Origin of the sequence: Microbispora sp. H10949 (assembly GCF_014161435.1) — a bacterium.
Lineage (GTDB): Bacteria > Actinomycetota > Actinomycetes > Streptosporangiales > Streptosporangiaceae > Microbispora > Microbispora triticiradicis.
The window spans coordinates 1-57,671 of record NZ_JABBWZ010000003.1 but is presented as its reverse complement, the minus strand read 5'-3'; the positions used below and the strand labels follow the sequence as shown (position 1 = coordinate 57,671).

The window sequence follows — 57,671 nt, the reverse complement described above, 5'->3', positions numbered from 1 at the left end:
GCAGCCGGTGATGTGCTCGATCTCGTGGGACCGGTGCCTGCGCAGCCCGGCCGAGCCGTCCCGGTCGACGGCGAACTGCACCCGGGTGCGCCAGCCGAGGCCGTCCGGCGCCCCCGGCACCTCCTCGACCACGACCTTGTGGTCCAGCCCGGCCAGGCGCCGCAACTGCTCGGCGACGACGTCGGCCTTGAGCCGGCGCTGCGCCTCCAGTGACGCGTGCTGCCAGTCGCACCCGCCGCACCGGCCGGGGCCGGCGAACGGGCAGGGCGGCGTCACCCGGTCCGGTGAGGCCTCCAGGATCTCGACCGCGTCGGCCCGCAGGAACCGGGTGGTCTCCTCGGTGACCTCGGCCACGACCCGCTCGCCCGGCAGCGCGTGCCGGACGAACACGACCCGGCCCTCGTGCCTGGCCACGCACCAGCCGCCGTTGGCGACGGCGCCCACGGTCAGTTCGAGCCGCGCGGGGTGCGTCTCTCCGGACTCCTGCGGTGCCGTGCTGCCGTTCCCGTTCATCCGGCCGGCCCCTTTCGTATCGGTCATGCCCCGACCTGCGCGTCCTTCGACGGCTGCTGGTAGGAACGGCGTGATGCGCCGGGCGCGGACGGCTCCCTGCGTCGCTTGAGCCGGTCGGAGGAGGCGAGCTGCCACGGCACGCTCGTCACCATCACGCCGGGCTTGAACAGCAGGCGGCCCTTGAGCCGCAGCGCGCTCTGGTTGTGCAGCAGGTGCTCCCACCAGCGGCCGACCACGTACTCCGGGATGTAGACGGTCACGACGTCGCGCGGCGACCTCCGGCGCAGCGACTTGACGTACTCCAGCACCGGGCCGGTGATCTCGCGGTACGGCGAGTCGAGGATCTTCAGCGGCACCCCGATGCCGCGCCGCTCCCACTCGTCCTTGAGCTTGCTCACCTCGCCGGCGTCCACGCTGACGGTCACGGCCTCGATGCTCGACGGGCGGGTCGCCCTGGCGTACGCGAGGGCCCGGAGCGTGGGCTTGTGGATCTTGGAGACGAGGACGACCGCGTGGTTGCGGGCGGGCAGCATCGACTCGTCGACCTCGGTCTCCTCCGGCGCGGCGAGCTCCGCGGCGACCCGGTCGTAGTGCCGCCTGATGCCCTTCATCATGAGGAAGAGCAGCGGCATCGCGAGACAGACGATGTACGCGCCGTGGGTGAACTTCGTCGCCAGCACGACGACGAGCACCAGCCCGGTCATGACCGCGCCGAAGCCGTTGATCACCCGGGCGCGCATCATGCGGAAGCGGGCCTTCGCGTCACTCTCGGTCCTCAGGTGCCGGGTCCAGTGCCGGACCATCCCGATCTGGCTGAGGGTGAACGAGACGAACACGCCGACGATGTAGAGGTTGAGCAGCTTGCTGACGTCCGCGTCGAACGCCCAGATGAGCAGGCAGGCCCCGGCCGCGAGGATGACGATGCCGTTGCTGAACGCCAGGCGGTCGCCGCGGGTGTGGAGCTGCCGCGGCAGGTAGCGGTCCTGGGCGAGGATCGACCCCAGCACGGGGAAGCCGTTGAACGCGGTGTTGGCCGCCAGGAACAGGATCAGCGCGGTCACCGCGGCGATGACGACGAACAGGGCCGAGCCGTCGCCGAAGACGGCCGAGGCGACCTGCGCGATGATCGGCTGCTGGTAGTAGCCGGGCCCCGCCGGGTGCCCGTCGATGATGAGGTCCCTGGCCACGGTGGCCGGGTCGGTCACCTTCACCCCGGACTCCAGGCCGAGGAAGATGATCCCGCCGAACATCGTGACCGCGATGAGGCCCATCATGAGCAGCGTCGTCGCGGCGTTCCTGCTCTTGGGCTTGCGGAAGGCCGGGACGCCGTTGCTGATCGCCTCGACGCCGGTCAGCGCGGCGCAGCCGGAGGAGAAGGCGCGCAGCACCAGGAACGCCAGCGCGAACCCGGCGAGGTCCGTCTGCTCGGCGAGGAGCCGGTAGCCCGCCGTCGGGGCCCGCAGCTCGTCACCGAGCAGGAACACGCGGAACAGGCCCCACAGGATCATGCCGATGACGGCGGCCATGAAGGCGTAGGTGGGCACGGCGAACGCGACACCCGACTCCCGGATGCCGCGCAGGTTCATGATCGTCAGGAGCACGACGATGGCTATCGCCACCAGTGGGCGGTGCTCGGCGACGAACGGGATCGTCGCGCCCACGTAGTCGGCGCCGTTGGCGACCGACACCGCCACGGTCAGCACGTAGTCGACGAGCAGGGCGCTCGCCACGGTCAGCCCGGCGGTGGGCCCCAGGTTCGTCGTGGCCACCTCGTAGTCGCCGCCGCCGCTGGGGTAGGCGTGCACGTTCTGCCGGTAGGACGCGACCACGACGAGCATGACGAGGACGACCGCCGCCGCGACCCACGGGCTGATGGCGTAGAGACTGACCCCGGCGAGCGACAGGATGACCAGGATCTCCTGCGGCGCGTACGCGACCGAGGACAGCGCGTCACTCGCGAAGACCGGCAGCGCCACACGCTTGGGCAGCAGCTGGTGGTGGAGCTGGGTGCTGCGCAGGGCACGCCCCACGAGGAGCCGCTTGACAAGATCTGGCACCTTGGACACGTCTGTTGAGCCTAGTCCCCCCGCGCCATGCCCGGGTCATGCGGTGTACGGCATGGGCGACATACTGTCTCCAATAGGAGTCCGCCACACACCCACGGCGGGGGAGCATGCATATCGTGATCATGGGATGCGGGCGGGTCGGTTCGACCCTGGCCCACATCCTGGAGGACAACGGCCACTCGGTCGCGGTCATCGACCGCGACCCGCAGGCCTTCCGGCGGCTGCGGGCCGGGTTCCGGGGCCGCAGGGTCACCGGCATCGGCTTCGACCGCGACGTCCTCGAGGAGGCGGGCATCGCCTCGGCCGCCGCCTTCGTCGCCGTGAGCAGCGGCGACAACTCCAACATCATCTCCGCGCGGGTCGCCCGCGAGATGTTCGGCGTGGACAACGTGGTCGCCCGCATCTACGACCCCCGCCGGGCCGAGGTCTACCAGCGGCTCGGCATCCCCACCGTCGCCACGGTCCGCTGGACCGCCGACCAGATCCTGCGCCGGGTGCTGCCCGAGGGTGCCGAGCCCCTGTGGCGCGACCCGACGGGTACGGTCGTCCTCGCCGAGGTGGCCTTCCACCAGGGCTGGATCGGCACCCGGGCCAGGGCGATCGAGGACGCCACCGGCGCGCGGGTGGCCTTCGTCAACCGGATGGGCGAGGCGCTCGTGCCCAGGGACGCGACCGTGGTCCAGGAAGGGGACATCCTCCACCTGGTCGCCGCCGAGAACGACATGGACCGGGTCAACAAGGCGCTGTCCGCCCCGCCGTCCGACGAGGAGCACTGATGCGCGTCACCATCGCCGGCGCCGGAGCCGTCGGCCGCTCCATCGCGGTCGAGCTTCTGGAGAACGGCCACGAGGTCCTGCTCATCGACATCGACCCCCGCGCCATCAAGATCGACAGCGTGCCGCGGGCCGAGTGGCTGCTGGCCGACGCCTGCGAGATCTCCTCGCTGGACGAGGCCGGGCTGAACGGCTGCCAGGTGGTCATCGCCGCCTCCGGCGACGACAAGGTGAACCTCGTGGTCTCGCTGCTCGCCAAGACCGAGTACGGCGTGCCCCGGGTGGTCGCCCGCGTCAACCACCCGAAGAACGAGTGGCTGTTCAACGAGTCGTGGGGCGTGGACGTCGCCGTCTCCACCCCGCGTCTGCTGTCGGCCCTGGTCGAGGAGGCGGTCAGCGTCGGCGACCTGGTGCGCCTGATGACCTTCCGGCAGGGCCAGGCCAACCTGGTGGAGCTCACCCTCGCCGAGGACGCCCCGGTGGTGGGCCAGCGGACCGGCTCGGTTCCCTGGCCGGTGGACTCCGCCCTGGTCGCGATCCTGCGGGAGGGCCGGGTGCTGGTCCCCTCGGCCGACGACCCGCTGGAGGCGGGCGACGAGCTGCTGTTCGTCGCCAGCCAGGAGGTCGAGCAGGAGCTCACCGAACTGCTGTCGGCCCACGACCGCTCCTGAGCCGTACGCCGGCCGCGCCGCCCGCGGCGGGCATCGCCCCGGGCGGCCGGTCCGCCGGGAGGGTCAGACGGAGGGCTGGGCGGGCGGCTCGATCGGCGTACGGCCCCGGGCGAGCACCCACACCATCGCCGCCAGCCCGGCCACCTGGAGCGGCCAGCCCAGAACGATCTTGCTGACGCCGAGCGCGGTCACGTGGTCGGCCAGGTAGAGCGGCAGCTGCACCACCACCCGCAGCAGGCAGGGCAGCATGAGCAGCCACGTCAGCCGGGCGCACAGCCGGACCAGGGCCGGCTCGTTGTGCCAGGCCGTCGGGTCGCCGGTCACCGAGCCGATCAGGAAGCCCACGATCGGCCAGCGGACCACGATCGACAGCAGCATGCCGGCCGCGTAGGCCCCGTTGTAGAGGATCCCGGGCAGGAAGACGTCCTTGGCGTCGCCGGTGCGGGCGGCGAAGAACGCGCCGATCCCGATGCCCACCAGGCTGTTGAGCACGAACTGCGGTGTGGTCCGCTGCGCGATCCGCACCACCAGGAGCGCCACCGCCGAGGCGATGCCGACGATCAGGGAGGTCTTGAGGTCCTGGGTGGCCATCCACGTGCCGGTGAAGGCGATCGTGGGCACCGCCGCCTCGACGATCCCCCGCTTGCCGCCCAGCGCCTTGCTCATCTGGGCACGAACGGCCGCCTCAACGGTGGCGTGCGCGGCGGGGGCCGTCATGTCCGCTGTGCTCATACGGTCTCCTGAGAGATCAAGGGCCACCAGCCGGGCGCAGCTCGTAGCGGGGGTTGAACATGACCTTCCGGCCGTCCTGGACGCTGATCAGTCCTTCGGCCCGGACCACCCGGCCGGGCTCGATCCCGGCGATCTTCCGGCGGCCGAGCCAGACGAGGTCGATCACGTCCGATCCGTCGTACAGCTCGGCCTCCAGGGCGGGCGCGCCGCCGCGCGGGCGCAGGGTCACGGTGCGCAGCGTGCCCGCCACGCACGACCGCTGGCGCTCGCCGCACCTGGCGATGGGCGTGGCCCCCTCCTGCTCCAGGTCCTCCTGGAGCTCGGCGGCCTCCAGCTCGGCCTGGCTGGTGGTCAGCCGCCGCAGGAGACCCCGCAGTCCGCCCCGTCTGGCAGGCTCCGGCGTGTCCATCGGTCGCTCACCCGGCTTCCTCGCTCGCTGTCCCCACGGGGGGACCCATCGTCTGGCTCCACCCCGGGTGTCGTTCCCGGGCCATGCCTCCCCGCAGCATACGTGAGAACGCCAGCCGGTCAGAAGGACGGCATGGGCAGGGCTTGCCCCCGATTCGTCAACGGCCCGCGGGCGCGGTCCCGGCGTGCCGGACCGCCCGGCCCGGCGGCGACGTCCCGGCGGGCCGGGCGCCGCCGTTCAGCGGATCTCGCTGATCTCCGGGCCGCGCTCGAACGGCCGCAGTTCATCCCGGTGGGGGGCCTGCTCGTCGGCGGGCTGCCGGTCCACCGGAAGACGCAGCGGGATCACCTCTCTGGGCGGCATCGGCTCGTCGCCGCGGACCACCACGATGCCGCGGACCACGTCCTCCAGGACGTCGCCGGCCTCCCCGCCGGACGCCGCCGGGCCGCTGATGACGGCCTGCAGGAACCAACGGGGGCCGTCCACGCCGAGGAAACGCACCGGCTGCGGCTCCGTCTGGCCCTGCGCGGGAGCCCGGCCCACGAGCTCGGGGCCGAAGGGGCCGTCCCGCTCCTCCAGGGCCCCGCCCGCGGCGGTCACGTCCCTGACGGCGTCGGCCCGCATCTCGTCCCAGATGCCGTTCCGCTTGGGCGCGGCGACCGCCTGCACCTGCAGCAGGCTCTCCCCCAGCAGGACGATCACCCCGGTGATCTGGTCGCCGTCCACCCTGAGCTGGATCTCGAACCGGGGGTCGACGGGCAGGCGCAGGCCTCCCAGGTCGACCCGTTCGGCCTCCGGATAGTCGTCCGCCGCGTCCCAGGGGCCCGCCGCCCGCGCCGTGGCGGGGCCGTCCTCCCGCACGACGGCCGGTGCGGTCTCCTCCTCCGCGCGTCGCCGGCGTCGAAACACTTCGCTCACTCTCCTCGTGTCCTGCGTGTGCCGGGCATGTGCGTGCCCGGAGCTGTCAGCTCCCCGTCGAGCCGAACCCGTTCGTGCCCCGTACGGAGCCGGGCAACCGGTCCACCTCGTAGAACGCCGCACGCTCCACCCGCTGGACGACGAGCTGGGCGATCCGATCGCCCCGCCGGAACCGTACGGCGTCCTTGGCGTCGGTGTTGATCATCGTGACCTTGATCTCGCCCCGGTAGCCGGCGTCGACCGTGCCGGGCGCGTTCACCAGCGTCACGCCGTGCCGGGCGGCGAGGCCCGAACGCGGATGCACGAAGGCCGCGTAGCCGTCCGGCAGCGCGATCGCGACGCCGGTCCGCACGACGGCCCGCTCGCCGGGCAGCAACTCGACGTCCTCCGCCGCGTACAGGTCGGCCCCGGCGTCGCCGGGGTGCGCGTACGCGGGGAGCGGCAGGCCCGGGTCGAGCCGGTGGATCAGGATCTCGACGCTCATGCGGCGGCCTCGGCTCCCCGGGAGGGGACGGTGCCGCGTCCCGGGACGGCGCCTCCCGGACCCGGGTCCGCCGGAGCCGGCGATGTGGCGTTCGGCACAGGGCTGCTCATGAGGCAAGACCCTACCCGTTGCGCTGGGGCGACACCGCCTCTCCCGCGCCGGAGGACGGGGGCGCCGTCCCCGAGGGCCGGTCCGCCTCCCCCTCCCCGCCCCGCGCGGCCGCGGAACCGGCTGTGAGCTCGGCCACGGGTCCGGCGTGGCCGGGCTCCGGCGCGGGCGCGGCGGGGCCCGGAGGGCCGTCCGGGGGGCCCGCGTCTCCCCCGTTCTCCGATGACTCGATGGCGCGCCGTTCCGAGCGCAGTTCCGGCAGCGCACGGTAGATGACCGCCGTCAGCGGCACGGCCACGGCCGCCCCGGCGATGCCGCCGAGCACACCGCCGACGGCCAGGACGAGGATGATCGCCAGCGGGTGGAAGGCCAGCGCGCGGCCGACGATCAGCGGCTGGAGCACGTGGTTCTCCAGCTGCTGCTCGACCACGAGGATGCCGACGAACACCAGGGCGTAGACCCACCCCTGTGAGCCGAACGTCACGAGCGTCGCGATCGCGCCCGCGAAGAGGATGCCGACGATCGGGATGAAGCTCGCGAAGAAGATGAGCACGGCGAGCGGGGCCCAGAGCGGCACCCGCATCCCGGCGAGCACGATGCCGATCACGATGCCGTGGATGGCCGCGACGGCGACCGTGCCGTGCACGTAGTGGGAGATCGTCACCCAGGCGGCCCGGCCGGCCCGGTCGACCCGGGGCGCGGCCTGGCCGAAGCCGCGCAGGAACCAGGCCCAGATGCGGTCGCCATCCTTAAGCAGGAAGAACGTCACGAAGAGCAGCAGGACGATCGAGGCGAGGACCTCGACGAACGCGGTGGCGCCGGTCAGCAGGGTGCTGGTGATCTGGCTGCGCTGCTCGTTGACCTGCCGGCTCAGCTGGTCGACGATGTCGGCGATCTGGGCCTCCTTCAGGTGAAGGGGGCCGTGCAGCAGCCAGTTCTGCAGGTTGCGCGCGGTGAGCTGGATCTGCGCGACCAGCCGGGGGAACTCCTCGTTCGCCCGGGTGCCGATGAGGATGCCGATGCCCACGATCACGGCGAGGCCGAGAAGCATCGTGATCCACGTCGCGTAGATCGGCCGCAGCCCGGCCTCCCGCAGCCGCCTGGTGAGCGGGTACAGCAGCGCCGCGAGCAGCAGCGCGACGGCCACCGGCAGGACCACGAAGCTGATCCTGCCGATGATCATCGCCAGCACGTAGACCGCCGCGCCCACCAGCAGCAGCCGCCAGCTCCACGCCGCCAGCGTGGCGAGTGTCGGCGGCACCCCCTCGGGGGATCGCCTCTTAGACGGGATCACGGCTCCAGCCTGGCATGCCCGGAGGTGCGGCGCGCAGTCGTTTTACCTTCCGTCTGCCGGCGGCGCGTCAGGCGGCCAGCTCCGCCACGGCGTCGAGGGGTCCGTCGCCGGGCTCCAGGACGAACTCCTCGACGTTGCCCGCCGCGCACAGGTCGTCCTGGGCGAGCCTGACGAGGTCGGCCTGGTCCCCCGACACGGTCAGCCGGGACACCTCGGCCCGCATGGACCGCCGGGCCTCCGACTTGGCCCGCCGCACCCGGCGCAGCACCTCGGCCACCGCGTCCAGCACCGCGGGGTCGCCGCGCTCCGCCTCGGGCAGGTCCCGCGGCGACGGCCAGGCGGCGCGGTGCACCGACCCCTCCCGCCACCACGACCAGACCTCCTCGGTCACGAACGGCAGGAACGGCGCGAACAGCCGCAGCAGCACGCCGAGCGCCGCGCGCAGGGCGGCGACCGCCGACGCGTCCCCGGCGTACGCGCGGGCCTTGACCAGCTCCACGTAGTCGTCGCAGAACGACCAGAAGAACCGCTCGGTCCGCTCCAGCGCCCGCGTGTAGTCGTACGCCTCGAACGCCTCGGTGGCCTCGTCGACGACCGTCCGCAGCGCGGCCAGCATGGACAGGTCGACCGGCTCGACCACCTCCCCGCCGCCCTCGGACCGGAAGCCCAGCACGAACTTCGACGCGTTCAGGATCTTGATCGCCAGCCGCCGGCCGATCTTGATCTGGCCCGTGTCGAAGGCGGTGTCGGTGCCGGGCCGGCCGCTCGCCGCCCAGTAGCGGACCGCGTCGGAGCCGTGCTCCTCCAGCAGGCCCATGGGCGTGACCACGTTGCCCTTGGACTTCGACATCTTCTTGCGGTCGGGGTCGAGGATCCACCCGGAGATCGCGGCGTGCCGCCAGGGCAGCCCGCCGTGCTCCAGGTGCGACCGCACGACCGTCGAGAACAGCCAGGTACGGATGATCTCGTGGGCCTGGGGCCGCAGGTCCATCGGGAACACACGGCGGAACAGGTCGTCGTCGCGCTCCCACCCGGCGGCGATCTGCGGGGTCAGCGAGGAGGTCGCCCACGTGTCCATGACGTCGGGGTCGCCGGCGAAGCCGAGCGGCTTGCCGCGCTGGTCCTCGCTGTAGCCGGGCGGCACGTCGCTGGAGGGGTCGACGGGCAGCGCCCGCTCCGGCGGGGTGATCGGGGCCTCGTAGACGGGCTCGCCCTCGGCGTCGAGGGGATACCAGACCGGGATCGGCACGCCGAAGAACCGCTGGCGCGAGATCAGCCAGTCGCCGGCCAGGCCCTCCACCCAGTTGTCGTACCTGACCCGCATGTGCGGCGGGTGCCACTCCAGTTCCCCGCCCCGGTCGAGCAGCGCGCGGCGCAGGGCGAGGTCCCTGCCGCCGTTGCGGATGTACCACTGCCGGGTGGTCACGATCTCCAGCGGGCGGTCGCCCTTCTCGTAGAACTTCACCGGCCGCTGGATCTTGCGCGGCTCGCCGTCCAGGTGGCCGGACTCGCGCAGCATCTCCACGATGCGCTCGCGCGCGCTGTGCACGGTCTTGCCGGCCAGCTCGGCGTACGGCCCGGCGGGTACGCCGTGCGGCGGCTCGGGGAGCAGGCGGCCGTCCCAGCCGATCACGGGCCGGGTCGGCAGGTCGAGCTCGCGCCACCAGGTCACGTCGGTCACGTCGCCGAAGGTGCAGATCATCGCGATGCCCGAGCCCTTGTCCGGCTCGGCCAGGTGGTGGGCCACGACCGGCACCTCGACCCCGAAGACCGGGGTGCGCACGGTGGTGCCGAAGAGCGGCCGGTAGCGCTCGTCGTCGGGGTGGGCGACCAGGGCCACGCAGGCCGGGATCAGCTCGGGCCGGGTCGTCTCGATCCACACGCGCTCGCCGAACCCCTGCTCACGCTGCGCGGGCGACAGGTCGAAGCCGATGCGGTGGAAGGCGCCCGGCCACTCCCGGTCCTCCAGCTCGGCCTGGGCCACGGCGGTGCGGAACGTCACGTCCCACAGGGTGGGCGCCTCGGCGACGTACGCCTCGCCCCGGGCGAGGTTGCGCAGGAACGCCCGCTGCGAGGCGGCCCGGGCGCCGGCGTCGATGGTCGCGTAGGTCAGCGACCAGTCCACCGACAGGCCGAGGCGGCGCCACAGCTCCTCGAACGCCTTCTCGTCCTCGGCGGTCAGCCGCTCGCACAGCTCGATGAAGTTGCGGCGCGAGATCGGCGCCTGCCGCTTGGCGTCCGGCTTCTCCGGCGGCGTGAAGTCCGGGTCGTACGGCACGGAGGGGTCGCAGCGGACGCCGAAGTGGTTCTGCACCCGGCGCTCGGTGGGCAGGCCGTTGTCGTCCCACCCCATCGGGTAGAAGACCTCGCGTCCCCGCATCCGCTGGTAACGGGCGATCGTGTCCGTGTGCGTGTAGGAGAACACGTGCCCCACGTGGAGGGATCCGGACACGGTCGGCGGCGGGGTGTCGATGGAGTAGATCTCGTCCCTGCCGCGGGACCGGTCGAACCTGTAGGTCCCGTCGGCCTCCCAGCGGGCTACCCATACCGCCTCCAGGCCGTCGAGAGCAGGTTTCTCGGGCATGGTTGCGGGGAGTCGCTGTTCGGTCATGCCACCACATGGTATGGCGTGGCGCGCCTCCCCGAGGGGAGACACTAAGGTCGTTATGGAGGAGGAATCATGGCGGACACGGCTCGGGCGGCCAAGCGAGAACTCGGCCTGTCGGAAAAGCCCGACATGCAGTGGCGGATCATCGGCGGAGTGCTGGGCCTCGCGGTGGGCTTCGCCTCCCGCAAGGTGCTGGCGTACGCCTGGGAGAAGGCGACCGGCAAGGAGCCCCCGGCGAGCGCCGACTCCCCGGACATCGGCCTCGGCGAGGCGATCGCCTACGCCGTCGTGATGGGGCTCGGCATCGAGGTCACCCGGATCGTGGCGACCCGGGCGGCGGCCAGGAAGTGGCGCTCCTGGAAGGACGCCGCCCGCGACCTCACTCCGTAGGCGCGGGCGCCGGCTCCCCGGACTCCAGGGCCGTGAGGAAGTCGCTGGCCCACCTGTCCACGTTGTGCGAGGCGACCCTGCGCCGCAACGACCGCATCCGGCGGGCGAGCTCGTGCGGGGTCGCCCGCATCGCGGCCAGCATCGCCCGCTTCATGCCCGCGATGTCGTACGGGTTGACCATGTAGGCCTGGCGCATCTCGTCGGCCGCCCCGGCGAACTCGCTCAGCACCAGCGCGCCGCGCAGGTCGTGGCGGCAGGCGACGTACTCCTTGGCGACGAGGTTCATGCCGTCGCGCAGCGGCGTGACGACCATGACGTCGGCCGCGCAGTACAGGGCGGCCAGCTCCTCCTTGTTGTACGACTGGTGCAGGTAGGAGATCGGGTGACGGCCGAGCATGCCGTGCTCGCCGTTGATGCGGCCCACCCGCAGCTCGATGTCGTTGCGCAGCCGGATGTACTCGGCGACCCGCTCCCGGGTCGGCGTCGCCACCTGGACGAACACCGCCTCGCCCGGCTTGACCGAGCCGTCGTCGAGCAGCTCGCCGAACGCCTTGAGCCGCTGGCCGATGCCCTTGGTGTAGTCGAGCCGGTCGACGCCGAGCAGCATGTGCTCGGGGTCGCCCAGCTCGGCCCGGATCTCCCTGGCCCGCTGCTGGACGCGCGGCTCGCGGACGAGCTGGTCCAGCTCGCCGAAGTCGACCGAGATCGGGAACGACTCGGCGCGCACCGTCCGGTCCTCGAGCTGGATCTCGTTGCGCAGGTACTGCACGCCGAGCAGGCGGCGGCACAGGCGCAGGAAGTTGGCGGCGCCGCCCGGCCGCTGGAAGCCGACCAGGTCGGCCCCGAGCAGGCCCTCCAGGATCTCGTTGCGCCAGGGAAGCTGGTAGAACAGCTCGCCCGGCGGGAACGGGATGTGCAGGAAGAACCCGATCTTCAGGTCGGGCCGCAGCTTGCGCAGCATGGCCGGCACGAGCTGGAGCTGGTAGTCCTGCACCCATACGACCGCGCCGGGGGCGGCGGCCTCGGCGGCGGCCCGGGCGAACCGGTCGTTGACCGCCTTGTAGGCGTCCCAGAGCACCCGGGAGTAGATCGGGGTGGCGACCACGTCGTGGTACAGCGGCCACAGGGTGGCGTTGGAGAACCCCTCGTAGTACAGCTCGACCTCGAGCTGGGACAGCGGAACGGGGATCAGGTGCATGCCGTCGTGGTCGAACGGCTTGAGCTCCTCTCCCGCCGCGCCGGTCCAGCCGAGCCAGGCGCCGTCACGGCGCTGCATGACGGGCGCGATGGCGGTCACCAGCCCTCCGGGGCTGCGACGCCACTCGTTCTCACCCACGCGGTCCACCGGCAGCCGGTTCGCGACGATCAGAAATGAGCTGGTGCCATCACGCATGAACCCCTCCAGGGTCGCCTGTGACCACCATACGGAAAGCCACCAGGCGACCCCATACCCGTAATGACGTGCACAATTCACAGCTGAAACTGTGAGAATGATCTCACGCAGCTCACGGGGGTCCGCCAAGTGGTTTAGACCAATCGGTGACACTTCTCTACCCGGAACATCGGGACGGCCGGAGAGTGCCGATTGGGATGGTCACCTGGACCGGCCGCCGTCACCGAGGGGTGCCGGACGGCGGGGAGACGGTGGAGGGGACGGCGGAAGGAGCGCGGGCGGGGGAACGGGGGTCAGCCCGGCGGGAGGGCGTGCCCGCGGAGCAGGTCCGCGCGAACGGCGGCGGCGAGCTTCTTGGTGGCGGCCCGGTTGAGGGCGGCGCCGGCGACCGCCCCGGTGAGGAAGGGGCCGAGGGTGGTGAGATGCCGGCCGAGTGTGCGCATCAGCCGGTTGCGCAGCGCGGTTTTCGCGGCGGTGCCGAGCGCGATCGTGGCCGAACCGGGGGCGAGGGGATTGACACCCCGCTGTTTCGACCAGGCGAGCGCGTACGCGGCCGCCCTCTGGGTGCCGTTGCCGGGCACCTGCACGCCGTACACCTCGTGGAGTTCGGCGAGAAGCTTCACCTCGATGGCCGCCACGACGAGCGTCTCGGCGACGATCTGGGCGGGCGCGGACAGCAGCAGGGGCGGGGCGGCGAACTCGGCGGCGGCGAGCGCTCCGCCGACCGCGCCGACCGCCGTGGTCGCCTTGGCGGCGGTGCGGACGAGGTCGTCGGCGAGCTGATCGCCGGTGAGCCCGTAGTGGTGCTCCCGCAGCGTCGCCAGGTCCCTGATCGGTAACCGCGGGGCGATGTTCATGAAGACGTCGGCCAGCCATCGGCCCCGGCCGGTCCCGCGCTCGCGCGCCTTTCCTGCGGACTTCGCCAGGGCCTTGCTGAGGCGGCCGAGCAGCCGTCGCCGCTCGGCCCCGTCCGTCTCCTCAGGGGCCACGAGTTTGCCGACCAGGTCGGCCACCTCGTCGTTCGATCGATCCGCGTCTGAAGTCACGGACCCTCCTCAGGGTCTCCTAGGCGGCACACTCGCGGCAGACCTGCTGGCCGTTCTTCTCCGAGGCCAGCTGGCTGCGGTGGTGCACCAGGAAGCACCGCGAGCAGGTGAATTCGTCGGCCTGCCGAGGAATCACCCGAAGCGAGAGCTCCTCGTTCGACAGGTCCGCCCCCGGCAGCTCCAGCGACTCGGCCAGATCGGTCTCGTCGATGTCGATGCTGCCCGACGACTTGTCGCTCCGGCGCGCCTGTAGTTCCTGAAGGCTGTCCTCGCTGAGGTCGTCGTCGGTCTTACGCGGGCTGTCGTAGTCGGTAGCCATCTGCTACTCCATCCCCCTCATCTATCTGCCTGCGCTCATGTCGCGCGTCTTAACGCTCGGGAGGCCGGTGTTGTGCCCGCGGGGGCCGGGAAATCGTGCAATCGGTACCCGCTTGAACGAACACTGAACCTCCCGACACGGGTGGCGTGCACCGCCGGGGACTGCGGTTAGCCAAATATGGCGAAAACCACAGTATCGGCGGTATCCCCACCGTGTTCGACGGCACATCCAACCACATGTACGGCGCGCACGCTCCATCAGCGCGCCGACTGCGGCATCCCCGGAGAAACCCCGTTTCCGGAGAGTCGCACCGTCACCACGAGCCCGCCCCCGTCGCGGGGAACGGCGACGACCGTTCCGCCGTGCGCCCGGACGATCGCGCGCACGATGGACAGGCCGAGACCCGCGCCTTTGGCGGATTGGACCCGGTCGGCATTCAGCCGCCGGAACGGCTCGAACAGGCTCTCCACCTCGTACGCGGGAACGTGCGGTCCCGTGTTCGCGACCTGAACAACCGCACCCCCGTCCACCATTCCCGTACGGACCCATACTTTTCCGTTGGGACCAAGATTGTGCTTGATGCCGTTCTCGACGAGGTTCGAGAGGCAGCGTTCGACGAGAACCGGATCACCCGTCGTGGCGGCGGGATGAAGGTCGTGTTCGACCGTGACCCCTTCCTCCTCGGCGAAGGCGGCCAGTTGCTCCACCGCCGTCCGCGCCACCTCCTGCACGTCCACGGGCTTGCGCACCGACAGCTCCCGCTCGCTGCGGGCGAGCAGCAGCAGGCCCTCGATGAGCCGCTCGTTGCGGGCGGTGGTGCCGAGGAGCGTGCGCCCGAGCACCTTGAGGTCGTCCGACGCCTCGGGGTCGGACAGGGCCACCTCCAGCACGGTGCGGTTGATCGCCAGCGGCGTGCGCAGCTCGTGCGAGGCGTTGTCCACGAACCTCCGCTGGGCGTCGAAGGCGGTGTTGAGCCGGGTGAGCATGGCGTCGAACGTGTCGGCCAGCTCCTTCAGCTCGTCGTCGGGGCCCTGGAGGTCGATGCGCTCGTGGGCGAGGGAGGTCTCCGACAGCTTCCGCGCGGTGACCGTCATCTTCTTGATCGGCCGCAGCGCCCGGTCGGCCACGACGTATCCGAGGATCAGGGCGAAGATGCCCACGCCCAGCAGCGCCAGCAGCGACCGCTGCAGCAGCTCGCTCCGCGCCGCCGCGGTGGCCTCCGCCTGCAGGTTGGCGTAGTTGTTGTTGAACTCGTCGATCACCTCCTGCGGCACGCTCGGCGGCAGCAGGATCTTCGGCACGCTCTGCCACCCGACGTTGATCGCATGCCCGACCAGCACGTACATGACCATCACCAGCAGCGCGCCGGCGACGAAGACCAGCGCGGCGTACGTGAGGGTCAGCCGCCAGCGGATGCTGACGCGGTTCTGCAGCGACCGCATCTCGTCGAGGATGTTGGCCCGCTGGACCGGGTGGGCGACCAGGGGCGGCGGGCCGTCCCAGGCGGGCGGCCCGCTGGGCGGCGGCGGAACCTGGCTGCGGTAGGGACCGGTGCCCATAGGGTCCGACATCCGGCCGGGCGTCACAGCCGGTAGCCGACGCCCGGCACCGTCTCGATGACCGGCGGGTCGCCCAGCTTCTTGCGCAGGGTCATCATCGTCACCCTGACCACGTTGGTGAACGGGTCGATGTTCTCGTCCCACGCCTTGTCGAGCAGGTCCTCCTGGCTGACGACCGCGCCCTCGGCGCGCATCAGCTCCTCCAGCACCGCGAACTCCTTCTTGGTGAGATGGATCTCCGCGCCGTCCCTGGCCACCTGGCGCTTGCCGGGGTCGAGCCGGATGCCGGCCCGCTCCAGCACGGGCGGCAGCGCCGGCGCGGACCGGCGGCCGAGCGCGCGCACCCGGGCCACGAGCTCCATGAAGACGAACGGCTTGGCCAGGTAGTCGTCGGCGCCGAGCTCCAGCCCCTCCACCTTGGCGTCCACATCGCCCGCGGCGGTGAGCATGATGATCCGCGAGGCGGACCGCTCCGCGACCAGGCGACGGGCCACCTCGTCACCGTGGACCTTCGGCAGGTCGCGGTCGAGCACGATCACGTCGTAGTCGATGTATCCCGTCTTCTCCAGGGCGGCGGCGCCGTCGTAGGCGACGTCCACGGCCATCGCCTCCCGGCGGAGGCCGGTGGCGATCGCGTCCGCGAGCACCCTCTCGTCCTCCACCACTAGCACGCGCATCAAGGTCCTCCTCGCTGGTACGGACGCCTCATTGTGGCCATGACCGGCGTAAGCCGCCGGTAAGCGGCCCCGGCACTCTACGTGACGTAGAGCACAGAAATTCACAGGTTTGCGCTCGGCCCCGTTATGGGTATGGCCCCGGGCACCCTCCATTGTCGTGTGCCGGGGTAGGCGCGTCTCTCCTGAGCGGATTCCGCGCCGGCGTCCCCGCGACACGTTCGCCCCCTGAGAAAGAAGGTGAGATGGGCGAGTTCACGACCACGATCGAATCCAGGCTCGACCAGGCCTACAAGGGTCTTGAAGAGGCCACGACGAGCGGGGACGACTTCCTCGCCGACACCCTCACCGCCGAGATCGAGGACCTGCACCGCCTCGCGGAGGATCACGGCGTCTCCATCAACCGCTGACCGCGCCATCACCTGACGAAGGGGCCCGCCGTACGGCGGGCCCCTTCGACTGTGCCGGGCCGTGTGGAACGGCGTGGTGGTCAGTCCCGTTCGGGATCGAGGGGGACGAGCAGGTCGTGCAGCTCCTCGAAGAGCCCGGGCGCGGCGCACAGCACCATGTCGGGGCTCACCTTCCTGCCGTTCAGGCCGCCGAGCCGCGCCCCCGCCTCGGCGGCGACGAGACCGGCCGCGGCGTGGTCCCAGTAGTTGGCGCCGCGCTCGTAGTAGGCGTCCACCCGCCCCGCGGCAACGGAGCAGAGGTCGATCGCGCAGGAGCCGCCCCGCCGGATGTCCCTGACCCTCGGCACCACCTGCGCGACCACCTCGGCCTGCACGCGCCTGCGGGCGGCGCCGTAGCCGAAGCCGGTCGCGACGAGCGCCCGGTCGAGCGGGACGCCGGTGTTGCAGCGCAGCCGCTCGCCCCGCAGCCACGCGCCGCCGCCCCGGCGGGCGGTGAACAGCTCACCGCGCGGGACGTTGTTGACCGCGCCCGCGACGATCTCGCCGTCCACCTCGACGCCGATGCTGACCGCCCAGTCGGGCACGCCGTACAGGAAGTTGACCGTGCCGTCGATGGGGTCGACGACCCAGCGGACCACGCCCTCGCCGGGGGTGTCGCCGCCCTCCTCGCCGAGGATCGCGTCACGCGGCCGGGCCTCGGCGATGCGGGCGCGGATCAGTTCCTCCGCGGCCCGGTCCAGCGCGGTGACGACGTCGGTGGGGCTTGACTTGGTGGCGAGCACCTCGGGCCGCGCGGGCCGCTTGGCGAGCAGCATCTGGCCGGCCTCCTCCGCTATGCGGGCCGCCAGCTCCAGCAGCTCCTCCTCCCGAACGCGGTCGTCCCGCCGCTCCCGCTCGTCCATGCCGGTGTGCCCCCTCCTGAGTTCGTGATCGTGGCCGCCCGCCGGAACGGAACGGCCACGGATAACTCCCACATCCTTCCAAACCAGGATCGGGAGCTCTCGGACGGTCACCGCAGGGAGGCCGGGCGGCGCCACTCCTCCCCGAGCACGTGCTGACCCAGGAAGGCCAGGACGGTCTCGTACCACGCGATCGCGTTGCCGGGCTTGAGCACCCAGTGGTTCTCGTCGGGGAAGTAGAGGAACTTCGCCTCGACCCCCGACCGCTGGAGGTCCCACCACAGCCGCAGACCCTCGCCGATCGGCACGCGGTAGTCCTTGTCGCCGTGGATGACCAGCATCGGCGTCCTGATCTCGCCGAGCCACCGATGGGGCGACAGCCTCTCGTAGCTGGCCGAGCCGGGCGCGCCGAACTCGCGCTGCCAGTAGTCCGCGCCGTCCGTGGTGCCCGCGAACTGCTCCAGGTTCCACAGGGAGGCGTGCGTCACGATGGCCCGGAAGCGGTCGGTGTGCCCGGCGACCCAGTTGGCCATGTAGCCGCCGAACGACCCGCCCATCGCCGCCGTCCGCTGCTCGTCGATCTCCGGCCGTTTCAGGCACTCGTCCGTGATCGCCATCAGGTCGGCGTGGGTGACCGGGCCCCAGTCGCCCCAGCCCCGGTCGATCATGCCCTGGCCGTACCCGGTGGACAGGCAGGGGTCGGGCAGCAGCACGGCGTATCCGTGCCTGGCCATGAGCCAGGGGTTCCAGCGCCAGCTCCAGTCGTTCCAGCTCCCGAGCGGCCCGCCGTGGATCCACAGCAGGAACGGCGCGGGGTCCTCGGCGGTCGCCTCCGCGGGGACGACCAGCCAGCCCCGGATCTCGGTGCCGTCGTCGGCCGTGGCGGTGACCTCGGTCAGGGTGCCCGGCAGGTCGAGCGCCGGAACGGGCGAGGGCAGCGCGGTCACGGTGCCGTCCGGGTCGATCCGCACCGGCACGGGCGGCGAGTCGACCGCGCCGCGCAGGGCGTAGACCTCGCCGCCGGGGGCCGGGCACAACTCGGCGTACGCGCCGTCGTCCAAGGTCAGCCGGGTCGTCGCCGAGGCGGCAGGCCCGTCCAGGGAGACGCGGAAGACCGGCCGGCGGCCCCGGTCGTCGGCGGCGACGAACAGCTCCGCCGACGAGGGCGCCCACGCGACCGACGCGGGGAAGATCTCCTCGGCGACGGCCCGCCCCTCGCCGGTGGCCAGGTCGATCACCCACAGGTCGACCGTGGCCGAGACCTGCTCGGTGGCGTGCCGCTCCCGGCTGCAGGCGACGTGCCGCCCGTCGGGCGACACCACGACCGGCCCGCCGAAGTCGTGGCCCGGCGAGGTCGCGAGCGTCCGCCGGGACCCGTCCGCGAGGTCGATCGCGACCAGGTCGGTGCGCCCCGCCCCGTTCGGCAGGAACTCCCGCCACGCGGTGATCACGGCCGAGCCGTCGGGAGTGACCGCGAAGGAGGCGTCGCGCAGCGCGCCGCCCGGCTCGGGGGTCAGGTCCCGGACGTCCTCCAGGCCGTCCCGGGCGGCGCGGCCCGCGAAGAGCCGGGGCTGCGCCGGGCCGAGGTCGTGGTCCCAGAAGCGGATCGGGTAGCCCTCGTGCAGGATCGCGCTGACGCCGTCGTCCTCGCGGCCCTTGCGGCGCTCCTCCTCGGTCGCGGCGTCGCCGGGCAGCACCTCGGAGGCGTAGACCACCACGTCACCGGCCGCCCGGACCGCGCCGATCCCACCGGGGCGGGTGGCCAGCCGTACGGGCTCGCCCCGCTCCGGCAGCAGCCACAGCGCGGGCGTGTCGCCGCCCGGCTCCTTGACCGTCTCGTCGGGCCGCCGGGAGACGAACAGCAGGCCTCCGTCCAGCGGGCTTCCGCCGGGGGCGAACTCCGCGCCCGCCTCCCCCTTCGCCGACCGCGTCAGCCGGTGCGGCTCACCCTCGGGGGTGAGAGGGATCTCCCACAGCGCCGTTCCGTACGACCTGCCGTCGGGGTTGAGGGACTGGACCACGGAAACGAGCCGGGTTCCGTCGGGTGACAGCCGCAGCGACGCCACGCGCGGCAGGGCCATGTACTCGCGGATGTCGGGAAATTGGGTCACCGCTCGAACCTACTCGCCCGGGCCGACCGTCTCGACCCCCCACTAGTGTTGTCGTTCATGGGGAGCACCACGGGGTACGACGCCCTGCTCGTCGTCTCGTTCGGGGGGCCGGAAGGTCCCGAGGACGTCATGCCGTTCCTGGAGAACGTCGTACGCGGCCGGGGCGTGCCGCGTGAGCGGCTGCTGGAGGTCGAGGCGCACTACCAGCGGTTCGGCGGGGTCAGCCCGATCAACCGGCAGTGCCGCGAGCTGATCGACGCGCTGGACGTGGACCTCCCGGTCTACTGGGGCAACCGCAACTGGCATCCGTTCCTGGAGGACACGGTCCGGCGGATGAAGGAGGACGGCGTCCGCCGGGCGGCGGCCTTCGTCACCGCGGCCTACCGCTCCTATTCGAGCTGCCGGCAGTACCTCGACGACATCGCCCGCGCCCGCGCCGCCGTGCCGGGGGCCCCCGAGATCGTCAAGCTGCGCCACTACTACGACCACCCCGGGTTCGTGGCCGCGATGGCCGACCACACCCGCGAGGCGCTCGCCGCGCTCCCCGAGGACGTGCGGACCGGCGCCCGGCTCGTCTTCACCGCGCACAGCATCCCCGTCTCCATGGCGCGCACCGCCGGCCCGTCCGGCGGCGCGTACGAGGCCGAGCTGCGCGAGACCGCGCGGCTGGTGGTCGAGCAGGTGGACGCGGGACGGCCGTGGGACCTGGTGTGGCAGAGCCGCAGCGGCCCGCCGCAGGTCCCGTGGCTGGAGCCGGACGTCTGCGACCACCTGGAGGCGCTGCACGCCGAGGGCGTGCCGGCCGTGGTGCTGGTGCCGATCGGGTTCGTGTCCGACCACATGGAGGTCGTCTACGACCTCGACACGGAGGCCGCCGCCCTGGCCGGAAAGCTCGGCCTGCCGCTCACCAGGGCCGCGACCGCGGGCACCCACCCGCGGTTCGTGTCGATGGTGGCCGAGCTGCTCGCCGAACCCGCGCCCGCGCCGTGCCCGGGCACCTGCTGCCCGGCCCCCGCCCGCCGGCCCTCCTAGTGTCCTGAGTCAGGAGGCGTACGAGCGGGCGTAGGCGTCCGCGAGCGACAGCACCTTGTTCACGTAGTCCCAGGAGTGGTTGTAGAACCACACGGACTTCCTGAGCTTCTCGCCGCCCGCGCCCGCCCCGTTGGCGCACAGGTACTTGGCGGCCGACGGCACCGCGTCGTAGGGGCTCCAGATGTCCGCCTCGCCGTCGCCGTCGCCGTCCACGCCGTACGACTTCCAGGTGGCGGGCATGAACTGCATCGGCCCGAGCGCCCCGGCGGACGACGGGCCGTTGTTGCGGCCGTGGCTGCTCTCCACCTGGCCGATCGCGGCGAGGACGGTCCAGGAGAGGCCGGGGCAGACGGTCGCCGAGCGCTGGTAGAGGTCGAGGTAGCTCTCCGGCCGCCCCACCAGGGCCTGGCCCTGCGGCGTGGCGGCCTTCGGCCGCTCGCTCTCCGGGCCGATCCGCACGACCTGCGCGCCCTTGCCGAGCAGGCGGGCGACCGAATCCCGGTCCACCTTGCCGGGATCGCCGTGCACGAGCACCACGACCCCGGCGGGGAAGCCGAGACGCCGTCCCACCTCCTGGCTGACCAGCCCGTCGATGTCGGGCAGCCCGAGCGAGGCCGAGGCGGCGACCCGCAGCCGGGGGCCGCCGTCGATCTGGTAGTCGACGCCCAGCCGCACGCCGAGCCGCTTGATCGTCCCGCTGTCGGCGACCAACTCGCCCCGGGCGAGCCCGCTCCACACCTCCGGGTGCTCGGCCACCCGCTTGGGCGTCCACGAGCGGAACTGCGCCGGGTCGACCGCGAGCAGCCGCAGGGCCGTACCGGAGACGTGCACGGCGCCGCCGTCGGTGACCGCCACCTTCTGCACGTGCGGCAACTTGGCGATCTTGCGTAGCGTCCGCGCCGGAACCGTGGCCGGGGAGATCGCCAGGAGCTGCGGCGGCGTGACCTGCACGCCCGGCCCGCCCGCGACGGGCGCGCTCGACGGCAGCGTGCGGTCGGGCACGAGGGCGGCCGTGGTGGCCCGCGCGGCCGGGCGCGCCTTGTCCGGGCGCGGCCGGTCACCGGCCACGTCGCCGGCAGCGAGCGCGCCGGAATCGGGCCAGGTCACGAGGGCGGCGACACCCATGGCGAGCACACTGACGATCACGACCGCGAGCCCGGTGACGATGGGACGGATGCGCCCGGTAGCGTAGGAAGAGCGGGAACGCACAGTCAGACCCCGCACCTCCGGCGACGGAAAATCACTTGCCCCATGATAGGCGGGCAGGCGATGGTCGAAACCGGAAATAAATGACGTCCGCGTGCCTCAGGAGTTCTCACCGGAACTTTCCGCAGGCCGCCGCCGCTGTCCGAACGGCCGGCCCGGACGCACACGCACCATCGTGCCGAAGGGGAAACACCAATGGTCGGGCCGTATCGAGGGCTGTTCGGCACGCCCGGAGTCAAGGGCTTCGTTCTCGCGGGGTTCGTGGGGCGGGCGCCCATGTCGATGCTCGGCATCGGGGTCATCCTGCTCGTCAACGCCGTCACCGGCTCGTACGCGACGGCCGGGGCGGTCGCGGCGACCGTCTCGGTGGCCTTCGCCGTCGCCGCGCCCCTGTCGGGGCGGCTCGTGGACCGCTTCGGCCAGTCGCGGGTGCTCGTCCCGTTCATCCTCCTGCACGCCGCCTCGATCACCGCGCTGATGCTGTGCGCGCACGCCCGGACCCCCCAGTGGGCCCTGTACGCGGCGGGCGTGGCGTCCGGCGCCACCGGACTGTCGCTGGGCTCGATGGTGCGGGCGCGCTGGTCGCACGTGCTCGACGACCCCTCCCGGCTGCACACGGCGTTCTCGTTCGAGTCGGTGGCCGACGAGCTGATCTTCGTCGGCGGCCCGGCGTTCGTCACCGCGCTGACGACGGGCGTCAACGCCTACGCCGGGCTCATCGCCACGATCGTCCTGGCCGTGTCGGGCACCCTGGTCTTCGCCTGCCTGCGCGGCACCGAGCCCCCGGTCGTACGGCACCAGAGGTCGGGCGGGTCGCCGATCGCGATCCCGGGGGTGGCGCTGCTGTCGGCCGTCTTCCTCGCCATGGGCGCGGTGTTCGGCTCGATCGACATCATCACGGTCGCCTTCGCCGACGAGCACGGCAACAAGGCGGCGGCCGGGCTGCTGCTCGCCTCGATCGCGGCCGGCAGCATGATCTCCGGGCTGTGGTTCGGGTCCCGGAACTGGAAGATCAGCCTGCGCAGCCGGTTCGTGCGAGGGTTGTCGCTGTTCGCGGCCGGGTTCACCCCGGTGCTGCTGATGGACGACATCCGCGCGATGGCCCTGGCGCTCTTCCTCGCCGGGCTGTCGATCTCCCCCACGCTGATCACCGGGTTCTCGCTCGTCGAGCGGATGGTCCCGGCCGGGCAGCTCACCGAGGGCATGGCGTGGATCTCCACGTCCATCGGCCTCGGGGTGGCCGTCGGCGCGTGGGCGGGCGGGCGGCTCACCGACGCCTACGGCGCGTCCAACGCGTACGGCTTCTCCTACGCGTGCGCACTGCTCGCGGTCGCGGTGGGTCTCGGCGGGTCGGCGCTGGCCCGCGTGCGGCAGCGGGCCGGCTGACGCTCCGCCGTCCGGGCTGTAGGCAGCGGGGGCGTTCATGAGTAGTGTTCGCGTTCACTGCCGGGCACTGGAGCACAAGAGCATGGACGCCTTCGTCAACTGGGCGCGCAACCAGTCGGTCACGCCCGCCGAGACGCGCACCCCCGCCTCGGCCGCCGAGGTCGCGGACGCCGTACGGGACGCCGCGAGAACGGGCCGCCGGGTCCGCATGACCGGCACCGGGCACTCGTTCACCGGGGTGGCGCTGACCGACGGCGTCCTGCTGCGGCCGCACGCCCTGACCGGGGTGCTCGACGCGGGCGACGGCTGGGTGAAGGTGGCCGCGGGCACGCCGCTCCATGCGCTGAACGAGGAACTCCACCGGCGGGGGCTCGCGCTCGCCAACATGGGCGACATCACCGCGCAGACCGCCGCCGGGGCGATCCAGACCGGAACCCACGGCTCCGGCAGGCACACGGGAGGGCTCGCCGACCAGGTCGCCGAACTGGAGATGGTGCTCGCCGACGGCTCGGTCGCGACCGTGCGGGAGGGCGACCTGTTCGACGCGGCCCGGGTGGGGCTGGGCGCGCTCGGCATCCTCACCGCCGTCACGTTCCGGGTCGAGCCCGCGTTCCTGCTGCGCGCCAGACGGGAACCGATGGCGTTCGGCCGGATCCTCGACGGGCTCGACGACCTGACCGGGGCCGACGACCACCTCGACTTCTTCTGGCTGCCCCACACCGACACCTGCCTGGTCAAGCGCAACAACCGCGACGCCGGCCCGGCCCGGCCGCCCACGGCGTTCAAGAGGTGGCTCGACGAGGTCTTCCTGGAGAACACGGCGTTCGGCGCGGCCTGCGCCCTCGGCGCCCGCCTCCCCCGGGCAGTGCCCGCGATCAACCGGGCGTCCGCCCGGCTGCTGGGGGCGTCGGAGCACGTGGACGCCTCCCACCGCGTCTTCACCTCCGTCCGCGAGGTCCGCTTCCTGGAGACGGAGTACGCGATCCCGCGCCGCCACCTCGCCCGCGCCCTGCGGGAGGTCCGCGACCTGCTGGACCGGTCGGGCCGGCCGGTCACCTTCCCGGTGGAGGTCAGGGTCACGCCGCCCTCGGACGCCTGGCTGTCCACCGCGTACGGCCGGGACTCGGCGTACATCGCCTGCCACGTCTACCGGGGCGCGCCCGACCCGGAGTACTTCGCAGGCGTCGAGGAGATCATGACCCGGCTGGAGGGCCGGCCCCACTGGGGCAAGCTGCACACCCGCGACGCGGACTACCTGCGCGGCGTCTATCCCAGGTTCGACGACTTCGTGGCGCTGCGGCGGGAGATGGACCCTGACGGGCTGTTCGCCAACGATTACCTCGACCGGGTCCTCGGCGCGTCGCGGGATGGCTGACCCCATCGCCGCGTAAAGTCCCTCTCCACGGTCCGGCGTCTTCCGCGTGTCGCGTTGCCCAAGCCTCCCCCGGGGCAGGCACATTGCGGAGCACGGGCAGACCGGAGCCCGGCGCGCCACTCGAACCGAGGGAGCAACGCAGTAATGAGACCCTCCCGCAGGTCCGGCCGCACGGCGTACGGCACGTGCGCCGTCGCCAGGCCGTACGGACGGGCCGTGGGCGCGCGCCATCCGAGACACGACCCGCACTCTCGCGTTCCGGGTGCCGCCTTTCCTCTGGTCGATCATGACCGACGGGTTGCGGCGAAGTGAACGTCAAAAATGTGACCGGGGTCACAACACCTGCCTCGCCTCCTGGCGAGGCGATGTTCGGACATGCCGGGTACGGTGCTGGAAGGCAACCGGTTCACGCGAGAGACTCAAGGGTCCGGGGGAAGACAGAGCACGACGACGAAGGGACTCGCATGCAGGAGCTCCGTCTCGTCGCGGTGAGTGAAGACGGAACGTACCTCGTCCTGGCGACGGCCGGGCGGGGCACGCGCTTCACGCTGCCCGTCGACGACCGGCTCCGTGCTGCGGTTCGCGGCAACTTCTCCCGTCTCGGCCAGTACGAGATCGAAGTGGAGAGCCCGTTGCGTCCCAAGGAGATCCAGGCGCGCATCCGTGCCGGCGAGACGGCGGAGGAGATCGCGGCCACCGCCGGGATCCCGGTGGAACGAGTCCGCTGGTTCGAAGGGCCCGTTCTCCAGGAGCGCGAGTACATGGCCCAGCAGGCCCAGCGCGTCCCGGTCCGGATGCCCGGCGAGACCACCCCCGGGCCGACGCTCGGCGAGCTGGTGGCCGAGCGGCTCACCCGGCGCGGCGTGCCCGCAGACGAGATCGACTGGGACTCGGCCAAGCGCGACGACAACCTCTGGCGGGTGCGGCTCGGCTTCGTCTGGAACGGCCACACCCGGCACGCCGAGTGGCTCTTCGACCCCCGCCGCCGCCACATCACGCCCAACGACGACGAGGCCATGCGCCTGTCTGCCGCCGAGTACGTCGAGCCGGACCAGGCGGACGACGCCACCGTGCGGCCGTTCGTGCCCCGGCTCGCCAGCAAGCTCGCGCCCGTGCCGCCGCTGCCCAACGAGGTCCGCAGCCGCGACGAGTCCGCGTTCCGTCCCGAGCCGGTGCGCTATGAGCCGTCGCGTCCCGAGCCCGCGCGTGCCGAGCCGGTGCGTCCCGAGCCCATGCGCGCCGCCGAGCCGGTGAGATATGAGCCGCCGCGGGCCGAGCCCGCGGCCTTCGTCGAGCCCGCCGCTTTCGTCGAGCCGCTGCCGCGGCTGGGCGCTCCGCTGCGCCCGGAGCCCGGGCGGCAGCAGGACCCCGCCGCGCGGCGCGGCGACGGACGGACGGATCCGTCCGAGGAGGAGCTGGCCGCCTACCGGCCGGAGCTCACCCCGGTGCCCTTCCGGCTGCCGCAGTCGCTGATCTCCGCGCCCGAACCGGTCGCCCCGCCCGCCCTTCCCCCGGCCCGCGACCCCTACGACGCCGCCCCGCCCGCGCCCCCCGTGAGCCGGGACGCACATGACGCGGCCCCGCCCGCTGTCCCGGACGCCGCGGCGTACGCGCTTCCCCCTGCCCGAACCGAACCAGACCCGGACTCCATCGCGGACGCCGTACCGACGGCACGGACCGAACCCGAGCCTTCGGCCGCTCCTGCCACCTCCGCTCCGTCTGCGGCACAGAGCGCCGTGGCGGACACTGCGCCGCCCGCCACGCCTGCGCAGGCCGCAACGCCCGCCCTGCCTCCGGCCGAAGCCGCATCACCCGCTTCGGTGCCGGACGCCGCCGCGAGCGCCGTGCCTCCCACACAGACCGAACCCGCAGCGCATCCCACGCCTGCCGCCTCCGCGCCCCCTGCGGCACAGAGCGCCGCCGCGGCGGGCACTGCGCCGCCCCCCACGCCCGCGACCTCGGTCGCGGAGGCGGAGCGTGGCGCGGACGCGCCCGTGCCGCCGCGGCTTACGGCCGCCGAGGATGGCGCTGCCGGCGACCGGACGGACTCGGGTGCGGACGTGTCGCCTGCCGTGCAGGCCGTCACGCCCTCCCCGGTGCCGGACGCTCACGTCAGCGCCGCAACCGGCTCCCGGACTGCCGCCGACGACGCCCCGGCTGCCGCTACGACACCCGCCCCGAAGGCGGATGCCGATGCTCGCGAATCGGACGCCGGTGTCCGGCCGGTGGGAGAAGCCGCGACACGCGACGTCGAAGCACCCGCCCCTTCGCCTGTCAGCGTGCCGTCTGCCGACGCTTCAGCAGCAGCCGCCCCGGCGACCACCGCGAGCGCGGACAGCGACGCTCCGTCCGTCCAGGACCCTGTCACCGATGCGTCGCAACAGGCGGAGACCGTTGCGAAGGCGACCGAGGCGCCGAGCACCGCTACTGACACAGCCACGGACGCCACGACCACAGCCATCGAGAGCGCGGACGCGGCCGATGGCAGCACTCCCAGCGCGCCGGGTGGCACAGCACCCGAAGCATCGGCTGAGGACACGACCTCCGGCGGCCCGGGGAGCACCGACGCGGCGAACGCCGGCGTATCGGACACCGACACCGCCATGGCCGGCGGGACGGCGCACACCGACGACAGCGCCTCTGCCACGGCGGAGAGACCGGTGGTGGCCGACACCGCGACTGCCGAAGTCGCAACGTCGGCCACGGAGACAAACACCGCGGCAAGCGCTCCGGCGGACGCCGGGACGGAAGCCGCGGCCGACAGCGCGGCGGACACCGCCGTTCCGCCTGCCGTAGCTGCTGCAGCGGAGCCTGCCGCGGATGACACGGTCCAGGAGACGCGGCCCGCCGTGCCCGCGCCTGCGCCGCCTGCTGAGGCGGCCACCCCGGCCCCTCAGCCGCGCCCACGGCAAGCGGGAGACCGTGCGAGAGACGAGGCCAAGGGCGGCACGAAGGAAGGGCTGAAGGACAGCCCGAAGGACACCGCCAAGGAGGGTCCGAAGGAGTCGAAGCCGGAGACTCCCGCCCCTCCGGTGCCGAAGCCCGCTCCCCCGCGTCCACGCAAGTCGCGCGGCCGGCGGGCGTCCGTACCGACCTGGGACGAGATTATGTTTGGTGCCCGCAAGCAGGACTGACAAGCGCGACAGCGCTCTGCCGACTGCTACGCGCTCATCGCGCCATGTTCAAGGAGATGATCTTGGTTGTGCAGCGAACCTCCCGGTGTTTCTGCACAACCGGAGGTTGGCTGCAAAAAGCCTCTTCTGTCGTGTCATCTTGCGTACGCCCACCTGCGGCTTTACGGTGGGGTCCTCATCGCCCCTACGAGGGGTCGCAACCGGACCGGGACAACTGGGTGCGGGTGGGAAAGGTCGTGTCCTCATCGCCCCTACGAGGGGTCGCAACTTTGCCGTTAGGCTTGCGTCAACGTGTAGGCGTTGAGGTCCTCATCGCCCCTACGAGGGGTCGCATCTTTTCCCCGACTGTGAACTTGACGTTGTCACCGGGTCCTCATCGCCCCTACGAGGGGTCGCAACTCCTTGATCTCGACCAGGTCCATCCTGATCTCCTTTGTCCTCATCGCCCCTACGAGGGGTCGCAACGCGTGGAGCGGGGCGGCGCTGCCGCCTCCCGGCACCTGTCCTCATCGCCCCTACGAGGGGTCGCAACCCGAGCAGTTCGGCGCGTTCGCCTCTGTCGCGCGGTCCTCATCGCCCCTACGAGGGGTCGCAACCCGACTTTGGCGGGTGCGGCGATGCGGACGTCGTGGTCCTCATCGCCCCTACGAGGGGTCGCAACTTGGCCTCGTCTGCCTGCGCGTTACGGCGCGGGTCCAGTCCTCATCGCCCCTACGATGGGTCGCAACTCAGGTAGGGCGTTGGCAGTGGCGCGGATGCGGCGTCCTCATCGCCCCTACGAGGGGTCGTAGACGCAGCTCAGGCACCAGGGCCAATGAGAACGGGTGGCCCAAGTCGGCGGCGGTGACCTGGGCCAGGACTTCCGGGAGGAGGTGCTACTGGACGGTCTTGGCCTCGAACCGCTTGGCGGTCCAGTCGAGACCGGCCTGGCAGACCTGCTTGACCCAGCCGCGTACGAGCGTCTCCGCCTCGTCGGATCCGACGCCGAACTGCGTTGCCGTCCAGGCGACCAGTTCGCTGTCCGGCTTGGAGGCGGCGGCGCAGATGCGGGCCAGCAGCAGGCGCACTGTACGGTCGCCCTCGGTGAGGATGACGGAAAGGGCCTTCCGCGCCATCGTCTCCTCCTCGGCGCGGATGACGAGGTCCTCGGGGCTCGACTCGGGAACGGTCTGCCACGGCAGGGGCTGGTCGTCGTGGAGATAGAGAGCCACGTTGGCCATGAAGAAATCGCGCCGCAGCGACCGCAGCAGGTCGAGTTCCTTTCTCAGCAGGCGCCGTGCGGTAGCCAGATCCAGGCCGAGCCGGTCGAGCATCGCAGCGGGAATGGCGTGCGGATCCTGGTGCCCGTTGCGGAGCCGTACGACCGCGTCGACGAGCAAATCGAACGCGGCGGAGTCCGCTCGGAGGGGCGCCGCCCACTTGGCCTGCTTCAAGTCGCGTTCCGGCCGGGCCGAGGCGCCCCGGGCGACCGCGTCCTCGCGTCGCACCTGCGCCTCCAGGTTCAGGAGCCGATAGTGAACGAGCTGGGCGCGGGCGGCGCGCACCCCGGTCGGCTCCCCCGCCGTCGGCCGGCGGCACAGAAGACGGGCCAGCCGGTCGACATCTTCCGCAGCGGCCGTCGGCGACGTCACCCATTCGACGATCGTCAACATCTCGCGCAGCGGCTCGCCCGCACGAGTTCGGCGGACCTTGCCCTGCAACACCTCGCGTAGGTCCTCGAATCCGGCGATTTTCTGGTCGCCCATCGTCTGTTCGCATTCGTCGCACCAGCGGTCCACGTCCACGCCGCTACAGGGGCGGCCATGGTGCCGGGCTCTGATCAACGGTCCGCGTGCGGCGTCGCGGAGCGCAGGCCAGACGAGTGAGTGGTAGGCGTGAAAGGCGTCGGCCTCAGACAAGGACGCGATGGCACCGAGCTTCATAGGAAATGCCCCTCCGAGGCATGACAAGAGAACACGCCGGAAAAGGCGGTCTCGTGACGGGTGGCCTCGAAATCGAGGCCCTCAGAGGGAGCGACATGATGCGCTCGAAGCTCGCGGGCGTCTGCCGTTGAACGGAATCAGGCTGCCAACCTGGAGTGCGTCCGTCAAGCGGTTTCGCGAGATATCCCTTCAAGCAGAGCAATGACCTTCTTGTGGAATTCGAGCAATGTTCTGTCGCCATCGGCAGGGCTGTTCAGTTCCCCGACGGCCCGGCGGAGCAGCGCTCGCACCTCGCCAGGTCTCCGGCGACGCTCTCGCTTCTGCCGATCCAGGCCGTGCCCGTGTACGCCCTGGTTCGCGAGCTTGCCGAGGTCGTTCAATGCTGAGGACGCAGTCCGCATCGACTGCCACAGCCTCCACGGGAACAGCGCTGGACGTAGCGCCTCCACGGCGAGGTAGGCCGTCGGCAGCGACCTGCGGGGGTTGTCAGCGACCTCGGCGATCAGCGTCAGCCGTCTCCGAGCGACGGCCAGTCGCTCGTGCAGCGTCCACATGTCCGGTGCAGGACCGAACACGAGATTCTCCAATTCGGCGAGAGCCGGGTCGACGCCTCGAAGGACGTCCGATCCGCGCCTGACCAGTCGGCGTGCCGTGCGCAGGTCGAGCCGTTCGACCGCGCTCACGGCGAGACGGGCGAGCACCCGGTCGGCGCCCAGGCGGCCGAGAATGCGCTGACCTGGGCGGACTTCGACTCCGGGACCGCCGTGTGCCCCGGCGACCGGTAAGCGGGCCAACTCCGTGACCCACAACGGGCACGCAGCCGTCATGGACCATTCCACCGCCGCCGCGATCATGCCGTAATTCGTCATCGGCGGCCCGGGGTTGAGCGCGAGAACGACCTCGTCTACGTCACGCAGGCTTTCCGAGCCCGTCAGGCCGGTCGGCTTCGCCTCGGACGCCAGCGCGGCGACGACGGTCTCCCGCACATATTCCAGCCCTCCTGTGACCCCCTCGATGACCCGCACATCGGCGTCCGCCGCGATGTCCGCGGCCGCGCGAGCGAGCCGGTGCGCCCGCGCAAGGCTTTCGGGGCTGGCCAGCAGCCGCAGCCGCACTACGCCCCTGCGCAGCAGGCGCTCCTGCCGTCGCCGCAACTCGGCGAGAACGGCGTGCAGCGCCTGCAGATCCTCCAGGTCCCTGCCCTCACGATCGAGCCCCACAGCCAGCAGCCCCAGAACGTCTCCGCTGCCCAGCACCGGCCAGCAGAGACCGCCTGTGGCCTCGACCAGGCTCCGCCCCTGGTCTCCACGCTCCCACTCGTCGGCCGCGGCGATCAGGGTGGGCGGCAGCGGCCCTGGTTCGAGCCGCTCCGGCTTCAGGTGGGCCTGGTGGGTCGAGGCCAGCGCGTAGAGCTCGATGAGCTCCGCGTCCCTGAGCATGGCCGCGCAGGCGCTTCCGGTCTCCGCCCTCAGGTCACGGGCGACCGTTCGAAGCCGACCGGCCAGTCCTCCCTCTCCGTCGGCCCTGCTCCCGAGCGCCTCTATCAGCGCCGCGAGGCGATCCCGCGCAGGGGCGTTCAGGTCTTTCTCCCGCTTGTACAGGTTCCTCAAGTGACCGGCGAACCAGGCGCGGAGCAACCCGTAGTCAGCCGCCTCGCCACGGCCGAGCCGCTCGAACAGCGCTGCCTGTGCCGTCGGCCATGTCTCCGCGAACTTGTCGAGCCGTCCCCTGCTGACACCCGGAACCGGTGTGGGGCGCTCCCGGAGAGCGTCCGCGTAGCCGGTGTCGCCGGCCTGCCGTGCCGCGAGCAGCCTCCAGAGTGGCCGATCTCCTGGAGTCAGGTCCGCGAGCGCGTCCCAGAAGCGGTAACGGACCAGCCATGACACCAGATGGCGGTCCGGTTCCTCCGGGCGCTCCAGCGCGTACGGCTCACCCGGAGCGTCGACATGAACGATGTGGGCCGGCCGACGGGCCACCAAGGCACCGCAGAGGGCACCGGCGCTCAGCGCGAAGGCCCCGGAACCGCACGTGATCAGGATCTCGGCTGTCTCGCGTCCCGCGAGCCACGAAGCCACAGCCCGCGAGGTCTCAGCGAGTCCGGGAGCCTCCACCCGTACGACCGCCACAGTGTCGGCGGCAAGGCGTCTGCCGCAGAGACCGGCCTCGGAGACGAGTCGTGCCCGCATCTCGTCGGCGTGGTCGGCAAGCGTCTCGCCGTGCGATCCGACGGGAGTCGTGGTGCCGAGCAGTACGACTCCGGCGAGATGGATGTCGGCCGCGGCGAAACCGTCGAACAGCTTGCGCAGCGGACGGCGCTGCTTGCCGACGGACTCCGGGTCACCCTCCAGGTCGGGGATCACCTGGTCGAGACGTGGCGCACCCGGCCGGCCCAGGTCGCCCCCGCCCACCGCGTGGACGAGCAGCACACCGTCGGTCGCTTTCACGTGCGAGCCTCCCAGGCATTCAAGAAGGAAAGTCCCGCCGACGGTATCCCTTCGCTCTGACAAAATTCGCCGACGAAGCAACCGTTCGCCTCATTATGCGGTCACACCGCCCGGGCCGCTGATGTGAGCGTCAGGAACTTACCTTTTACCGGATTTTCCGGGTTTTGATCCGTCTGCCTCCTTTACGCGATAAACAGTGAGAGGCGTTCCAGTGGTCGGGGACGGGAGAGAACGTCCGCGACCGGAGGCGATCTTCTTTCCGTCCAGACGTTCGTTCTCGGTGAACCATTCGTAGTTCTGCCCACGGGGATCCGGGGGTGCGGGGATCTCGCGAGGGAGCCACTGCGGCCGGATCCTGGGGTAGTGCACCGGCAAGCCGGGGTTCCCGCGCATCACGGCCATCAGGGCATTCCTGATCGACGTCATCTGGGGGAGGCCATCGGTCAGACGCTCGAAGGCGGCTTTCGCCCGGGCAAGAGCGGTCATCGGATCGCCCTCCGGGAGGACCGCGGACAGGGACCGGTAGAAGGCGGCGTACTGCTTCCCGGTGTGCAGGGCCGTCGCCTCGGCGTCGATATCGAGCCGGACGCTGCCGAAGCCGAGTGGACGGCCGAAGCCCAGCCGGTGAAAGTGCCCCGGAGGCAGGGTGAGCAGCCAGACGAGTGCCCCGAGCTCGACCTCATCAAGATCGCGGACGTCGATGGTGAACCGGAAGACTGTCCTCGGCCGTACCCAGCCCTTAATCGACCGATTCTGGCCGTCGCGCTGCTCCTTGCCGTGTTTCGTGCGGTATTCCTTCTCGCCGGGAGCCTCGGAGCCCGTGTCATCTGCGGGCTCCCAGGGCCGCCGGTATTCGCGGTAGCGGCCGAGCACGCGGACCTGTGCGGGGTCTCGCTTGCGCTGCCCCTCGCTCCAGTGCGTGGTGCGGTCGAGCCCGGCGTGGTGCCAGTAGGCCTTCCGGCCACGCAGCCCCCGCCCGGGCCGGTAGAGGTCCTCCTTGGCGATTCCGTCCGGTACGGGACGCTCGGGCCGATCGGCGGACTCGGCGACGTAGAACCGCCCCTGCTGTGGCTTCGGGCTGCTCAGGATCGATAGCGGCATCCCGTCGCCGTCGAACCGCTCCACCGCCTCGGCCGCGTCCTGCTCGCGCACCACCGGCCCGATGCGCAGCCGCCCCCGGTACGCCGATCGCCTCACGCCGCGCCCCTCAGGAGCCACCCACCCGAAGACCCGGTCCGCCGGCGAGAGCCGGTCGTAGCAGGGGGCCGGGTGCAGCGACTCGGGCAGCAACTCCGCCGGGGCGGCGGCATAGAGATCGCGCGGCACCAGGACCGGATAGAGCCGCTCGACGCGCCCACTGCTGTCCAGATGCGCGTAGCAGACCGTCTTCGGCTTCAGCGTCAGCCAATCCTTGTCATAAATGTGCGGGCTCCAGGCGAGCTGGCCGGGTCCGTCGCCGATCCGTTCCCAAGGTTCCACGCGTCTGCCGTCGGGCCCTCGCCGGCCGAACAAATCTTTGTGCGCTTCCTGGTAGCTGCAGATGAGACGGTTCCAGTCCTCGGCCAGTTCACTCCACTCACGGGCCAGAGGCAGCGGCCGACGCTTCTCGCCGGGTTCGAGCGGCTCCAGGTAGAAGAGCCGCTCGTGGGTCTTGCGCTCGATGGTGGAACCCGTGACGTAGGCGATGCCCTGCACCAACCGTTGGCCAGGACGTAGGTCAGCCGCCACCCCCGGGCGGAGAACCCGCACCACTTTGGTGCGGTTCTTTCCGCCTGCGATGACGGCCGTCACCTTCTCCAGGTGCCTGGGCGGGTCCTTGAGAATGGCCTGTCCGTCCTTGTCGTACATCTCCATGGCCGCGATCTCGAACTTGCCGATGACGCCCTCGGCCACGACGGATACGGGCACCATCTTCAGGGCGTAGCCGGCGTCGCGGCGGAAGGCGAGCGGGGTCGTGTGGTCGCCGAAAACGCCGAACCGGGAGTTCGTGATGGTCTCGTACGCGGCCCGGAGCATTCCTTTGACCGAGGTCGCGGGCAGGTGCGGGCGGCCGTCGCGGAGCAGCACCGGATACACACGGTGGTCCTGTGCGCCCTCGGACGGCGGCCGGGACCGCGAGGTCGCGAGGAGTAGCAGCGGCGTCTCGACCGTCAGCCGGACGCCGATGCACCCGGTCCAGCACTCCTCCCGCAGTCGCTCACGCGACGGCGGCGGGCCGTCGGCGAGCCCTTCGGGCAGACCGTCGCGGTCGTACGACGGGACGAAGGTGTAGGGGTTCAGGAACTCGTCGGCCATCAGGCGGCACCTTCCACTTCTCGCTCTGACGCCTGGTAGGGCTCGAAGCCGAGCAGGCGTTCCTCGGCCACGTAGGCGTTGCCGTGCTCCGGATCGACGGCGACGTACTCGCGGGCCGCCAGCCGTACGCGCCCATGCCGGACGGCGGTGAGCGCGGGCACGTCGCGGACGCCGACGCGGGCCGAGGAGAGAGTGGCCCAACCGTCCGCGGCGTCCTGTACCGCGCCCCAGACGAGGTAGCGAGCCTCGATCGTCCTCACTGCGGGCAGCGGGTCGAGCCTGTCACCGAAGGAGCCCGGCAGCAGCTCCTCGTCCTCCGCGAGCACCACCGCGGACGCCGACGCCGACTCCATCCAGCGCAGCTCGACATCCGGGGCGAAGACACGCGCCTCGTAGACCGCCGCCAGGTCCGCTGGTCCATCGCGCGTGACGCAGGTGTGCCCGACGACACGGGCCACCTGGTACGCGGACGGGCTGGTCAGCAGGGCACATGCGCCGTCGAGGCCGGTCGCCTCCAGCGCCTCGGCCAATGTGACCCCGAACGCGGTGACAGCGTGCAGAGCGACGGCACCGGGAGTGCCGTAACCGGCTGTGGGATCTTTCGTCATCACACCTCCTGTTCCAGGTAGTCCGTCCACGCCCGGCCGATCTCGCTGGCCGCGGAGCCGCCCAGCACGTCGTCGAGCGAGGCCTGTTCGGGCCATCGGCCGCCGGTCAGGGCGACCTCGGTGACCTCGATGTCCCCGAAGCCCCGGTTGACCAGCGCGCCGAGCGGGATGCGCCCGGCGGCGAGATCGCGCAGCGTCAGGAGCAGCAGAGCGAGGGCGGGGTCTCGGTCGTCGCCGAGCCGGGTGAGATCGACGGTGAGCCGGATCGGCCCCCACTCGACGGCGTGTGGTTCCAGCACGCCGAACAGACGTCCGTCGGCGGCGCCACCTGTCCACCTGTCGAGAGCGACATGGTCGGCCTTGGCGATGCCGTGATCTTCCAGTCGGTCCAGCACCGCCTCCGGCAGCGAAGCCCTCTCCTCCCCGTCATCGGCGGAATCCCCGCGCGGAGGCTCGTCGCCCCCGGTGACCGTCCGCCACAGGGACTCGGGGATGGTGACCTCGGCGGTGCACTCCTCCGCCCGCAGCGCCCCCATCCGCCGGTCCGGCGTGTCATCCCGTGCCGCGCCGAACAGTGCTCGTATGGCCGGCAGCCGGTCGAGCCGGGCGCGAAACGCGGCGCTGTGATCGGCCGCCGACCCGCTTGGTGGCGTCTGCGCGAAGGCCGCATCAGGGCCTCGGGCGGTGTGTTCCACCAGTTCCGCATGGGCCCGCAGCGCGCCCTTCAGGGAGGCGCCCGGCAGCGCCAACGTCAGGTGGCGGCGGCCGACCCGGGTCGTGAGCGGAAGGGTGCCGACGACCAGCCCGTTCGACGTGCCCCGCACCATCACGGGGGCCAGTGGGCGCCAGGCGACCCGCACCTCCAGGACGTCGCGCCGCGGCGGCAGGTCCGGCGTGGCGGCTTCGCGCAGTGACGCCGGCGAGCGCCGCCGCGCCGGGTCGTCCCTGAGCACGGCGAGCAGCCCTTCCGGCGAGTCCAGCCGGTCCGCGACGATGTCGAGGGGGTCGTCGAGCAGCCGGACCATGCCGAGGCCCCTGCTCGTGGCGGCTCCCACCCGGATCTCGCCCGCCTGCAGAACGTCGAGCAGCGCGACCATCCACGCCTCGTCCGACTCCGCCTCGGCGTCCGTCCCGGACTCGACGTCGATCTCCAGCCGGACGAAACATCCCGCCGGAACGACGGCTCTCCCGTGCAGAATCTCCTGCGCCGCCGCGCCGGTCACCCGGTCGATGCCGACGGACGGACGGAACTCCAGGAGTGCGGGGTCGAGCGGAGACGCGGGGAGGCCACGCTCGTCCAGGCGGTGATCGGACGTGACCAGGGCGTCGGCCACGATCACGCGGCTGGCCCTGCCCTCATCCGTACCCTCGACGATGTTCCCCCACAGGCCGGCAAGCGCGGCGCTTTCGGGCCCTGCTCCCCGCGACCAGCTCCGCAGCACTCCGGCGAGCGACGTACCGGGCACGTAGAGGCGGCCGAGCCCGTCGAAGGCGATCGGCAACGGCGCGGTGGGCCCTTGCAGGAGCGCGCCCCCAAGGCTGTCCGAGAGACCACCGACATGCAGTGGAGACTCCGTACGCAACCAGCCCCGGACCCTCACCCGACGGCTCACACTGCGACCCGTCCTCGCGCTCATCGCCCTCCTCCGGTGGCTGTACGGATTGCGTCTTTGCCGGTCGCCGCCTGCTCTCGTGCGTGCGCGGCCACGCAGGCGGTGATCAGTGCGCGCACCGACTCGGCGTGCAGTTCGGCCCGCAGTACGGCGGCTCCGTCGCGGGTCACGGTGAGTTCGTCCTCAGGCAGGCCGAGCAGAGTCCAGACCTCTTCGGGATCGCGGATGAGCCGCCTGAGAAACTCCACCCGCTCCTCCGGCCAGGGGCGGCGCCCCTTGTTCTTCCTGGTGAGCCAGACCAGCCGGTGCAGCGCGCCCTCGGTCGATCGCTCTCCCACGACTTCCCGCAGTCCACTGAGCTGGGTCGTCGTCACCCCGTCGGGAAGGATCGCCGACCGTCGGCCCGGATCCACCATGACGACCTCGCACCTGCGGCCGATCTCGGCCCGCCACGCCGCCCGTTCGTAGACTCTCCCGGCGTCGTGACCATCCTCGTCAGGCCGCAACGGCCCTCGCGCCTCTTCGGTAGCGGGCACCGGCTCGACGGCGATGCCCTGATCCTCGTCCGGTCCCGCGTCGGCCCCACTGCCGGCAACCGGCCGGTCGCGGAAACTCCGCAGCAGCAGATCGTGGTCGATTTCAAGCTGTCCGAAGCCCTCGGCCCGGCGCTCCCCCAGCCCGGCCGCGCGCAGCTCGTCCAGTGCTTCCGGGGTGATGGGCCCGCCGGTGACGGTGAAGGTCATGCAGCTTCCGGCGGACAGGCCATAGAGGGTGGCCCGAGGCAGTCCCCAGCCCCGATGCCAGCTTTCCGTCCGGTGCGCCCCCAGCGCCGTGGTCACCCGCCCATCCGCTAAAGAGCTGGTCAGCGGGATCAGGCGGACGCCGGGCGACCCAGCTACGGCGAGCGCCCGTTCCAGGGCGCGGGCGACGTCGCCGGGGTGGGTGCTCGGGCGCAGCCGTTCGTCGCGAACCAGCAGATCCGACAGCAGCCATACGCGCAGCAGCCCAGGCTCGGGACCGCCGCCGCCACGCCCAGGCGGCGTGGCCTTCCCGCCCTCCGGGTGGAGGCTCATTTCGTCCCCGGGAGGCGCTGAGACGGCGCGCGCCTCGACCCGCACCTGGCCGTAGTCGTCCTTCGACGACCGCCCGACGCGCCAGCGCCCGGACAACCGTCCCTCCCAGCCCGGCTCCAGGACGCCGCGCCGCACCCGGACTTCGGCGCAGAGCACCGTCCCTGCCGCGAGTGCCTGGTAGATGTAGACGCCGCCCACGTCACGGGTCGGTCGTTGGACGTCGTCGCGGATCGTGTTGTGCATGCGGAGCGTGAAAGCGGGACTGACGACCGTGCCCGCCTCAACGCCCTTGACGGCGATGTGGCCCTCCCGGTAGGACTTGCCCTCCGTGGTGTCCCCGGCCATCCGGTTGCCGGTGACGATCTGCCCGGCACCCTTGGCGTGCACGAGGACTCGGGGCACGGGAAGTGTGCGCCCGCCGTCCGGCGTCATCGGGGTGGCCGCCGTGACCACCAGATCGCCGATGCGCACCAGCGCGTGCGCCGGGCCACCGATGCGACGCGCCACCTCGGGCATGAGGCACCAGCCGGGCAGGTACGCCTGCCCCTCCACCAGGTTGCCCTGTACGGTCGCGCCGGCCAGCACCGGCGCTGTCACAGTGATCAGCAGTTCCGCACGGTCCCAGCCGCGCTCTGCTGTACGTCGCGGTGACGGGAGCGGGCGCTCGTCCGGCATCCCCGCTGGCGAGTCGGGAGGAGGGGCGGGTGGTGTGCGGCCCAGCGCGGCGAAGTCGAGGTCCAGTCCCGTATCGGGCGATCGGAGGGTCAGGCGGCAGCGTCCGGAACCGCGCCGCCGGTTGCCGCCGATCCCCTCGATCAGCCGCGCCCCGGCGGCGAGGAGCGCGATCGCCGTCTCCCGCTGTGCCTGGTCCAGCTCTTCGAAGCCGCGAAGCTGCCCCCGGCCCGTCAACGTGACTCCGCCTCGGGCCGTCTCCACGAAGCGCAGCTTGCGCGTCTCGGCGGTACCCGTCACCGGGTCGATCGCGACGCCGGGTTTGCGAAACGTCGCCGCCCACGCCACCCGTGGCCGTCGGAGAAGCAGATCGGCGAGCCTTTCGGGCAACTTCAGCGGGCCGTCGAGTGCGAGGGCCGCCGGTCGCAACGCCCGGCCCGCGCCGCCGCCTCTGCCGTACGCCCCGGAATCCGTGCCGGAACCGCTGGCGGGACCACCGGTCGTGTCGCCTGGCGCTTGACCACTGGCCGTGGAAGCGGGTGTCGAGCCAACGGACGCCGAGCCGTCCGGCGCGTACTGGCCGCCGAACAGGAACGTCACCCAGTCGTGCCACACCCCGGCCGGGCCGCTGTCGAGCGCGTTCGCCGCCACTTCGCAGGCGTCCCGCCACACTCCCGTCAGGGTCTTCGCCGGAACGATCGGTGCGGCCGGACCCGTCATCTGGCCGCTCTCGACCGGGACCGCGTCCCGCTGCACGAGCCGGTCGACGTAGCCCGGTGCTCCGGTCCCCGTGCCGACCTGCCAGTCCGAGATCAGGAACAGCTCCAGATCGATGTTCATCGGCTTCTCGCTTCCAGCACCGTCGCGTGCTCCCCGTCGTCTCGTGATGTCGCCGCTGTCCGCGCGGTGGTGAGGAACGGCTGGGCCGCCAGGGCGTCGAGAAAGCCGGTCGCATCCTGCCCGGTGAGATCCCCGCACAGGTCGGTCAGCGCGTCCAGCCGGTGCTCGTCCTCGCGGTACCGCGTACGCAGCAGGCCGAGGCGGGCCCTGGCGACGTCCGCTCCGAGAGACACCGCCTCCCGCAGGTCGTGAACGGCTGCGCGCGGCACGAGGGCCTCACCCGACGCGGCGTGCGTACCGGTGAGCGCGGCTACCCGGCGTTCCAGGTCCGCCCAGCGCCGTCCCTCCGTACGCGGGTCCTCGCAGCCCACACCCACGACGTACGGCGAGCGGTGCGGGGACGCGCCGCCCGAGCCGGCGACGGTGACCGACCGGCGGATGCGGTCAAGGTCGGGGGCGGAGCTTTCCAGCAGTACGGCGAAGGCCAGAGCCGAACCCACGTCCCGGTCCTGTTTGGCCTCCCTCGTGATCAGCTCCTCGGCGAGGTCGTAGGTGAACCTGAACGGATAGTTGCGCTTGACGATCGCCACTCCCGCCGCCGCGCCGAGGTTCGGCAGGCCCTTCACCCGCAAAACCGGAAGAAGGTCAGGGTCGTCGGCCGTGGCCCGCTCGAACGCCTCCAGGTAGTGCCGAGTGAAGCCCAGAGCTACCTCGCCCTCACAGAGCACGGTGAGATCGTCGCCCCCGAGCACCAGCGGCAGGACAAGAGGCACACCGGCGATGGTGCGGTCCGGGTGCTCGTCGGCCGTTCGCCGCAAGGCCGTACGAAAGGCCGTGAGCGCACACCGATCCACCGCACGCGACAGCCCGCGCAGCAGGTCCGCGTACGCCTCATCCCCCGGCTCTGCGGACTCCGACTCTCCAGTCGCCCGGTCGCCGGAACCGGAATTGCCAGAACCGGAGCTGCCGGGTCCGGGGCTGATGCCGAGGTCACGGAAGATCCGGCCGAAGCCGTTCCCGTCGGCGTGGACGATCGACACCCACTCGGCCTCAAGCCCAAGCCGGTCGACGATCTTCCGCATCGTCGGTACATCGCTGCCGGCATCCCGGGCCAGGCGGTCCAGCGCCGCGGGGAAGTGGGCCAGCTTGGCCATTGAGGCCGCGGACCTGGGCGACGGGCGCTCTCCCGGCCCCTCCCGACGCAGTTCGGTCGCCGGTTGCCCGCTGGAGCCGCACTCCTCCATGAGCGGCAATCGCAGGAACCGGGCCTGCGGACCGGGCCTGGCCTCCTGCGTCGCGGCGAGCGCAGTCCGCGCGGCGCGCAGCCCTGCGGCCAGCGTTCCCGCCTCGCCTCCCTTGCGAAGCTCGTGAACTACGCCGCAGACGTCCAGCCCTGGGGCCTCCACCAGCGCTCTTGTAGTGAGCGCCGCGACCAGGCGGCGGCCGGCGTCCGGATCCGCGACGAGCAGGGTCACCGCCCCCGCGCCCGCCGTGAGCAGTTCGGCCTCGTGGCCGTGCCGCAGCCGCCAGTCATCCCGGTAGCCGCTGAAGACCTCGCGAAGCGCCTCGGCGGCCCATTCCCCGTTCACCCTGGCGATCAGGTCGGACGCGCCGACTGTCTCCTTCCGTTTGCGGGACGAGAAGATGTAGCGCTGCTTGCCCGCAGCGTTGACCACAACCAGATACATGTTCCGCCTCACTTCGCGGTCTGGTACGGATGCGGGACGACCTTGACCTCGTGATCGAACAGCCAGCCCAGCGCGAAGGCCACGCTGACCGGCGCGGCGATGAACAGCCGCAGCCGAAGCTCGCGATATCGCGGCCGAGTGAGTGTCCAGGCCCGCCAGGCCGCGTACACGTGCCGTACGGCCAGCTCGAAGTCGGCGAGCGACTCGGGCAGGTTGGCCGGGCCGCCCTCGACGACGAGTGCGGCCCGGCACCGCTCCCACCTGCCGTCGGTGTCCAGGCAGCCCTCCCGGGCGGCCCACAGCGCCTGGGTGACCATCAGCGGGTTGTCCGCCAGGTGGACGACGAGCGCGACGGCCGTGCCATCGGTCACCTCCTCGAACTCCGGCGGCTCGGTGACCTTGGCCAGTCGCGCCGCCCGCACCGCCTCTGCGGAACTGAGCGGGTCCTTCAACCGGCCGCTCATCCGTACGGCGGCGAAGAAGTCGGACCCGTCCCGTTCCGCACGCTGCGGCAGCACCGGCACTTCCGCCAGGTCCGCATCACCGCCGTGCGCCTGCTCGCTGCCGGCGGCCGGACGGGCGCCACCACCGAACGCGCGTAACCGCCGCTGCACGTTGAACTTGAACCGCGCGCCCAGCTCGAACGCGTCGGGCAGCGCGGCGTTGATGTAGAGCGAGACCGGGGTGGCGGGATCCGACTCCGACAGCTCGGTCAGCCGGGCCGTGACCAGTTCGTATGCCAGGTCGAGCGTCTGCCTCCGCGCCTCGCGGGCCTCCGCTTGCTCCTCGACGTCGTCGCCCGGCGAGGGAGCCGGAACGTCGCGCCGCACTGTGAAGCAGGAGTCATGGTGGCGGCGCGCGTGGTCGGCGGCCGCGGCGCTCCACTGACCACTCCACGGGCCCCGCCACACGCTCCTCGGCAGGGAGATCACTATGCCGACGCCCCTGCTGCGCTGCTGCCAGAGATTGATGCCCGCGAACGTCGCGGCGGCGACCACGCACAGGAGCGTCAGGAACGACCGCTGGTCCCCCAGCCAGCTCTTGATCACATCAGGCACGGTGCCAGCGGCCACCGCACCCGCGACACCGGCGAAAGCCGCCACCATCCAGCGCGACGCGCCTTCCAGCAGTGGCCTCGCCGTACCTCCACCGGCCCCGACCGGGAAACGCCCCATCCGCTCTCGCCCTCTCGCCCGTGATCCGCGCTCTCACCCCCTACAGATGGACGAAAACGACAGGCCCCGGCGGCCTGCCTGAGTGATCACCGAAGTGGACCCCTGACCCGGCAACGGACATCACAGTGCGAGCCCCTCATAGGGGGCGATAAGGATTTCAGGGCGGCGAGGGCACACACAGCACAATTTGGCGGTTATGGCTCCCCACAGGGGCAATGAGGACAGCTGTGATGTTCGACCCGACCCGCGCGGTGCTCGTCGGTTGCGACCCCTCGTAGGGGTGATGATGACGCGAACCTGGCCCAGCTTCTCGGCCCGCGGCTGATGTTGCGACCCCTCACAGGGGCGATGAGGACTCTTTCCGGGCGCAGCTCCACCACCGCCGCGTGTTCCAGTTGCGACCCCTCGCAAGGGCGATGAGGACTGGCGCGCTTCCGCATCACCTCCACACCCCGCTTCCTGCAGTTGCGACCCCTCGTAGGGGCGATGAGGACTCTGCGGCACCACGCTGTGCCTGGCCGGGTATGCCTGTTGCGACCCCTCGTAGGGGCGATGAGGACCGCGGTCCGCAAAGCCAGCCCTCGGCGCAGCATCGGGTTGCGACCCCTCGCAGGGGCGATGAGGACCCCACGGTAAAGCCGCAGGTCGCGGGGCGCAAGAGTGACTGCCGAGAGGGCCGTTTTGCAGCGAACCTTCGGTTGTGCAGGAAACCCTGGAGGTCTGCTGCAAAAGCATGATCAAGGCCGTGGCCATGATGGGATCGGCTACGACACACCGAAAACGGGAATGCGGACGTGGAGCTCTCGAAAGTCGTTGACCACTCCGCGCCCTTGCCGATTTCATTGGTGGGCACGCCCTGAGACGGCCCCCATACCGAGAGAAGTCGAATGCCCCTCGGACCCCGCTTTCGCCGGGTTGCGACCTTGCAGCGCCCATTCGTGGATCGAGAAGCCGCTTTCGCGGCTTTTGATGAGGAACTCTCCCGGATCGGGCAAGAGCCTCGTGTCCTCAACATCATCGGCGTCGGCGGAATCGGCAAGTCGCGGTTACTGCGCGAGTTCGGCGAACGGGTCAAGGCGTCCCACCGGATCGCTTCGCTCGACCTGCAGGTGCCCGCTCACCGGCAGCAGGAGGACGCCCTCGCCGTACTCCGCATGCAGCTCGGCGAGCAGGGTGTCCGATTCGACCGCTACGACATCGCCTACGCGGTGCTGTGGCAGCGCCTTCATCCGCACCTGGCTCTCACCCGCGCGGAGTTGCCGTTCGTGGAACGTAGCGAGGTCCTGACCGAAGTTCTCGACACCGCCGCCGGCGTACCCATATTCGGCACCGCGGTAGGGCTGCTGAAGCTTCTGGAAAAGGGCAACAGCAGCCGTAAGCATCGCCGCCGTCTACGGGAGAACGAGATTCTCCGGCAACTCGACACGCTTCCCGGCGCGGCGCTGGTCGACGCCGTCACCTTCATGTTCGCTGAGGACCTGCGTGCCAGTAGTGAAGACAAAGCGTACGTGATTCTCGTGGACGCCTACGAAGCTCTGGGCCGTTCGCCCGGCGACGACGCTTGGCTTCGCGACCTGGCGGCACAGCTGGATCGTGGCCTGATGGTGATCGCCAGCAGGGAGCGGCTGAACTGGGAGGTCCACGATTCGGACTGGCGGCGCGTCGTCCGGGACTTTCCTGTCGAAGGGCTGCCGATGGAGGCGCGGCTGGAACTACTGGCCGACGGCGGCATGAGCGATCCCGTCCAGCGTCGCGTCATCGCACAGGCGAGCGTAGGGCTGCCGTTCTACCTGCACCTGGCCACGGACAGCCAGGCCGACGGTCACGCGATCTCCCAGGATGAGATCGCTCAGCGTTTTCTGCACCATGTGACCGCCGAGGAACGCCGCTACCTGCAGTTGCTCAGCGTGACCCGGACCTTCGACTACGAGCTGTTCCGGGGTCTGGCGGCGGCCTTTCACCTGCCCGGGAGCAGGCTGGCGTGGGAGGGCCTTGTCGCCTACTCCTTTCTGTACCCGGCGGGCAATGGCTGTTTCCATCTGCACCAGCTCATGGCCGAGATGCTGCGGGCACGACTCTCGGCAGAGATGATCAGCGAAGCCCACCGCACCCTTCACGTTCTCTGGAGCGGGCGAGCCGAGGATCCCGCCGGCATCCGCGAGCTTGTCTTCCACGGCCTGCACGCGCACGCGCTGACCGCCGAAAAGCTGCTGCTGTACGCCGACCGCATCACCGCCCGTGGTGGAGCCCGGGGAGTCAGCGGCCTGATCTCGGATCTGCGGGCCTATCTCGACGGGCCTAATGGCCGAGCCGATCCCGCTCTTGAGGAGGCCGCTGCCTGTCTCGCCGCCGAGGCGGCCGTACTGCTCGGTGACTCCGACCGGATCAACGAGTTGACGCCCGACGCGCCCTGGCGGCTGGGAACGGAGCCCGGCGCACGTCTCGCGGTCGCCGCCGCCCATGGCCGGCGAATAGCCGGACAGACCGCACGCGCTCTACAGATTTACAGCGACGTCCTGGCCGTACACGACGGACCGGCGAGGCGTCCGGCCGGTCTGTGGGCCGCCGACCTGCACATGGCTCAGGGCCGGTTCCGGCGGGCCTTCGAGCTGGCGGAGCAGGTCACGAGAGAGTGCCCTGACGACGACCTCGTGCTCCAGGGTGACCTGGCCCGGCTACGTCATCTGGCGCTTCGCTTCTCGTACGACTTCGTCGCCGCGGAAGGGCATCTGGGCGAAGCGGTGCGACACTACGAGCAGGCACAGACCATCATCGGGACGGCGCTGGTCGCGACCAATCGAGCGGAACTGCTGGCATGGACTGATCCGACCGCCGCGGTCGCCGTCGCGAGGAAGGCCGTGGAGGTCAACTCCGAGATCGGCGCCATCCACGAAATCGGTAAGGCCTACAGCGCTCTCGGCCAAGCCCTGCTGACGCTCGGGCGTCACGCCGAAGCCGGCGAGGCACTCGACGCCGCCTGCGTGGCCCTGGAGAAGGCCCGCTATCGCTCCGGCCGGGCCCGCGCCGAGCTTCTGCGGGCGTGCCTGCACCTGCGCCGTGGGGAGCCGGACGACATGGCGATCTCAGCGCGCTGGGCGGTCGACGAGCTCCTCAGCGTGGAGGTCTACCCCACACTGATCGTCGTCGCCGACCGTCTGCTGGAACTCGTGAACCGGCCGGATGAGAAGGTGAAGGCCGCCGCCCAGCGGGCCTGGGCCGCGATTGAACCGGTCGACTCCCACGACGCGTTGGAGGATCGCATGACGCACTACCTGCGAAGGTTGCTGGGATGACGGGGGACGTCTACTGGGCCGCGTACGAGGCCGCTCTGAAGGCGCCGGGGAGCAGCGGGTTCTACAACAAGAACGTTCGCATCGACACCGCGTCGGGCCCGGTGATCGTGCGAATCCCCCTGCACGAAGCCGACGAAGTCGACTTGCGGATCTGGCCGGAACATGAAGTCTTATCGATCATCGCGCCGTATGTGACTCATGCTCCCCGGCTGCTGCATGTTTCGGCATCACCCGCGTACCAGATACACGAGTTCATCCCCGGCCTCGTCGTGGACGATGTGGCGCCGCGCGGTGACCGTGTCCCTCCCGTCGTCCTGGACGCGGTGGTGGAGTTGTTTTCGCAGCTCGCGAGGTTGCCCCGCGAGAATCTCCCCGACCTACCGCAGACGTGGCCGACCGACGGGGACACGTCTGCCTTCGCCAACGTCCTGTCCGACACCACGCAGCGCGTCTACGACGCCTTTGTCGACGAGTTCGCCTGGCTGTTCGCGGAGCTGGGTATCCCCGCCGATCCGCTCGCTGCGGCGCGAGCACGATGGCCGGCCATGACCGCACGCCCCTTCCGGCTCCTGCATTCCGACGTGCACCGGAAGAACATGATCGTCGATGGCGCGCGCACGATCTTCCTCGACTGGGAGCTCGCCCTCTGGGGTGACCCGCTGTATGAGCTCGCCGTGCACTTCCACAAGATGGCCTACCAGGACGACGAACAGGAGGCCGTGCTCGGCCGGTGGCTCGTCGCGATGGCGCCAGAGCTGACACGGGGCTGGAAGCGAGATCTGGATGCGTACCTCGCCCACGAACGGGTGAAGTCGGCAATCGTCGACACCATCCGCTACAGGCAGCTCATCTCTTCCGGGAGGCTGATGCCCGCAGAAGAGCAAGACCTGATCGACAAGCTGCTTGCCAAGCACGCCGCGGCGGCGGCCGTCTGGGGTATCCCTGAGCCGGTGTCCCGAGAGACGATCGAGAAGGCGGTACGACGAGGTTGACCCTACCCGTCATCTGTTAGAGATCCACCTCATGGCTGATCGTGGTCCACACACTCTCGAACCACGCCCGGGCCTGGGCGACGTACTGCGAGGAAGTCGAGGAGGGGTCATCCGTCAGCGAATGGTGGAACAGCACGGTGTCCCTGCCCATGACGTCGTAGAGATCCTTGCGCTCACCATCAAGGCGAGCCGTGTGGCGGACGACGGGGTAGAAGCCGAAGAACACCTGCTCATGGTTGATCACGTACAGCTTGAAGAACGGCGTGGCCGCATAGGCGCGCACCTCCACCGACGCGTTCCGCACGAGGCCGAGATCGGCGAGTTCGTGCACGCTGTCGGCCACGAGCTGGACGCTCCGCCGCAGAATCCGCCGAGTTCGCTGCATGACGTCGGTTTCGTCGGCAGGGCCGTCGACAAGGCGCGGCAGGAGCATCGGCTGCTCCATGTCCGGGATGAGGATGCGTAGCGAGATCGAGTCGGGAGTAAGCCTCCCGATGCGGACCTTGTCGAGCGGCTCCTGGAGCACTCCCGCCAGAGTCTCACCTGAGAACCCGGCGAAGTCGAGCGAGACATCCCCCTGCTCGAACGCCCGCTCCAGGTGCGGACGCAGTTCGACGGGACGCTCGGTCCGCTCCCGGACGAAAACACCGCTCCCCTGCCGGGAGACGACGAGCCCTTCGTCCCGCAGAAGCCGGATGGCCTGCTGGACGGTCATCCGTGCCACGCCATAGGTGGCGGCCAGCTCCGTCCCGGAGGGGAGCTTCTCCCCCGGCTCGAATGTCTTGGTAAGGATCGCCGCCCTGAGTGCGTTGGCCACCTGCTTGTACGGCGGTCGCGGATCGTCGGGGTCCAGGCTCATCACACCGGAAGTCTAGGTTTACCTAGCCTGCCTAGCTGGGTTTTCGCTAACTCCCTTGACAGGGAAGTCACGGAACGTAATCGTTCAAGCATGCCTAGGTGACCTAGACAAGTTCCCCCGCCAGAAGGACAGGCCAGATGACCGATGACACCAGCACCCTTTCGCCCAAGCGCTCCGGTGAGGTGCGGCCGGAACTCGTCGACGCGACGATCCGGCTTCGCCCAGGTGGTCTCGCCTGGCGACGTACCTTCCCCGGCCGCTTGGAGCAGGTGTCCCGCGCCCGCCGCTTCGTACGGTTCCTGCTCGAGGACTCACCTCTGGGCGACGACCTCGAGCTGATCGTCGCCGAACTCGCCGCGAACGCCGTCGTACACACGAGCAGTGGCGAGCTTGGCGGCACATTCATCGTCGAGGTCACCCGGAAGCCCCAAATCATCCGCATCCCCGTCTACGACTGCGGCTGGGGCGGCACCCCCAGCTTCACGCAGCGGAAAGGGGATGAATTGGCCGAGCGGCAACGAGGGTTGGCCATCGTCGCCGCCCTGGCATCGCGGGTCGGCTTCCGCGGCACGCAAGCCATCGGCCACGCCGTCTGGGCCGAACTCCTAACAACCGACCCCGAGACCAGCAACCGCGACCTCGCCTCTCGCAACCAGTCATAAACCGCGATGGGCGGGCCGACATGCTGCCAATCGGCATGGACGTCGCCAGTCAGCCATTGCGACCCCCCAGGGGCGATAAGGACTTATGGAGATGCCGGCCTATGGCGAGCCCGGCCGGATCGAGGTTGCAACCCTCGCAGGGGTCACGAGGACCGCCATCCAGGGCCTGGCCGACGCCGGATTCGTCATGTTGCGACCCCTCGTGTGGGCGATTAGGACGCCCACCTGGAAAGAGGTCGCGACCCGGTACGGGTTCAGGTTGCGACCCCTCGTAGGGGCGATGAGGACCCCCACACCCCCGGAGATCCCCCCATGCCTCGCATGTTGCGACCCCTCGTAGGGCTGATGAGGACCGATGCGCCCTGCACGAGCTACGCACCAAGGACATGTTGCGACCCCTCGCAGGGGTGATGAGGACGCCCGCTCTGCACGTCCGGGCGCTACAACCTGTGCCGGTTGCGACCCCTCGTAGGGGTGATGAGGACCCCTATCTTGAGATGTACGGTGCGGCCGGGCATCGCGCGTTGCGACCCCTCGTAGGGGCGATGAGGACCGGTCCCCTGGATGACAGACGTGAGACCGGTGTACCCGCTGTTGCGACCCCTCGTAGGGGCGATGAGGACACTTCGAGGACCCGAACGGCGGGTCGTTGAATTCGAGTTGCGACCCCTCGTAGGGGCGATGAGGACCCGTGGCAGCCGAAACCGAGGGGCTGGGTGCTGTGGGTTGCGACCCCTCGTAGGGGCGATGCCCACGGTAAAGCCGCAGGTCTTGGGGTGCAACAGCGGCTACTGAAAGAGCCGTTTTGCAGCGAACCTCCGGTTGTGCAGGAAACCCGAGAGATCTGCTGCAAAACCATGATCGACAGGGTCGTCGTCATGACGGAAAAAGCGTAATCCACCCTCGCGCCCGCCGTCGTCATCCCGTCTCGTCCTCCAGGTGGGCGCGCCACGGAGAACGCCGAGGTCAGGCACCGGTCTCGGCTTTCGTCCATCTGTGTTCCACGAAGGCAGACGCAAGGAGGAGAGCGGTGAGAGTACGGATCGAGGTGGCCACGGCGGCGACCGAGCTCGCGTGGGCGAAGGTGCTGGCTCCCGGGCGGTCCCTGGCGTACGACCTGCTCGCGCGGGAAGCGCCGGACCTGGGCCGGCAACTCCACGCGCAGGGAGCGGGGCCGTACGGCATGGTTCCGCTGGGGCACAGCGCGCCGGTCTTTCCCCAGGCGCGGCGGCGTCGCGGGGCGTACGCCCTCGGAGGCCGCGGCTGGGTGGAGCTGGGCAGCCCGCTGTTCGAGGTGACCGCCGCGCTGGCGCAGGGAATCAAACGGCGGGAGCTGCTCGACTGGGGCGGCGCCGCGTTGCGGATCCTCAGCGTCGCACCGGTCGAGCCTCCGTCGTACGCGTCGGGGCGTGGGCGGTTCCGGACACTCACCCCCGTCGTCATGAAGGGCACCGGCCGGGAAGAGTCGGGCCAGCGGACCACCCGGCAGGCGTGGCTGCTGCCGACCGATACCGAGTTCCCCGTGTTCTTTCAGCGCAACCTCCGGCGGAAGGCGGAGACGCTGGGGCTCGATCCCGAGGTGTCGCTCACCGAGATCTCCTGGATCGGCGCGAAGCGCTCCTTCGCCGTCGGCCAGGGTGCGAAGCCTGGCGCGCCCGTCGAGGTGGAGTTGACCGGGCCACCCGACACTCTGCGGGCCATCTGGAGCTGGGGTCTCGGCGCGGCCAACGCGGCCGGTTTCGGCTGGGTGGCCGCTTGAGCCACGTCGACCACGACGATGGGAAACGTCCGGTGCTGACCGCGCATCCCCTGCAGCGGGTGGGCGCGTACGCGCTGGCGTTCCTCGGCGGGGCGCGCACACCGGAGCATCTGGCGCCCTCGGCCTTCGACGACGCCGTCGGCATCCTCACCGAGGACGCCCTCCGGGCGGCGCTCGTGCGGGACACCAAGCACGACCAAGGCTTCTGGCTCAAGGCCAGCATGTCGTTCTTCCCGAACTCGAAGATGAATCATCCGAGCAACGCCAAGAAGGACGACGAGGAGATCCGCACCGCCGTACGGGCCTGGCGCAGGTGTCCCGAACCTGGCACATGGCCGGAAGCGGCGTGTGTCCTCTGCGGGCGGGCGGCGGTCGGTTTCTACGGCAAGAAGGACGTCCCTCTGGCCGAGAGCGACGTCTACCGCAACACCACACCGCGCGGCCATCAGGGGATGGCGTTGTGCTGGCCGTGCCTGTGCTGCTTCTACGCCCTCCCGTACGGCTGCCGTCTCACTGGCGGACCCTCCATCGCGCTGCACAGCTGGGACGAGCGGTTCATGTCACGGACGGTGTCCCGCCGGGTCGAGCGGAGCCGGCAGTTCATCGCGCTGGGCACGGCCGACCCTCGGGGAGGGTCCGATCGGGAGACGCTCGCGCTGCGCGCGTTGCGCGACCACGACGACCGGTTGACGGCGGGCGTGGAATTGCTGGTCTTCAGCAACAACAACCGGGGACAGACCCTGGAAATTCAGTCGATGGACCAGCCGCTCGCCGAATGGCTGCGGCTCTCCGCCCGGCTGCCAGCGCGAAGGCGGGGTTTCCGCGCGTTGCTCCGGGCTCACGCCAGGCCGGGCCGCCCGGGCGTCGTCGGCCTCGCTCGCAACGCCTTCCGATTCACGGAGCTGATCGCCGGAGCCTGCGCGCGCTACCTGACCCGGCATCTCGACCGCGGCGTGATCAGGAGCGACTCCGCGGACCTGGCCGAACTGTGCTTCTCCCTAGTGATCGAGGTGATGCGGATGAACCAGAACGAGATCGACGAGATCAGGGCCGCCGGAGGGCAGGTGGCCGCGTGGCTGACGGCGGAGAACTCGGCCGGGAAGCTCCGGGAGTTCAACGCCACCCTCAAGGAGCCCAAGCGCATGCGGCACTGGCTGATGCGCCGCAACCTCGACGCCCTGCTCGATTCCCGCACCTCGGTGGCAGGGCCTCTGATTACGGAGGAACAGTTCCGGCTCCTCTTCGATCCCGAGGTGGAGCAGGCGTGGTTCCATCGTCAGCTTCTGGTCGTGTCAGTCGTTCAGCGGCTCCACGAGCAGGGCTTCAGACCGGCCGACCGGGCGGAGATCGCGGCGGAGCTGGCGGCCGAGGAGCAGGACCAACCCGAAGATCTCGTGTTCGCGTCGGACGAGAAGGAGTCGTAGATGAGCTACCTGGTGGGAAAGGTCGTTCCTGGACATCGTGGCGGGGGCGCCGAACAACGGGCTGGGTGAGGACAACGTGGCCCGCGTCAAGCAGCTTCGCGTCGGGCGCGACGTGCATCCGTACGTGTCGGCGCAGGCGTTCCGGCGCTGGCTGCGTGACTCGCTGCCCTCCTCTGAGCCTGTGTCGCCGGTCATCCGGTCGGGCAGCGGGCAGAAGCAGCAGGCGTACACGAGGGGCCGGCCCGATCTCTACCTGGACGACGACCTGTTCGGCTACATGGTGGCGGTCAAGAACGACAAGGCGAAGACCTGCCAGCGGGAGACGGTGCTCGCCACCGGGACGTTCGTGTCGGTCGCCCCGCGCGCGCCGGAACGCGACTTCGGCACGATGAGCCGTGGCTTCGCCGCCGGGGAGAACCCGGTGCTGCACGGTCATGAGTTCTACAGCGCCGAGCTCGCCGGTGACGTGCTGCTGGACCTGCCCAGGGTCGGCGTCTTCGAGATCGACGGCAGCGGGCTGAAGGTCGCCCTGCCGGAGCCCGCCGCCAAGGAGGCGCGCGAGCGGGGCGCGGAGCCGGTCACGTTCCGCGGCTGTGAGGCCCTGCGGCTTCCGGTGGAGGAGCGGCGCCGCCGGGCCGCGCTGCTGCTGCGGACGCTGGCCGCCGTACGCGGCGGAGCGAAGCAGTCGATGCACTACGGCGACCGCACGCCGGCGCTGGTCCTGCTCGCGCCGCTCAAGGGTGGGATCAACCCTTTCACCAGGGTGCTGGGGGTCCGGAACGGCCGGGCCAGGTTCGACCCCGCCGTGCTGCGCGCGGAGATGCAGGCGTGGGCCGACGAGCTGGACGGGCCGGTCATGCTCGGGTGGGCGCCCGGGTTCCTAGGCGACCAGCGTGATCAGGCATGTGCCGAACTCGCCGACCTGATCGCCGCCGATGACCTGGTCGTCGATCATCCGCGGATCCTGCTCGGGCGGCTGGCGGAGCAGATCGAGCGAGGCGAGCGGGACACGTGGTTCGAGGATCCGAAGGCATGACGGCGACGGAATCGCCGGATGAGGTGTCGCCCAATGTGCCGCCGACGATCCAGGCGCTGGAGGTCACGGTCACCGCGCCGCTCGTCTCCTTCCGCAACCCCCTGTACGCAGGGGTTCAGGTGGCGCTGCCCTGCCCGCCGCCCTCGACGGTGGCCGGCATGCTCGCAGCGGCGGCAGGCGGATGGGGCTGTGTCTCCCTGGAGACGCGCTTCGCGATGGCGTTCCACGCCCGCGGCGTGGGGGTCGACCTGGAGACCTATCACCCGCTGGACGCGTCGGGGAAAAAGGCCGATCCGACGCCCCGGGAGCGCGGTTTCCTCTCCGGCGCGACGCTGACCGTATGGCTCACCGATGAGATCGGATCGTGGGAGCGCAGACTCCGCAGGCCGGTGTGGCCGCTGCGGCTGGGCCGGAGCCAGGACCTGGTCAGGGTGACCACGAGGCGGGTGGCGCTGTGCCCGGGCCCCGGCCGCCAAGGCTCGGCCGTGCTGCCCGAGGGCGTCGCCCCTGTGCTCGCCGGAGCGCTGCCCGCCGGGACGTTGCTGCGGCTGCCGACCGCGATCTCGCCAGACCGGCAGCGGACCTGGGACGGGTACCACTTCGACGCCTCCGGACGCAGCGACCTGCTGATCTGCGCGGAGTGGTCGGACGAACAGGGCCGGGCGGTGGTGCCGCTACCTCCGGTCCATCCCGGGCATCTGTCGGCGGTGGTGTGAGGTGGGGTTGGGTGACTTGCTCGCCAAGAGCGACCCGCCGGAGCGGCTGACCGCTCACCTCGCGGCCACCCTGGAGGGCGCCGCCGCTGTGCGCCGCCGGGTCGGAGCGATTGCCGTGCCGGCTCGGGTCGCCGAAGGGCTGTTCTGGCCGGCGGTCTGCCTCGCCGCACTCTGCCATGACGCCGGGAAGATCCCGTACGGGTTCCAGGCCATGCTCAGGGGGCGCATCAGATCCTGGGGCGAACGGCACGAGGTGGTGTCGCTGGGCTTCCTGCCGGGCCTGATCACCGACGAGCGTCTGCTCGTGTGGGTGGCCACCGGCGTCGCCACCCATCATCGTGCCCTCGACGGCGGACACAGCTCGCTGGTCCGGGCGTACGGCGGCGCGAGTGAGCAGGAGTGGCGCGACCGCTTCGAGCCGGTTCCCGGGGACGTCGCCGGTGAACTGCGTGAGTGGCTCTACGAGACGGCTTGGCAGGCGGGACTGACGACGGCGCCCTGCCCGGATGGGCCCTTGGACGTCATCGCGAGTGCGCGGCGGGTCTTCGACCTGCTGCTCGACCAGTGGGAGATGCCGGCGTCCGCGGACGAGGGGCTGACGGCGGTGCTACTCCAGGGCGCGGTGACACTGGCCGACCACGTCTCCTCCGCGCACAGCACGTTGGACGCGTACCAACCGCTGGGGGCGGACTTCCGGCCGCTGCTGGAGAAGGCGTTCGCCGACCGCGGCCGGAACCTGCGCCCGCACCAGACCGGCGCGGCGGAGATCGACGGGCATCTCCTCTTGCGTGCCCCGACCGGCTCGGGGAAGACCGAGGCGGGCCTGCTGTGGGCGGCGGCGCAGGCTACGGCGATCACTGAGGCGACCGGTGGCGTGCCGAGGGTCTTCTTCACCCTGCCCTACCTCGCTTCGATCAACGCCATGGCGGTACGGCTGGGCACGCTGCTGGGCGACGAGACGCTGGTGGGGGTGATGCACTCCCGGGCCGCCTCCTACCACCTCGCCGCCGCCATCTGCCCGGAAGACGGCGAGGACGCACAGGCCGACGCCGCGCGGAAGGCCGTCTCCCGGGCGGCGGCGACCCGGCTGTTCCGGGAGACCGTGCGGGTCGGCACGCCGTACCAGATCCTGCGTGGCGTGCTGGCCGGACCGGCCCACGCGGCGACGCTCATCGACGCCGCGAACTCGGTATTCGTGCTGGACGAGTTGCATGCCTACGATCCCCGGCGGCTCGGCTACATCATGGCGACGGCGGGTCTGTGGGAGCGGCTGGGCGGGCGCGTCGCCGTGCTTTCCGCCACGCTCCCGGACGCCCTGGCCCACCTCTTCCGGGACACGCTGCGACGGAACGTCCATCTGGTCGAGGCGTCCGCGGCGGGTGCGCCACGACGACACCGGTTGGCGCTGCGGGACCGGCATCTGACCGACCCTGACTCGGTCGACGAGATACGCGGCAGGCTGACGCGTGGCGAGTCGGTGCTCGTGGTGGCCAACAACGTCGCCGACGCCCAGCACCTGTTCGGCGAACTCGCACAAGAGACCGAGGTCGCTTACCTGCTGCACGCGCGCTTCCGCCGGATGGACCGCTCGGCCATTGAGGCGGCGATCGCCGAGCGCTTCGGCACGGGCCGTCCCCGGCGTCCGGGGCTGGTGGTCGCCACCCAGGTAATGGAGGTGAGCCTCGACGTCGACTTCGACTGCCTGTTCACCTCGGCCGCACCGCTGGAGGCGCTGCTGCAGCGGTTCGGCCGGGTCAACCGAGTCGCCGAACGGCCGCCCGCCGATGTCGTCGTGCATCAGGCGGCGTTCGCTCCGAGGCGGGGGCGGGGCGAGGACCACGCCGACGGCGTCTATCCACGGGAGCCGGTCGAGGCGGGCTGGGTCATCCTGGGCCGCCATGACGGCGCGGTGGTCGACGAGGGGGAGGCGAGGCTCTGGCTCGACGAGGTGTACGGCACCGCCTGGGGCCAGGAGTGGCACGACGAGGTGCTCCGGCACCGGACGGAGTTCACCGACGCCTTCCTGAACTTCGCGCATCCGTTCAGCAGCCGAGACGACCTCGGTGAGCGGTTCGACGAACTGTTCGACGGGACGGAGGCGGTCCTGTCCAGCGATCGTGACGCCTACAAGGCGAGTCTCGGCCAGGTGCCTGACGTCAGGGCGGCCGGGCGTCTGCTCGCCGAGCGCTTCCTGATTCCGATACCGTTCTGGGCGGCGCCGCTGACGACCTGGGAGAAGCGCCTCGGGGTGCGGATCGTGGAGGCCGACTACGACGAGCGGCTCGGCCTCGGCGAGATCCGCGGACCGGCCGCCCGTGAGTATCAGGCGGGTGAGGTGCTGTGATCGGCCCCGAGGACGTCGGCGGCGTGCACGTCAAGTACCTCTACCACTGCCGACGCCAGCTGTGGCTCTACGCACGGGGGATGCGACCCGAGCAGCTCAGCGCCACCGTCCAGTTGGGCGAGGCGGTGCACGAGACCTCCTACACCCGAAGCTCCCCGGTCGACCTGGGCGCGGCGAAGCTGGACCACCTCGACGGCGCCGCCTGGGTGCACGAGGTCAAGTCGTCGTCGCGGCCGAGCCGAGCCGACGAGGCGCAGGCCCTGCACTACTGCTACCGGCTGCGGGCCGTCGGCGTGGACGCGCAGGGCGGAATCCTCCATTACCCCAAGACCCGTCGCACCAAGCGCCTGCCGTACACGGCACAAGCCGCGGAGCAGGCCGAGGCCGACATCGCCGAGGTGCTGGCCGTGGTGTCCGCGCCCGATTCACCGCCGCTGCTCGCCCGGTCCGCCTGCCGAGGCTGCTCCTACGCCGACTACTGCTGGAACGAATAGATGCCAACCGCCGCCCGTACCTATTGGCTCACGACGTCCTGCCGGATCCGCCGCAAAGATCAGTCTCTGCGGATCGAACGGCCCGAGGGGGCGCCGGTCCACATTCCGGTGACCGACGTGCGCGACATCGTCGCCTGCGAGGCCGTCGATCTCAACACCTCCGTGATCAGCCTGCTCAACCAGTACCGGATCAACGTGCACTTCCTCAGCCACTACGGGGACTACGCCGGTTCGCTGCTTACCGCGGACACCAGCGTTTCGGGGCAGACGGTGATCGCCCAGGTGGGGCTGGCCGCCGATCCGGCGTCCTCCATGGAAATCGCCCGGGCCATCGTCGCCAGCACCGCGGTGAACGTGCGCCGGGTCGTCGACCGCAAGCTCCTCGACCGGCCGATGGCCGTACTCGCAGCGTCGATCACCGATGCCACCACACGAGAGCAACTCATGGGCGCGGAGGGCACCTTCCGCCGCTCGGCCTGGGCCGTACTGGACACCCGCCTCCCGGACTGGCTGCGGCTCGACGGCCGCAGCCGCAGGCCTCCGCGCAACGCGGGCAACGCCTTCATCAGCTATGTGAACGGGATCGTCTACGCGCGGATGCTCTCGGCGATAAGACTGACGCCGCTGCACACGGGCGTGGCTTTCCTGCACAGCACGATGGAACGCCAGCGCCACTCCCTGGTGCTGGATCTCGCGGAGGTGTTCAAGCCGCTCTTCGCCGAACGGCTGCTCCTCCGGCTCGCCGCGCGAGGTCAGCTCAAGCCCGCCCATATCGAGACGGACATCAACCAGGCGATGCTGAGCGAGACGGGCAGGAAGCTGGTCGTCCAGACCGTCAGGGACGAACTGGCTGTGACGATTCAGCACCGGTCACTGGGCCGCAACGTCGGCTACGACGAGTTGCTGTATCTGGAGGCGCTTCAGCTCACCCGCAGATGCCTGGAGGGCACGCCGTACAAGCCGTTTCGGATCTGGTGGTGAGACGACGTGTACGTGGTCGTGGTCTACGACACGCTGGCGAAGCGCAACGCCGCCATCCTGCGGCTGTGCCGGCAGTACCTCCACCATGTGCAGCGCAGCGTGTTCGAGGGAGCGCTGAGCCCGGCCCAGCTCAAGAGATTCCGCCATCGAGTCGAAGAGGTGATCGACCAGTCGTACGACAGCGTTCTCGTCTTCACCTTCCCACCCGGCACCTCCCCCGAACGCCAGGAATGGGGCGGCGCCCAGCCCGCCCCCACGGACATCCTGTGAAGCACCCCTTGATCATCATGCTGATTGCAGCAAACCTCCCGGGTTCCGTGCACAACCGGAGGTCCACTGCAAACTTTCGCCTCAACCAGGCGCTAAGATCCAGCCCGACCTGCCGCTTTATGGTGGGGTCCTCATCACCCCTACGAGGGGTCGCAACCCGATCGCCGCGTACGTCAGCCCTTGGGCGCGTAGCTGTCCTCATCACCCCTACGAGAGGTCGCAACATGGGCGTAGCCGCCGCACAAGGCATGTGGCACCGGTCCTCATCACCCCTACGAGGGGTCGCAACCCTAGCGCCCGCCAGTGTGTCACCGCGACGCCATCGTCCTCATCACCCCTACGAGGGGTCGCAACGTGACCGGCACCCGACTGCCGGTCTGGGTGAGGCAGGTCCCCATCGCCCCTACGAGGGGTCGCAACCGAACCGCGACGGTCAGTGTGTCGGACGTGCAGGGCAGTCCTCATCGCCCCTACGAGGGGTCGCAACCCGACCCAGACGAGGATCGCGTCCACAGTGCCTTCGTCCTCAGCGCCCCTACGAGGGGTCGCAACCTGATCCTGTCGGCGGATCCTGAAAACTGACCCCCTGAGGTACTCCGAAAACTAACCCCCTCCGAGACCTTGGAGGGTGCTGAAGGTGGAGGACTGGGCGGAGATACGCCGTCTGCATCGGGCAGAGGGCGTGCCCATCAAGGAGATCGCCCGGCGGCTGGGCGTGGCCCGTAACACGGTGCGGGCGGCGTTGGCCTCGGACCGGCCGCCGAAGTACGAGCGGGCCCGTCGCGGCTCGGTGGCCGATGCCTACGAGCCGCAGGTGCGGGCGCTTTTGCGGGAGTGGCCGAGGATGCCGGTGCCGGTGATCGCGCAGCGGATCGGCTGGCCGTACTCCGAAGGGCCGTTGAAGAAGCTGCTGGCGCGTATCCGCCCGGAGTATGTCGGCATCGATCCGGTGGATCGGGTGACCTATCAGCCCGGCCAGCTCACGCAGTGCGATCTGTGGT

At 70.8% G+C, this 57,671-nt stretch carries 45 protein-coding genes and 3 CRISPR repeat arrays (1 of these 48 running past the window's edge); of the genes, 20 read left to right on the top strand and 25 right to left on the bottom strand.

Features of this window, described 5'->3' with window-relative positions; genetic code table 11:
* A protein-coding gene (locus HHX40_RS07840) for a class I SAM-dependent RNA methyltransferase (RefSeq protein WP_182880365.1) crosses the window boundary here: on the bottom strand, positions 1 to 513 show its start. It extends 780 nt beyond the left edge of the window; 513 of the gene's 1,293 nt are visible here — the first part of the coding sequence; it begins with the start codon at positions 511 to 513; the stop codon falls past the left edge of the window.
* Between the two features lie 23 nt (positions 514 to 536).
* Entirely contained in the window at positions 537 to 2,579 is a 2,043-nt protein-coding gene (locus HHX40_RS07835) for an APC family permease (protein WP_111698080.1), read from the bottom strand.
* A gap of 107 nt (positions 2,580 to 2,686) precedes the next feature.
* Here HHX40_RS07835 and HHX40_RS07830 point away from each other — a divergent pair, with 107 nt between their 5' ends.
* Together HHX40_RS07830 and HHX40_RS07825 are read left to right on the top strand one after the other, a co-directional pair.
* On the top strand, positions 2,687 to 3,355 hold the full coding sequence (locus HHX40_RS07830) for a potassium channel family protein (protein ID WP_111698081.1): 669 nt from the start codon (positions 2,687 to 2,689) through the stop codon (positions 3,353 to 3,355).
* Positions 3,355 to 4,023: a potassium channel family protein gene (locus HHX40_RS07825; RefSeq protein ID WP_111698082.1), complete on the top strand. Its 669-nt coding sequence runs from the start codon at positions 3,355 to 3,357 to the stop codon at positions 4,021 to 4,023. Before HHX40_RS07830 ends, HHX40_RS07825 begins: the two co-directional genes overlap by 1 nt.
* Positions 4,024 to 4,086: 63 nt before the next feature.
* Here HHX40_RS07825 and HHX40_RS07820 read toward each other — a convergent pair whose 3' ends face one another.
* From HHX40_RS07820 to valS, 6 genes are all read right to left on the bottom strand, one after another.
* Entirely contained in the window at positions 4,087 to 4,755 is a 669-nt protein-coding gene (locus HHX40_RS07820; RefSeq protein WP_111698083.1) for a DUF3159 domain-containing protein, read from the bottom strand.
* Positions 4,756 to 4,771: 16 nt separating this feature from the next.
* The gene (locus HHX40_RS07815) at positions 4,772 to 5,164 is read right to left on the bottom strand and encodes an OB-fold nucleic acid binding domain-containing protein (protein WP_111698084.1); all 393 of its coding nucleotides are present in this window, start codon (positions 5,162 to 5,164) and stop codon (positions 4,772 to 4,774) included.
* Positions 5,165 to 5,401: 237 nt separating this feature from the next.
* Positions 5,402 to 6,073 carry a DUF3710 domain-containing protein gene (locus tag HHX40_RS07810; protein ID WP_182880006.1) on the bottom strand — a complete coding sequence of 224 codons (672 nt, stop codon included), beginning with the start codon at positions 6,071 to 6,073 and terminating at the stop codon, positions 5,402 to 5,404.
* Between the two features lie 55 nt (positions 6,074 to 6,128).
* The gene (gene dut / locus HHX40_RS07805; protein WP_111698086.1) at positions 6,129 to 6,566 is read right to left on the bottom strand and encodes a dUTP diphosphatase; all 438 of its coding nucleotides are present in this window, start codon (positions 6,564 to 6,566) and stop codon (positions 6,129 to 6,131) included.
* Between the two features lie 121 nt (positions 6,567 to 6,687).
* Entirely contained in the window at positions 6,688 to 7,968 is a 1,281-nt protein-coding gene (locus tag HHX40_RS07800) for an AI-2E family transporter (RefSeq protein ID WP_310737989.1), read from the bottom strand.
* A gap of 67 nt (positions 7,969 to 8,035) precedes the next feature.
* The gene (gene valS, locus HHX40_RS07795) at positions 8,036 to 10,579 is read right to left on the bottom strand and encodes a valine--tRNA ligase (RefSeq protein WP_182880005.1); all 2,544 of its coding nucleotides are present in this window, start codon (positions 10,577 to 10,579) and stop codon (positions 8,036 to 8,038) included.
* A gap of 69 nt (positions 10,580 to 10,648) precedes the next feature.
* Between valS and HHX40_RS07790 the strand changes: the two genes are divergently transcribed.
* The gene (locus tag HHX40_RS07790; RefSeq protein WP_259402307.1) at positions 10,649 to 10,966 is read left to right on the top strand and encodes a DUF4235 domain-containing protein; all 318 of its coding nucleotides are present in this window, start codon (positions 10,649 to 10,651) and stop codon (positions 10,964 to 10,966) included.
* Here HHX40_RS07790 and HHX40_RS07785 read toward each other — a convergent pair.
* The 5 genes from HHX40_RS07785 to HHX40_RS07765 form a co-directional block, all read right to left on the bottom strand.
* Complete coding sequence (locus HHX40_RS07785) at positions 10,956 to 12,359, bottom strand: alpha,alpha-trehalose-phosphate synthase (UDP-forming) (protein ID WP_111698088.1); 1,404 nt, start codon at positions 12,357 to 12,359, stop codon at positions 10,956 to 10,958. The two genes, HHX40_RS07790 and HHX40_RS07785, sit on opposite strands and share 11 nt — an antisense overlap.
* A 293-nt stretch (positions 12,360 to 12,652) precedes the next feature.
* Positions 12,653 to 13,405 (bottom strand): hypothetical protein, encoded by a 753-nt coding sequence (locus HHX40_RS07780; protein ID WP_310737988.1) that lies wholly within the window; start codon positions 13,403 to 13,405, stop codon positions 12,653 to 12,655.
* A 19-nt stretch (positions 13,406 to 13,424) separates the two neighbouring features.
* Complete coding sequence (locus HHX40_RS07775) at positions 13,425 to 13,724, bottom strand: DUF4193 domain-containing protein (RefSeq protein ID WP_030454398.1); 300 nt, start codon at positions 13,722 to 13,724, stop codon at positions 13,425 to 13,427.
* A 257-nt stretch (positions 13,725 to 13,981) separates the two neighbouring features.
* The gene (locus HHX40_RS07770) at positions 13,982 to 15,295 is read right to left on the bottom strand and encodes a sensor histidine kinase (protein ID WP_259402329.1); all 1,314 of its coding nucleotides are present in this window, start codon (positions 15,293 to 15,295) and stop codon (positions 13,982 to 13,984) included.
* Positions 15,296 to 15,306: 11 nt separating this feature from the next.
* On the bottom strand, positions 15,307 to 15,960 hold the full coding sequence (locus tag HHX40_RS07765; protein WP_111698089.1) for a response regulator transcription factor: 654 nt from the start codon (positions 15,958 to 15,960) through the stop codon (positions 15,307 to 15,309).
* A gap of 242 nt (positions 15,961 to 16,202) precedes the next feature.
* Between HHX40_RS07765 and HHX40_RS07760 the strand changes: the two genes are divergently transcribed.
* Positions 16,203 to 16,367: a hypothetical protein gene (locus tag HHX40_RS07760; protein ID WP_165900481.1), complete on the top strand. Its 165-nt coding sequence runs from the start codon at positions 16,203 to 16,205 to the stop codon at positions 16,365 to 16,367.
* An 80-nt stretch (positions 16,368 to 16,447) separates the two neighbouring features.
* Here HHX40_RS07760 and HHX40_RS07755 read toward each other — a convergent pair whose 3' ends face one another.
* Complete coding sequence (locus HHX40_RS07755) at positions 16,448 to 17,269, bottom strand: inositol monophosphatase family protein (RefSeq protein WP_182880004.1); 822 nt, start codon at positions 17,267 to 17,269, stop codon at positions 16,448 to 16,450.
* 107 nt (positions 17,270 to 17,376) lie between these two features.
* On the bottom strand, positions 17,377 to 19,347 hold the full coding sequence (locus HHX40_RS07750; protein WP_182880362.1) for a prolyl oligopeptidase family serine peptidase: 1,971 nt from the start codon (positions 19,345 to 19,347) through the stop codon (positions 17,377 to 17,379).
* Between the two features lie 87 nt (positions 19,348 to 19,434).
* Here HHX40_RS07750 and HHX40_RS07745 point away from each other — a divergent pair, with 87 nt between their 5' ends.
* The gene (locus HHX40_RS07745; protein ID WP_182880003.1) at positions 19,435 to 20,409 is read left to right on the top strand and encodes a ferrochelatase; all 975 of its coding nucleotides are present in this window, start codon (positions 19,435 to 19,437) and stop codon (positions 20,407 to 20,409) included.
* A 9-nt stretch (positions 20,410 to 20,418) separates the two neighbouring features.
* On the opposite strand, the gene HHX40_RS07740 is transcribed toward HHX40_RS07745, so the two are convergent.
* A complete protein-coding gene (locus HHX40_RS07740; protein ID WP_310737987.1) occupies positions 20,419 to 21,618 on the bottom strand; it encodes a lytic transglycosylase domain-containing protein in 1,200 nt (399 codons plus the stop codon).
* Between the two features lie 192 nt (positions 21,619 to 21,810).
* Here HHX40_RS07740 and HHX40_RS07735 point away from each other — a divergent pair, with 192 nt between their 5' ends.
* The 3 genes from HHX40_RS07735 (at position 21,811) to sepH (ending at position 27,510) form a co-directional block, all read left to right on the top strand.
* On the top strand, positions 21,811 to 23,001 hold the full coding sequence (locus HHX40_RS07735; RefSeq protein ID WP_182880002.1) for an MFS transporter: 1,191 nt from the start codon (positions 21,811 to 21,813) through the stop codon (positions 22,999 to 23,001).
* Positions 23,002 to 23,083: 82 nt separating this feature from the next.
* A complete protein-coding gene (locus HHX40_RS07730; protein ID WP_182880360.1) occupies positions 23,084 to 24,376 on the top strand; it encodes a D-arabinono-1,4-lactone oxidase in 1,293 nt (430 codons plus the stop codon).
* 464 nt (positions 24,377 to 24,840) lie between these two features.
* On the top strand, positions 24,841 to 27,510 hold the full coding sequence (sepH, locus tag HHX40_RS35605) for a septation protein SepH (protein WP_220498856.1): 2,670 nt from the start codon (positions 24,841 to 24,843) through the stop codon (positions 27,508 to 27,510).
* A gap of 171 nt (positions 27,511 to 27,681) precedes the next feature.
* Positions 27,682 to 28,302: direct repeats of the CRISPR family, unit length 30 nt; unit sequence GTCCTCATCGCCCCTACGAGGGGTCGCAAC.
* Between the two features lie 83 nt (positions 28,303 to 28,385).
* Here sepH and HHX40_RS07720 read toward each other — a convergent pair.
* From HHX40_RS07720 to HHX40_RS07685, 8 genes are all read right to left on the bottom strand, one after another.
* Positions 28,386 to 29,255: a hypothetical protein gene (locus HHX40_RS07720; protein ID WP_182880001.1), complete on the bottom strand. Its 870-nt coding sequence runs from the start codon at positions 29,253 to 29,255 to the stop codon at positions 28,386 to 28,388.
* 341 nt (positions 29,256 to 29,596) lie between these two features.
* A complete protein-coding gene (locus HHX40_RS07715) occupies positions 29,597 to 31,792 on the bottom strand; it encodes a hypothetical protein (RefSeq protein WP_182880000.1) in 2,196 nt (731 codons plus the stop codon).
* A gap of 222 nt (positions 31,793 to 32,014) precedes the next feature.
* Positions 32,015 to 34,171, bottom strand: coding sequence for a TIGR03986 family CRISPR-associated RAMP protein (locus HHX40_RS07710; RefSeq protein WP_182879999.1), 2,157 nt, complete (start codon positions 34,169 to 34,171; stop codon positions 32,015 to 32,017).
* Positions 34,171 to 34,779 (bottom strand): CRISPR-associated protein Csx19, encoded by a 609-nt coding sequence (csx19, locus tag HHX40_RS07705; protein WP_182879998.1) that lies wholly within the window; start codon positions 34,777 to 34,779, stop codon positions 34,171 to 34,173. Before csx19 ends, HHX40_RS07710 begins: the two co-directional genes overlap by 1 nt.
* On the bottom strand, positions 34,779 to 36,416 hold the full coding sequence (locus tag HHX40_RS07700) for an RAMP superfamily CRISPR-associated protein (protein WP_182879997.1): 1,638 nt from the start codon (positions 36,414 to 36,416) through the stop codon (positions 34,779 to 34,781). The genes csx19 and HHX40_RS07700 overlap by 1 nt, the downstream gene beginning before the upstream one ends.
* Positions 36,413 to 38,977 carry an RAMP superfamily CRISPR-associated protein gene (locus HHX40_RS07695; protein WP_182879996.1) on the bottom strand — a complete coding sequence of 855 codons (2,565 nt, stop codon included), beginning with the start codon at positions 38,975 to 38,977 and terminating at the stop codon, positions 36,413 to 36,415. The genes HHX40_RS07700 and HHX40_RS07695 overlap by 4 nt, the downstream gene beginning before the upstream one ends.
* Positions 38,974 to 40,665 carry a hypothetical protein gene (locus HHX40_RS07690; RefSeq protein WP_182879995.1) on the bottom strand — a complete coding sequence of 564 codons (1,692 nt, stop codon included), beginning with the start codon at positions 40,663 to 40,665 and terminating at the stop codon, positions 38,974 to 38,976. Before HHX40_RS07690 ends, HHX40_RS07695 begins: the two co-directional genes overlap by 4 nt.
* A gap of 8 nt (positions 40,666 to 40,673) precedes the next feature.
* Positions 40,674 to 41,723 (bottom strand): hypothetical protein, encoded by a 1,050-nt coding sequence (locus HHX40_RS07685; protein ID WP_182879994.1) that lies wholly within the window; start codon positions 41,721 to 41,723, stop codon positions 40,674 to 40,676.
* Positions 41,724 to 42,778: 1,055 nt separating this feature from the next.
* Between HHX40_RS07685 and HHX40_RS07680 the strand changes: the two genes are divergently transcribed.
* Entirely contained in the window at positions 42,779 to 45,133 is a 2,355-nt protein-coding gene (locus tag HHX40_RS07680; protein WP_220498855.1) for a hypothetical protein, read from the top strand.
* Complete coding sequence (locus HHX40_RS07675) at positions 45,130 to 46,125, top strand: aminoglycoside phosphotransferase family protein (protein ID WP_182879992.1); 996 nt, start codon at positions 45,130 to 45,132, stop codon at positions 46,123 to 46,125. Before HHX40_RS07680 ends, HHX40_RS07675 begins: the two co-directional genes overlap by 4 nt.
* A 16-nt stretch (positions 46,126 to 46,141) precedes the next feature.
* On the opposite strand, the gene HHX40_RS07670 is transcribed toward HHX40_RS07675, so the two are convergent.
* Complete coding sequence (locus tag HHX40_RS07670; RefSeq protein ID WP_182879991.1) at positions 46,142 to 46,984, bottom strand: GntR family transcriptional regulator; 843 nt, start codon at positions 46,982 to 46,984, stop codon at positions 46,142 to 46,144.
* Positions 46,985 to 47,121: 137 nt separating this feature from the next.
* On the opposite strand from HHX40_RS07670, the gene HHX40_RS07665 reads away from it, so the two are divergent.
* The 10 genes from HHX40_RS07665 to HHX40_RS07620 all read left to right on the top strand — a co-directional run.
* Positions 47,122 to 47,646 carry an ATP-binding protein gene (locus tag HHX40_RS07665; RefSeq protein ID WP_182879990.1) on the top strand — a complete coding sequence of 175 codons (525 nt, stop codon included), beginning with the start codon at positions 47,122 to 47,124 and terminating at the stop codon, positions 47,644 to 47,646.
* Between the two features lie 189 nt (positions 47,647 to 47,835).
* A CRISPR array of direct repeats spans positions 47,836 to 48,401; the repeat unit is 30 nt; unit sequence GTTGCGACCCCTCGTAGGGGCGATGAGGAC.
* A 275-nt stretch (positions 48,402 to 48,676) separates the two neighbouring features.
* Positions 48,677 to 49,405 carry a CRISPR-associated endoribonuclease Cas6 gene (locus HHX40_RS07660; protein WP_182879989.1) on the top strand — a complete coding sequence of 243 codons (729 nt, stop codon included), beginning with the start codon at positions 48,677 to 48,679 and terminating at the stop codon, positions 49,403 to 49,405.
* Complete coding sequence (locus HHX40_RS07655) at positions 49,402 to 50,829, top strand: hypothetical protein (protein WP_220498854.1); 1,428 nt, start codon at positions 49,402 to 49,404, stop codon at positions 50,827 to 50,829. The genes HHX40_RS07660 and HHX40_RS07655 overlap by 4 nt, the downstream gene beginning before the upstream one ends.
* Positions 50,830 to 50,866: 37 nt before the next feature.
* Positions 50,867 to 51,865: a type I-B CRISPR-associated protein Cas7/Cst2/DevR gene (gene cas7i / locus HHX40_RS07650; RefSeq protein ID WP_310737986.1), complete on the top strand. Its 999-nt coding sequence runs from the start codon at positions 50,867 to 50,869 to the stop codon at positions 51,863 to 51,865.
* Positions 51,862 to 52,581 (top strand): CRISPR-associated protein Cas5, encoded by a 720-nt coding sequence (gene cas5 / locus HHX40_RS07645; RefSeq protein ID WP_220498853.1) that lies wholly within the window; start codon positions 51,862 to 51,864, stop codon positions 52,579 to 52,581. The genes cas7i and cas5 overlap by 4 nt, the downstream gene beginning before the upstream one ends.
* 7 nt (positions 52,582 to 52,588) lie before the next feature.
* Complete coding sequence (cas3, locus tag HHX40_RS07640) at positions 52,589 to 54,925, top strand: CRISPR-associated helicase Cas3' (RefSeq protein WP_182879988.1); 2,337 nt, start codon at positions 52,589 to 52,591, stop codon at positions 54,923 to 54,925.
* Positions 54,922 to 55,419, top strand: a complete 498-nt coding sequence (locus tag HHX40_RS07635) for a CRISPR-associated protein Cas4 (RefSeq protein ID WP_310737985.1) — start codon at positions 54,922 to 54,924, stop codon at positions 55,417 to 55,419. Before cas3 ends, HHX40_RS07635 begins: the two co-directional genes overlap by 4 nt.
* On the top strand, positions 55,420 to 56,400 hold the full coding sequence (cas1, locus tag HHX40_RS07630) for a CRISPR-associated endonuclease Cas1 (RefSeq protein ID WP_182879987.1): 981 nt from the start codon (positions 55,420 to 55,422) through the stop codon (positions 56,398 to 56,400). It begins immediately after the preceding gene.
* A gap of 6 nt (positions 56,401 to 56,406) precedes the next feature.
* The gene (cas2, locus tag HHX40_RS07625; protein WP_182879986.1) at positions 56,407 to 56,670 is read left to right on the top strand and encodes a CRISPR-associated endonuclease Cas2; all 264 of its coding nucleotides are present in this window, start codon (positions 56,407 to 56,409) and stop codon (positions 56,668 to 56,670) included.
* Between the two features lie 127 nt (positions 56,671 to 56,797).
* Positions 56,798 to 57,222: direct repeats of the CRISPR family, unit length 30 nt; unit sequence GTCCTCATCACCCCTACGAGGGGTCGCAAC.
* A gap of 76 nt (positions 57,223 to 57,298) precedes the next feature.
* Positions 57,299 to 57,671 (top strand): helix-turn-helix domain-containing protein (locus HHX40_RS07620; protein ID WP_182879985.1); only part of this gene is annotated, 373 nt, incomplete at its 3' end.

Coding starts and splice junctions, on each gene's coding strand:
- dut (WP_111698086.1), bottom strand. CDS start 6,566: ATGAGCGTCGAGATCCTGATCCACCGGCTCGACCCGGGCCTGCCGCTC.
- HHX40_RS07700 (WP_182879997.1), bottom strand. CDS start 36,416: ATGAGCGCGAGGACGGGTCGCAGTGTGAGCCGTCGGGTGAGGGTCCGG.
- cas5 (WP_220498853.1), top strand. CDS start 51,862: ATGACGGCGACGGAATCGCCGGATGAGGTGTCGCCCAATGTGCCGCCG.
- HHX40_RS07755 (WP_182880004.1), bottom strand. CDS start 17,269: ATGGACGAGCGGGAGCGGCGGGACGACCGCGTTCGGGAGGAGGAGCTG.
- HHX40_RS07815 (WP_111698084.1), bottom strand. CDS start 5,164: ATGGACACGCCGGAGCCTGCCAGACGGGGCGGACTGCGGGGTCTCCTG.
- HHX40_RS07825 (WP_111698082.1), top strand. CDS start 3,355: ATGCGCGTCACCATCGCCGGCGCCGGAGCCGTCGGCCGCTCCATCGCG.
- HHX40_RS07745 (WP_182880003.1), top strand. CDS start 19,435: ATGGGGAGCACCACGGGGTACGACGCCCTGCTCGTCGTCTCGTTCGGG.
- HHX40_RS07665 (WP_182879990.1), top strand. CDS start 47,122: ATGACCGATGACACCAGCACCCTTTCGCCCAAGCGCTCCGGTGAGGTG.
- HHX40_RS07785 (WP_111698088.1), bottom strand. CDS start 12,359: ATGCGTGATGGCACCAGCTCATTTCTGATCGTCGCGAACCGGCTGCCG.
- csx19 (WP_182879998.1), bottom strand. CDS start 34,779: ATGACGAAAGATCCCACAGCCGGTTACGGCACTCCCGGTGCCGTCGCT.
- HHX40_RS07750 (WP_182880362.1), bottom strand. CDS start 19,347: ATGGCCCTGCCGCGCGTGGCGTCGCTGCGGCTGTCACCCGACGGAACC.
- HHX40_RS07775 (WP_030454398.1), bottom strand. CDS start 13,724: ATGGCTACCGACTACGACAGCCCGCGTAAGACCGACGACGACCTCAGC.
- HHX40_RS07690 (WP_182879995.1), bottom strand. CDS start 40,665: ATGTATCTGGTTGTGGTCAACGCTGCGGGCAAGCAGCGCTACATCTTC.
- valS (WP_182880005.1), bottom strand. CDS start 10,579: ATGACCGAACAGCGACTCCCCGCAACCATGCCCGAGAAACCTGCTCTC.
- HHX40_RS07720 (WP_182880001.1), bottom strand. CDS start 29,255: ATGGGCGACCAGAAAATCGCCGGATTCGAGGACCTACGCGAGGTGTTG.
- HHX40_RS07765 (WP_111698089.1), bottom strand. CDS start 15,960: ATGCGCGTGCTAGTGGTGGAGGACGAGAGGGTGCTCGCGGACGCGATC.
- cas1 (WP_182879987.1), top strand. CDS start 55,420: ATGCCAACCGCCGCCCGTACCTATTGGCTCACGACGTCCTGCCGGATC.
- HHX40_RS07820 (WP_111698083.1), bottom strand. CDS start 4,755: ATGAGCACAGCGGACATGACGGCCCCCGCCGCGCACGCCACCGTTGAG.
- HHX40_RS07695 (WP_182879996.1), bottom strand. CDS start 38,977: ATGAACATCGATCTGGAGCTGTTCCTGATCTCGGACTGGCAGGTCGGC.
- HHX40_RS07760 (WP_165900481.1), top strand. CDS start 16,203: ATGGGCGAGTTCACGACCACGATCGAATCCAGGCTCGACCAGGCCTAC.
- HHX40_RS07730 (WP_182880360.1), top strand. CDS start 23,084: ATGGACGCCTTCGTCAACTGGGCGCGCAACCAGTCGGTCACGCCCGCC.
- HHX40_RS07770 (WP_259402329.1), bottom strand. CDS start 15,295: ATGTCGGACCCTATGGGCACCGGTCCCTACCGCAGCCAGGTTCCGCCG.
- HHX40_RS07675 (WP_182879992.1), top strand. CDS start 45,130: ATGACGGGGGACGTCTACTGGGCCGCGTACGAGGCCGCTCTGAAGGCG.
- HHX40_RS07735 (WP_182880002.1), top strand. CDS start 21,811: ATGGTCGGGCCGTATCGAGGGCTGTTCGGCACGCCCGGAGTCAAGGGC.
- HHX40_RS07710 (WP_182879999.1), bottom strand. CDS start 34,171: ATGGCCGACGAGTTCCTGAACCCCTACACCTTCGTCCCGTCGTACGAC.
- sepH (WP_220498856.1), top strand. CDS start 24,841: ATGCAGGAGCTCCGTCTCGTCGCGGTGAGTGAAGACGGAACGTACCTC.
- HHX40_RS07790 (WP_259402307.1), top strand. CDS start 10,649: ATGGCGGACACGGCTCGGGCGGCCAAGCGAGAACTCGGCCTGTCGGAA.
- HHX40_RS07670 (WP_182879991.1), bottom strand. CDS start 46,984: ATGAGCCTGGACCCCGACGATCCGCGACCGCCGTACAAGCAGGTGGCC.
- HHX40_RS07830 (WP_111698081.1), top strand. CDS start 2,687: ATGCATATCGTGATCATGGGATGCGGGCGGGTCGGTTCGACCCTGGCC.